This is a genomic window from Microvirga roseola (genome assembly GCF_020866965.1).
Lineage (GTDB): Bacteria > Pseudomonadota > Alphaproteobacteria > Rhizobiales > Beijerinckiaceae > Microvirga > Microvirga roseola.
In genome coordinates this window covers 55,152-106,366 of sequence record NZ_JAJATX010000012.1, presented here as the reverse complement: position 1 = coordinate 106,366, position 51,215 = coordinate 55,152, and the positions used below count along the sequence as shown (strand labels likewise).

Here is a 51,215-nt window from a genome sequence, read left to right as displayed (position 1 = left end):
CCGTTCTTCACGACCAAGGAAGCCGGCAAGGGAACTGGATTGGGCTTGAGCCAGGTGTATGGCTTCGTCCGGCAGTCCAACGGCCATGTCAGGATCTACAGCGAGCTGGGCGAAGGCACCACGATCAAGATCTATCTTCCGCGCCTGATCGGCTCAGACGAGGAGCCTGCCGAGATGCCGGCAAAGAGCCCAGTAATGGTGCGAGGGGCAGGCGAGACTATCCTGGTTGTGGAAGATGAGCCCGATCTGCGAGCCTACACCACTGAGGNGCCTGATCGGCTCAGACGAGGAGCCTGCCGAGATGCCGGCAAAGAGCCCAGTAATGGTGCGAGGGGCAGGCGAGACTATCCTGGTTGTGGAAGATGAGCCCGATCTGCGAGCCTACACCACTGAGGCACTCCGTGATCTTGGGTACCGCGTTCTTGAGGCGGCCGAGGGTCGGGAGGCTCTAAAGATTGTCGAGCGGCATCCGGAGATCGACCTACTCTTTACCGACGTCGTTCTGACCGGGGGGATGAACGGGCGTGCGCTTTCTGACGAGGTTACCCGGCGCAGGCCAGAGCTGCCGGTTCTGTTCACCACGGGCTACACCTCGAACGCCATCGTCCACCATGGTCGCCTTGACCCTGGGATGCACCTGATCGGGAAGCCTTTCACCTATGCCGAACTAGCTACCAAGGTGAGGCAAATGCTGGACAGAACCATATAATGGTTCCCTCTACCTCAAGACCCAGTGCGTCGCGAGCAATGTTTGGTGAGAAATGCTGAGAGGGCATTTCTCCGTAAACACAATCGCGATGTCCCCCATAGGGCCACCTTCCTCAAGTCGTGATGTTGTAAGCAACTGGTCCGCTCGCTTCTGACCAGTTCAGTGTCCAATTGTGTCTTGTCCGCTGAGGAGTTTCTATCAAGGGTCGGTGTGGGTGATACTCCTCTATGCGTATGTCTCGACCATTGACCAAAAACTCATGAACTGCACTCCCTCTTGGTGATGGGTGGCGTATCTTGATCCAGCATCGCCCGGACTATTATTAGTGTTGCAGTGGCTGCGGGACATCTCTACTGGCGCAGCGATTTAGAAAAACCTTTCGGGCCTCGCTCGTATGAAGCCGACCGTCCTCCGGATATTTTCGCGAAAAAACATGAGACGCCTTCTAACCGGATCAGCGACCGAAGTTCCCCCCGTAGGAGGGCCGGTACTGAGAACACCCCGCTATCTCTATCATGGCACGGTGTTCGCACGATTGAAGGCGATCTACCGTGATGGTCTGAAGCCCGGCGAAGTTCCGGTCTGGCGTGACGATGCCGACCTTACTCAGCGTTGCTCAGAAGCTGTGTTCTTTGCAGATCATTGGCGTGGTGCAGCGTTCTTCGCTGACATCGCACACTACCGTTCCCGTGGCCGCAGGGAGGGACCAGGAAGGCGCCCCGTCATCATTCGCATCAGCGCGAGCGAGCTTGTGGCCGAACCCGATAGTCGCGCTACAGTGCGCGGGTGCTGGATGGTCCGTGGATTAGTATCTGTTCAACAGGCTGTTGTGTCCATTGTAGACCATCAAAGATCACCTGCGTGGCGGCCTATTGCTGAAGTCTTGACATGAGAGGGCGTAACCTCAGGGCGTACCCTGGAGTGACGTAACACGGCCATGCTTGGAGACGTAACATCAGGGTTGACATTGGCCTAATGTGACGCAAATCTGCCAAAGTCTAAGACCCTGAGGTTACATCTATGGCCCGCATCGGATACGCCCGTGTCTCCACTTCTGACCAAGACCTCCAGACCCAAATCGACAAACTGAAGGCCGAAGGCTGCGAGGTCGTCCGCTCTGAAAAGGTCTCAGGCGCAAGCCGAGACGGACGGGAGGAATTGGCAACCGTCATTGAGTTCCTACGCCCCGGTGATGAGCTAGTCGTCACCCGCCTAGACCGGCTTGGGCGGAACACCAGAGACGTTCTCAACATCGTTCATGAGGTTGAGCAGAAAGGCGCATTCCTCACTGTGCTTGATCCGCATGTCAGCACACGGGGAGAGATGGGTCACCTCGTCCTTACAGTCCTTGGCATGGTGGCTCAAATGGAGCGCCGGTTCATCAAGGAGCGGCAGAGGGACGGGATCGAAAAGGCGAAAGCAGAAGGCGTCTACAGGGGCGGGAAGCGTCGTCTCGACCATGACAAGGTGAAGGCGATGCACTCGGAAGGGCACGGCCCTGCCGCAATCGCGAAGGCGCTTGGTTGCTCACGGATGCAGGTCTACCGGGTTCTCCAAGCGTGATCCGCTAAGCGACCCAAAGGTGCAGTGAGACTGCACCTTTCCTGATCTAATTAAGCCCCACCTCCAGAGAACAAGGGTGATACTCCCACTCTTAGAGATGGTAAATACCATGCACCTTCAGAGGAAATGGGGAATTGTCCCTCACCTTCAGAGATAAGGCGTTTAGGTTGCACCTCTAGACATAAGCGCCTGATCGCTAATGTCTCTTGCGCGTCCGTCAGCATCTGTTGTCACGGACCTTATTCACTCATCAACACGCCCCCTGTCGCGCAGATCAGGACAACTCATGTTCTTGGTCTGCCCGCTATCATCTCAATTCAAAACCATGAGAAGGAACAATCATTCATCCAATGAAGCCATTGGAGGGAAGCCGCTGGCTGACACCTACGTGGTGTACGCGGACGGCTCATCGCTCCACAATCCAGGCCCCGCAGGTTGGGCCGTTCTCATCATCCAACCAGATGGCCGCCGAGAGACGCTGGTCGGCTCCGAGGCTCTGGCGACAAACAACGCAATGGAGCTACGAGCTGCCATTGAGGCCCTGAACGCTCTCCCTCAGGACGCCTACGGGATCATCCATTGTGACAGCGAGTATGTCGTGAAGGGCGTGACGGAGTGGCGTCGAGGGTGGGAAGCAAGGCGCTGGCGGAACTCCAAAGGCCAGCCGGTTGCCAATGCGGGCCTATGGCAGATCCTGTTCAAGCTCTCGGACGAACACCCTAGTGTCCGCTTTCAGTGGGTACGCGGTCACGCAGGCGACGAGGGCAACGAGCTTGTCGATACCCTTGCCCGCACTGAGGCAGAGAAGGTCCGCTCTGGGTTGCCTCCGATTAGCGGAAGGACAGAACTGGATAGCCCAGGCGAGACGGCACCCATCAAGGCTCTAAAGCCTCTCGGTATGGTGGCTACGCAATGAGCTTCGATGTCTCGTACGAACCGGCTGACCTCCTCGCTGAGTTGAAAGCTAAGACCAGTCAGCTGTCACCTGCTTGTCTCCCTAATAGATTGCCCCTCAAGGGCATCAGGCAAATACCAAAGCTGTTCCAGCCACGCGGAATGGACGAGCGACATGTCAGCGAGCTTGCTCGCGTCATCTTGAATGTCGGTGCGGTTGACCCCGTCACGGTCATTCAGGTTGGACAAGAGGCTGTTCTCATCGACGGCCATCACCGCCTTGCTGCCTATGCCCTTGCGAAGCGCACCACAGACATTCCGGTGAGATACTTCGAGGGAACACTTGATGAGGCAGTCTTAGAGGCTGGCGCGGCGAACTCGAAGGCAAAGCTGCCGATGTCATCGCAGGAGCGACAGGACTTTGCTTGGCGACTGGTTCTCATGGATCGGTACTCCAAAGCCGACATAGCACAGGCTTCGGGCGTATCTACTTCGCAAGTCTCGAACATGCGGACTGTTCGCAGGCAACTCGGGGCTGACGCGTTCGATTGCCGCTCATGGTGGCAGGCGAGGCGCACCGCAAAAGGCGCTGGCCATTTTGCCCGCATGACAGATGAGGAGCGAGAACAATGGCTAGAGGAGCAAGCTAATCGGTATGCCGACCGGCTTGCTAAGGAGTTCGGGAACAAGCTCTCGAATAATCCTGAAGTTGCTGCGATGGCGTTGGCTGCCTATTTTGGCAGGCGCTTACCGGATGTTGTCGATGAGTTACGCCACCACATTCCTGATGTGAATTTGGAGGACTGCGAAGACGACTTTTAACCGACCCTGTACATCCCCTACGGTGTCCAATTTGTACAGCCTGAGGTTACCCGGAAGCTAAACACGTTGACGGTGTAGGCGAAACCTACACTGTCAACATACTTCGGCTCATCGGTTTTTTTCGCCACCTGCGAGCTTCCTTATTTCGGGCTTTGCATCCTCACTTACAGCGTACCTTGGCAGCCTAGCGACGGCGTCGTGGAGGCGCTCCATAACGATACGTCCGACATACCGGTTGTCTTGTCCGTGCAGAGCATGTCCCAGGAGGCGCTTGCGGATTGTGTCGGGCACCTCAAGGTTGACCAGTTCCGTAGCCACACGATGTCGCCAACCATGGTTAGGAGCGACTTCACCAGAAACAACACCAGGCAGGCCCAAACCTCGTACCCAGTCACCCAACCGGTTGATGGTGACAGACCGCCGCGACCGACGGTCCCCGCGCTCGGCTTTCTCCTCGTAAAACAGACGCTCCCGAGACTGTGTGGCCACCCATTCGACGAAGCCAAGCTCAATCAGGTGGGGGTGGAGCGGCACCGCTCGGGCCGATGGTTTGTTCTTGAGGCGACCAGCAGCCGGGTTGATGTCGAGATACCAGAACCCGGTTTCAGGCTCTTGTCTCACATCCTGGCGTCGAAGCTGTGCGACCTCACCAGCTCGCGCTCCTGAATAGGCCATGAGCCACGGTAGCCAGCGGCGTACCGGGTTCTTCTCTCGACTGGCGGCTCTAAGCACCGCCTCAGCCTCTGCCAGCGTGTATCCACGCTCGGCTTGCCCCTCGTCTCGCCGTTCAACCTTGGGAACCTCAAGGGCCGGGTTCGATGACACGTAACGCTTCGCCTTGGCCCATTTGAACAGAGCCTTTACCGCTGCGAGGTGGGCGTCGTTGATTGTCTTGGCAGTTAGGCCCTTGGCGACAAGATCGTCTGTCCAGGCAATGATGGCTTCCGTTGTGATCCTCTCAGGGTCATCGGTGCCAACATGCGCGACGAGGCTTTTGACGCTTCTTGCCCACTCTGCCCGCGTCTTGGGTGAGTAAGCCCGTTCGTTCGCCAGTTTCTCGAATAGGCCGGTGAGGGTGAAACGTCCGGTGGGCTGCTTCGGCGGCTCGGCAGGCTCAGTCCACGTAGGAAAGCGGTCTATTTGAGTATCAGGCCCATAGTCGCCCTGCGCATGTAAGAACAGGCGCTCCCCTGCCTCCCGCATAGCCACTCCCACCTGCTCGACTAAGCGGGCGCGGCTATCCGCATCCACGACCAAGCTACGCTTTGCTAGTACGACATCTACGAACGGCCCAAACCGATCCGCCAAGCTCTTGGCTCGCTTCTCCTGGTCGGAGGCTATCAAGAGGGCAGCACGTCCGTACCGCCCATGTAACGCCCTTACATTAGCGTGGGTGACGGACGCCCACAGCTCGGGAGTGTCAGGGTCCTCCTCACATGCTGCCGTGAACGTGCGATACACCTCCCCCGCGAGGGCTAGGACCTGCTTGTGGGTCAACCGCTGAGGCCCTTCCCGTACCGCCCGCCAGACGCTTTCAAGGTAGGCCACGACCACCGCTTGCCGTGCTCGGGCTTCCTGGGGGTCCCGAGTACGAAGTGACACGCGGATGTCTTGGGCTTTCTCCGACACGGTGACGGGAACAATCGCATCGCCAACCGGGATAGAGAGTTGCATTCCTTGAACCTTCGACTTCACGTCGGCTGGAATGCGCTGAATGAACTGATGGTGAGTGGACCCCGAGCGTTTCATGGGACGCGGCATCGCAAGCGGCATTGTTGAGCGGTCCTGTTGAACAGTCGGACCCGGCTCGAACCCTTGTCATCGCTTAACTTATTGCGGAAGCACATCTTTTGAGAAAGATGGTGCCCAGGAGAGGACCGGGCAATTTCCGGAAGGTCATATTACAATTCAAAGACTTAGCACAGCGCCCCTTCAAGGTTTTGTATCACCCCTTTGTAGCTCTTGTCGAGCATCGTCGTCGCCGTGAGAGGGCGGAGCTACTCACCCCCCACCACATCAGTTTCAAAGAATAGTTTGGAGGTACTGTAGGCAAGTCCTGTAGGCAAATAATGAGGCCTTATGCCTCGTCTTCATCGTCATTCCCATTGAACCTGACTACATCAGCCTCAGTAGCGTCTTCAGCCTTGCAGCCACATCCGATCAACTGTCCTCCACAAGCAGGACACTCCTCAACGTCGCAGCCAGGCACATGAAGCTGTCCCCTTAGAACACCGCAATCGTGACATGGAGGAAGGTTCTTATTTCGCCTGAATGCGGCTTCATCACCAAACCTGACCCGCTCCATGGGTAAAGTCATTATGTAAAATGGGATGTACTGCGCTTGCTCAATCCGAGCCGGATGATCCTTAGAAAGAACTCGCCCATTGTAATTGACGAACTCCCCCTCCAAATCACCGTGGTTTTTGTATATCAAGCTTCCGTTATTACTTTGCCGCCCAAGCTTTTTAAGCACGGCCTTAGCCACGTCTTCGATAGATACTTCCCTAATATCCATATATCCGACAGTGTCATTCAGCCCTGGCAGACTTGTGTCATCAAGTCTAAGAGGAAGAATATACTCGGAGCTTTCGCCAATTGCCCTTGCCTGCGCTTGCTGAAGTTCATGCTTCGTCCAATTCTTCTTAAGATAATGCTCAGAAACAAATATAATACAAAAAGTAGCTGTATCTCTGTATACAGTCTGTAAGTGTTGATATAGGTCCTTGCCCCAAAGGGTTGCTGGGTAGAACTCGTCGTAGAATACCTTTACCTTCGATCGCTTTAGGATATGCGCTAAGGTGCCTGCTTGCTCACGGTCCTCTCCAGCAAACGAGAGAGCGACATCGAACTCCTTATAAGCCATTTGACTTTATCCCAAAACTAACCAGCTAACTGCCTAATCGCTCCGTATATTTTTCGGCGAAAAGTTGAAAGCCCATATCTACGATGGAGCCGCGGCCGCATCCCCCCTTACCCCTCCCATGACTCCTCTAGTACGAAGCGGTCGCCCTTGACGGCCGCAACTGAGATTCCTGCCTGAACCTAACAAACACACCGCAATGCCCCGCGGGTGCAACTAGGCGCAGCCGAGGAGGTGTGCTAGATGCAAGACAAGAAACCTAATGGGTGCAAAGTCACCCTCTCTCAGAGCGGGGCAGCATGGGCAAGAGTCGCCTCTTCATCTCATTCGACTTCGATCACGACGAAGATCTCCGCAATCTGATCGTTGGCCAAGCCAAGCACTCCGATTCACCGTTTGAGCTCGCTGACTGGTCAGTGAAGGAGCATATGACTGGCAATTGGAAGGACAAGGTTCGCGACCGGATCCGACGGGTGGACCAAGTCATGGTGATCTGTGGTGAGCACACCAATACGGCGACCGGGGTCAGTGCCGAGTTGCAGATCGCGCGGGAGGAGAAAAAGCCCCACTTCCTCCTCTACGGCCGCTCAAGCAAGACTTGCGTCAAGCCGACGGCTGCGATGCCCACCGACAAAATGTATAACTGGACCTGGCCGAACCTAAAGGCCCTGATTGGGGGGGCTCGCTGATGCGCAAGGCTTTGGTCATCGGCATCGACGATTATCCGGGTGCCCCGCTGCACGGCTGCGTCAACGACGCAATCACGATCGGATCACTGCTTGAAACCAATGGTGACGGCTCACCTAATTTTGCCGTTCGGACGATCACCAGCAACAATGGCCCAGTGACGAGTGCAGTCCTCCATGAGGCCCTGGTCGAGTTGTTCCGGGGCGATGCCGAAACCGTCCTGTTCTTCTTTGCAGGGCACGGCATCATCAACCAAGACACTAATGCGGGCTTCCTTGTCACTCAGGACGGGAGAAAGCCTTCTTGGGGCGTTGGCCTCAACGAAGTGATCGATCTCGCGGCCAGTGCGTACCCGCGGATCAAGTCGACAGTGATCATCTTAGATAGCTGCCAGTCAGGCTTTGCTGGCGAGGTGACTGGGCTAGGTTCGAGTGGACAATTCTCCTTCTTGGGTAATGGCGTTACCATCCTGACGGCCTGCCACCGTGAGGGGACTGCAGGCGAGATCAATGGACACGGTATATTCACCGACATCCTGGTGGACGGCCTTCGCGGCAGTGCTGCCGATATCTGTGGCCGCATCACGCCAGCAGCAATCTACTCGCACGTTGACCAGACCCTCGGACCCTGGGATCAGCGACCAATCTACAAGGCGAATGTGCAATCTTTCGTGGTCCTGAGGGAAGTGTCGCCAAAGATCCCGCTTGAGGTGCTCCGCCGACTGCTGACCTACTTCGCGGATCCGACATCTATCTATGCTCTTGACCCCTCGTATGAACCGGACCGGGGTGAGGAGGCCGACCGGCTAAAGCACATCCCAGTCGACGATGACAACGTGCGGATCTATCGCGAATTGCAGTTATGCAACCGCCATGGCCTCGTGGTGCCCGTTGACCAGCCGCACATGTGGCATGCTGCGGTCCACAGCACGGGCTGCAAGCTTACTGCACTTGGTGCGCATTACCGGAAGCTGGCTGAGGCCAAGCGGATCTAATCATGAAAGTCTTTATCTCACACCAGAAGGCCGACACCGAGCTTGCGGCCTCAATCAGCCACCGGCTTCGGACCGTTCACCAGATCGACAGCTACTTGGATGTGATTGATCCGGTGGCGCAACAGGCTGGAGATGAACTCGGTGAGCACATACGGGCGGAACTGGGACGCTGCACACAGTTGCTCGCGGTGGTCTCCTCAAGCACCAAGAGTTCTTGGTGGGTGCCATGGGAGATAGGTATCGCCACGGAAAAGGATCAGCCGATCGCGACCTACGCTGGCGAGTCGACCCCTCTGCCCGAATACCTCAAGAAATGGCCCTATCTGCGCTCCAATAAGGATCTTGACGAGTATGCGGCTGTCTCCAAGTCGTCATCAGGTACCTACCGCGTACGCAAGGGCTATCTGAACGAAGAAGTTGCGCGGCGTAGCAGCACAGCCGAGTTCCATAAGACGTTACGCGCTCGTCTTGGCCAATAAGGCTGTCCATAAGGGCATGCTCTAACGGTCAGGCACTGCGGTGCACGACAAGATGTCCGTAAAGGTTGACTTCAATCAACGGACAGGCTTATCTACGGACACGATCCTTACGGACACCTAGGGAAGCCATGACCAAGACCATCCTTTATGCCCGCGTCTCTACTGCAGACCAGACGCTCGCCCACCAGAAGACCCAAGCAGAAGCCTCAGGATTTGCCATCGACGAGGTCGTGGCTGACAATGGTGTCTCAGGGGTCAGCACCGCACTTGCGGAGAGGCCGGAGGGCAAGCGCCTTTTCGACATCCTGCGCCGTGGCGACACTCTCGTGGTCCGCTGGGTGGACCGGCTGGGCCGTGATTACCGGGATGTGAGCGACACCATCCGCGAGTTTATGCGGCGTGGCGTTGTGGTGAAGACGGTCATCAACGGCATGACCTTCGATGGAGCAACCACGGATCCGATGCAGCAGGCCGTGCGGGACGCTCTGATCGCCTTCATGGCGGCCACCGCACAGGCCCAGGCTGAGGCGACGAAGGAGGCCCAGCGGGCCGGGATAGCCCATGCCAGGGCCCAGGAAGGCCGCTACCTCGGGCGGAAGCCTTCCTACAATCGCCAACAGCTTGGGACCGTGCAGGCCCTCCTTAGCCAGGATGCAGGCACCAGCGCCATTGCCAAGGCCACAGGACTGACCCGGCAGACCGTTCTGAGGATCAAGGCGGACCCGAGCGAGGCCGAGGCAAACCTAGCGGCATGGGGTCTGTGATCACTGCCACACTGGACCGGAGCGCAGGGATGAGAAACCACCTTCAGATCCCCTGCGAAACCGGGAGAAGTCCCAACGAGATCAAGGCCCTATTACGCCGAAGGGAGACGCTGTGACGAATTAAAGGTCCACTAAGGAGGAGAGCCGCCCCGAGCTTGTGACGAATAAGAGTGGCACACCACAGCCAGCACAACGGAACGACGGGGGTCACTCCCGCTTTCGGGCCTACCGAGACGACCTTCAAAGCTCGCCTAGACACTTGGTGGGAGCTTCATCGTTCTCACGTCCCCCTTTTGTGACGAGTTAAAGCGGCACCTTGCAGGACCGACCTGCACCGCACCAGCAGCAACTTCCTGCAAATGTCCATTGTTTGTGACGTCTTTAGTGGCTCACTACGCAGAGCTACGAATGCTCGTCCCCTGCATGTGGCAATTTAAAAGCGGCACTACGCAGAACCAAACGCTAGGACCATGAGAGCCTTTAGTGGCTCACTATGGATCCAGACGCGGCATCGCGGCACGAGTTATAGCGGCACATCGCGAACCCCAAGCGACAATGGTTGATCCCATTCAGGCGTCATACCGCACAAGACCAGACGACAACTCGCAGCCCATCAATAGACGCACCGCCGCGAGCACCCACCGAGGCTATCTTACCGCTGTCCAATGGTTGAGTCCGAGAGGACCGCGATGATGGGGGCGCGTCTGTTCATGGTCTGAGGATCACACCCTCAATCATGGTTCTGTTCTGTCAGCACTAGGCCCAGGTCCTTTCCTTCACCGGGAGAGGCCTTGGGTCTTTTGAATTGTAAGAGCAGGACAACCCAACTCACCGACGACAAAGGAAACCCATGATCGTTAATCGCACCAAACCAACACTCTACCGCATTCGGAACCAAGACCTATCAAGCCATAACTTCAAGCTCTCCGCCGTTGACCTCAAGAACCTCACCGCAGTCCGGCAGGCATTTGAGGAGAAGCACGGAGTGTTTGTCTCGACCAGCATTGCCCTTTCCCTCGCTCTCGAAGGCATGGCCGAGGAGATCGCCGCAGGGATACTCAGGATCAATCGTGAGGTCACCGAAGGGTTGTCCCGTGTGAAGGAAGCAGCGCGGTGAGCGCCCTCACGATGAACGCCGCCTCTGAATGGCGCGTATGGTCGGATGGCAGTGCCATCAACAATCCCGGCCCTGCAGGCTTTGGGGTCTACATCGAGCAGGGCAACGGCGAGCGGTGGACCCTCCACGGATCGAGCAGGAACACCACGAACAATCGCGCCGAGCAGTACGCATTCCTCCAAGCCGTCCTAGCGATCCCCGAAGACCAACCCGCGATCATCCGCACCGATAGCCAATACGTTGTGAAGGGATGCACCGAATACCGGGCGGGATGGCAGTCCCGAGGCATGAGGACCGCAGATAAGAAGCCTGTACTCAACACAGACCTATGGAAGCTCATTTGGGAGGCCATCGACCAGCGCCCCCTAGTCTGCATCAAGTGGACCAAGGGACATGCTGACGATCAGGGGAACGCCATCGCTGACCGCATCGCTCGAGAGGCCGCGCACCGAGTGAAGCAGACTGGGAAGCGCGAAGACCTGACCCGAACAGCGATCAACACCTAACGACAGCCGAAAGCGGCCCCGAGTGAATGAGGGATTGCTTCGACAGCCGACCATCAGAACACATGAGCACCAGCAGCACAGAAACCACGACCACCAATGAGGCCATGCCCTCAAAGGTAAGGCAGGCCATCGCGGAGCTAGAGCTACAAGCTAAAGAGCCACAGCCCTCAATCCTTCCGAGCCGGATCGCCCTAACCGAAATCAAGATGATCCCCGAGCTATTCCAGCCACGGACGGGGAAGAGCAACGACCACATCGAGGAACTCTCGAAGGCCCTGAGGGAACACAGAGACCTTGATCCCATCCTCATCATGCAGGTCGGGAGGTGGCCCGTTCTCATCGACGGACATCACCGATGGAGCGCCTACAAAAGGACCAAGGGTTTTCACTCGATCCCCGTCCGGTACTTCAGCGGGACGATCCCCGAAGCGATCGCGGAGAGCGGCAAGGAGAACTCCAAAGCCAAACTCCCGATGCAAACCAGCGACCGCCAGGACTATGCATGGCGATTGACCCGGATGGGGATGCACTCGATTGCCGAAACAACGAAGGCAGCAGGCGTCAGCAAGGCTCAAGTCGCCATCATGCGGAAGACCTTGCAGAAGCTCGGATCCCAGAGAGCCAGCACCTACGAGGTCTGGATGGACGCCAAGAGGGACGCGAAGAGAATGGACGGGGACGCCAGGTCGGTCGACGACGACTGGCTCCACGCTCAGGCTCAGCGATACGCCGACAGACTGTACAAGGAGTTCGGGACGAAACTCTCAGGGAACGTGGAAATGTTCGCCCGAGCCATTGAGATCTACGTGGGAGTCGAGCGGGTCGACGAGATCGCCGCAGCATTGGCCGGAAGAGGACCAAGCGAGGACGCCACCGATAGCCTCTTCTGAGCCCCGCCCTGTCTACTCCCTTGTTGTCTATTTTAGACACCCAAGACCATCACCCGTCCACGCCACGAGGCCCCGCCAGGATCACACCGAGCGGGGTCTTTTCATTTAGCAGCACCATCGAAAGGCAGCACCAACCATGCCAAACATCACACCCATCCGCAGAGGGTTCGGCCAATGCGCCGCCCCTGGATGCAGCAACCAAACCCGCTCCAGCGTGTCTCCTCTCTGCACCAAGCATCACTCCCGAGCCCGAGTGCATGGCGACGCGCAGCAAACCCTTGTCACCCGCCGCGAGCTTCGCGCCTATGAGGACAGGGTCCGGAAGGTCATGGCCACGGGGAAGCAGGAGCTAATCGTGTCGAGTCTCAAGGAGATCACCCGACGCCTCACCGAATACGCCCAAGCGGAGCTCGCTAGGTTCCACCGAGGCCACGCCATGAACCGCCACCTCGTCACAGCTTGTGATCAGATCGAGAAGGTGACCAAGAGCGGGGACAGCATCGAGACCGCGACCACGATTGCCGCCATGTTCCTGCTACGGGATCAGCAGCCGAGGAGGTTCGCGTCGGATCGGGGGTTCATTGGACAGACCGTGAGACAGTTCAGGTTGCCGTCAGGGATTGCCCGAGGTGTCACCTATGATCCGAACACTGATCAGACCAAAGGCTGGTTCAGACCCATGAGCCGGAAGGCCACGGAGCAGCTTGGGAGGATCATCATCGAGGCCTACAAGCCGTGGCTGGTTCACCTTAAGCAAGCCGAGGGACGACTACAGGAAGAGGAGCAGCGCATCAGCCGTGACCTCGCCGCAGCCTTCGATGGCGCACGACGCCAAGCAGCGGAATGACGAGGAGCGGAGGGTTTTAACGCCCCTGCACTCCCTTCTCTGAAAGATCATTCCTGTACCTGTCTGGCTGAGGTGGGAGGCTACACCGCCTCCGTGCCTCACCCCTGTCGGGGGAATAAAGCCAATGCCCTAGCCATTGCTCTGATGGTTACGTCCCCGTAGTCATCGCCAGCGGTCCTAGCTGCGTGGCCCTGGATTACATCGCGGGTGCGAGGATCAATGCCTGCCTCGCGACACAGGGTCTTGAAGCGGTGTCGCCAGCCGTGCGTGGGCTGCACATGAGGGTCCGAAACTATTTCCCGTGCAAATTCCGTAAGGCGGTTTTTCACGCCCTGGAGGGGACCAAGCACATCTCCATCCTCGGCAGGCGTCAGGAAGAGGTGACCCGCTGAAGCGGACATTACGAAATCAGGAAAGCCGAGATCGACCAGATGATCATGCAGAGGGATCTCCCGCGCCTGCCCTCCCTTCACCGTTCCGGCCTCAGGTGTCACCGTGAGAACCCATGTGTCCCCCTCGCGGCGTAAGTCCTGTTTCCGCAGTTGGGCCATCTCCCCGACCCTCGATCCTGTATAAGCCTGGAGCCACGGCACCCAACGCCTTGCGGAAAAGGTCTTCACCGTCTCCCGTCCCCTCTTGCGCTCCCACGCAGCCTTGAGGATCTCCTTAGCTTCCTTATCGGTGAACCCCTTAGAGCGAAGACGCTTGGGGGCTCCGATCTTGATCGTAATGCCTTCGGCAGGGTTCGATGGGAGAAGGCGGTTAGTCACGGCCCACCCAAAGACCGCCTTGAGGCCCGCAAGGTCACTATCCTTCACCGTCTTCGGAGAAGCAGGCTTACCCGTCTTTGGGTTCACCTCCGTGAGCCGGTGATCCTTGAACCGCACCACGTCTTCCGGGGTGACCCTCCGCGCGTCGTCATGGCCCAGGAAGGCGACGAGCTTGGCGATTGTGGCGCTGTAGGACTCATGAGTGCTGATAGACCTCCCGACCGCCTTCGCCTCACGCCACCAGCCCTCCATCAGACCCGTGAGGGTGGCTCTTTTGGCCTCATTCGCAGGCTTCGTCTGCTCCCCTTCAGGGGGCTTTGGAGGTGTCCACTCAGGAAACCGAGCGGCGTCAGGATCAGGCTGATAATTACCATTGGCATTTCGGGCCAGCTGCGCGGCTGCTTGATTGGTCGCCTTCCGCACCTCCTCAATGAGCCGAGAGCGACTTGCTTCGTCCGTCCTCACGCCCTCCCGCACGAGAATGGCATCTACTGTTGGACCGAGCCATTGAGCGAGGCGGTCGGGGTTGATGACGTTATTCTGAAGCAGCATAAGCCCCTGCCACAGCGACGACGACCCCGGATCGTCCGCATGGCCTTCGGTCATCGCCTTGTAGGCGAGGCCCGACAGAGCCACGACCTGCTTATGGCTTAGCGGCTGTGTGGGTCGCCTAAGGGCCTTCCAGTGCCGATCCACCTCTCCCGAGATGGCAGCATGGAGTTCACGAGCACGGGCAGGATCTTTGGTCCCCAGCGAGCGCAACTCTTCACGCTTCCCGAGGATAGGGCGGAGGTCAGCGGGGACAGCACGGCGGAAATAATAAACGCCGGTCTTAGGATGCTTGTGGGGACGACTCATAGGCAGGACCATTTGTATCACCCGTTTGTATCACTCGGGTGCTTCCAAGTCCTTGAATTGTAAGGAAGTCTTTGCGGATCAATCCCTTAGAGAAGGGATGGTGCCCAGGAGAGGACTCGAACCTCCACGGTGTTACCCACTGGTACCTGAAACCAGCGCGTCTACCAATTCCGCCACCTGGGCATGCCTGTTCGGCGAGGTTCGTTTAGAGCCAGCGGGGCGGCGCGTCAATCGCTGAAAACGATCCTTGTGCTTATTCTTGATGTCGCGCCCCTTCACAGGGGGGCGGCGTTTGACTAGAGACGTGTCAAAATCTCCCAAGCTCCACTTCCAGGTCCTTGGCGGACAGGAGGCTTTTTTCATGACCGGCGACATTCGCACGCCCGAGCAGCAAATCGTCACAGTCTTTGGCGGATCGGGCTTTCTCGGCCGCTTCGTGGTGACACAGCTGGCCCGGCGCGGCTACCGCGTGCTCATCGCGACCCGGCAGCCGAACCGGACGAACTTCCTCGCCACGGGGAAGGTGGGGCAGGTCCATGCGATCCAGGCCAACCTGCGCTATCCGGATTCCGTCGCCCATGCAGTGGCCCGCGCCGACCATGTGGTGAACCTGGTCGGCCTGCTGCAGCCCAGCGGCCGCCAGAGCTTCGACTCGATCCATGTGGACGGACCCCGCCTCATCGCCAAGGCCGCGCGGCCGGATGCCCGGATCATCCATATCTCGGCCATCGGGGCCGATCCGAATTCCGAATCGGCCTATGCCCGCTCGAAGGCTGCGGGCGAGGCGGGCCTCCTCGATGCGCGGCCGGATGCGGTCATCCTGCGCCCGTCGCTGATGTTCGGGTCCAACGACAGCTTCTTCAACCGCTTCGCGGCGCTCGCCCGCATGGTGCCCGTCCTGCCGCTCGCCGGCGCGGATACCCGGTTCCAGCCGGTCTATGCGGGCGACGTGGCGGAGGCCATCGTGCGGGCGGTGGACGGCACGGTCCAGGGCGGACGCATCTATGAATGCGGCGGCCCGGAGATCCGCACGCTTCGCGAGCTGGTCGAGTTCGTACTGAAGGAGACGGAGCGCAGGCGCGCGATCATCTCCCTGCCGAAGTCCCTGGGCCGGACTCAGGGCACGGTCATGGGCGCCCTGAATGTCCTGACGCTCGGCCTCCTGCCGAATGAGCTTGTCATGACCCGCGACCAGGCGATCCTGCTGGAGAAGGACAACGTGGTTTCGGAGAACGCAATCCGCGAGGGCCGCACCCTGCAGGGCATCGGCATCACCCCGACCACCTACGAGGCCATCGCGCCGGCCTATCTGGTGCGCTTCCGCAAGAGGGGCCAGTTCAACCTGACCCGTAACGCCGGCAATATCCGTCCCGAGGGACAGGCCCCCAACTCAGAGCCGCTCTCCGGCCTCAACCCGGGGGAACGCCCCTCCCGCTAAGCGCCTGGCCGCCAGGCGCTTGTGCAGGTGGACCATCAGCGCTGCGCCGAAAATCGGCGTGACGAGGTTCAGGACCGGTATGAGGACAAGCCCTGCCAGAACCGCGCCGGCGGCCAGCACCGTGCCGCGGTTCTCGACGCGCATGCGCGACACGTCTTGGGCCGGCCAGAAGCGGCCGGCCGCGAGTTCGAAATATTCCCGTCCGAGGAGATAGGCGTTCGCGGCGAAGAACGCGACGATGTTGACGCCCGGGATGAAGAACAGAAGTAGGGCGACCAGGTTCACCAGAAGAGAGAGCCCGGCGAAGCGAAGGCCGTAGAGGATGGACTTGCCCAAGGGCAGCGCCTGTCCGGGCGGGTCGGCGGGATAATCCTTGCGCTCCACGACCTCGGCGACGTCATCGAGGAAATAGCCCGCCACGATGGCCGAGACGGCGGGCAGGAGATAGATGAGCGCCACGATGAGCCCGGCACCTGCAAGGAAATAGGCGAAGCTGTCGACCACGGGATAGGCGGCGACCAGGTCATGGCCCGTGAGGAGGTAATCGAGCAGGCGCGTGAGGCCGAGCCAGACGAGGACGAGCAGGGCCGCCGTCAGCCCGAGAGACTTCCACAAGATGGGTCGGAGCGCGGGCGAGAAGACCTCGCGGGCCGCAGCGAAAACCGCCTGGATCAGCATCTATCGTGTTCTCTTTCCATGACTGTCCGGGAGACGAGAGCTCTCCTCGCATGAGGCGCGGACTTTACTTATGAACGGACCCGCCGCAAGGCGAGGGGTGGAGGAAACTGTGCAGCCCGAAAGCTCATTCCTGTCGCCGGCCCTTCCTCAGGAGCCGGATGTGGTGATCGTCGGTGCGGGAAGCGCCGGAATTGCCGCCGCAAGGCGACTGATCGCAGCGGGGCTGACGGTGACGGTGCTGGAGGCGAGAAGCCGCATCGGCGGGCGGACCGTGACCCGCGCCATCAAGGGCCATCCCCTCGATCTCGGAGCGCACTGGCTCCACGCGGGACCGATCAATCCACTCGTGAAGCTGGGCCATGCCCGGGGCGAGCCCCTGCGCCGGGCCCCGGTGGACGGCCATGTCTTCGTGCGGGGAAGGCCGGCCGGCCGCGCCCAGAGCGCCGCCCTCGACCGGGCCTTCGCTATGGCCGACCGGGCAATGAACCAGGCCGCCAGGGCGCAGGAGGACCAGCCTGCGGCAAAGGCCCTGCCGCCCATGGGACCCATGGGCTCGAGGGTGAAGGAGATCCACGGGCTCGTTTCGGGCCGGCCCCTCGCTCAGGTGAGCCTGCACGATTTCCCGAGCATGGAATACGAGGATAACCTCTTCATCGCGGGCGGCTTGGGAGCCTATGTCGCCCGCCTCGGTCAGTGCCTGCCGATCCGGCTCGGCGTTGCCGTCCAGGCCGTCGACTGGTCGGGTCCGGGCGTTCGGATCGAGACCTCGGCAGGAGCCCTGAAAGCGCGTGCCGTTATCGTCACCGCTCCCATGGCCGTGCTGCAGCGGGAGGCGATCCGCTTCACGCCCTCGCTGCCCGATGCTGTCGAGCACGCGGTCCACGGCTTCACGCAGGGCGTCTACGAGCATATGGTGCTGCACTGGCCCGATTCGCCCTTCCGGGGCGCCGACCGGCTGGCGAGCCTTCTCGGCACCCGGCGGGAGCCGCCGGGCCTCCTGACCTGCATCGACGGCTCACCCTTCCATTTCTTCGAACTCGACCAGCCGGCCGCCGCCACGCTCGACGGGCGGGATGCGCATGCCCCTGCCCGCTTCGCGCGGGCGGTCCTGGCGGAGCATTTCGGGCATGGGGCGATCCGGAATCTGAGCGTCGTCTTCAGCACCGCCTGGCGGCACGATCCCTGGTCGCGCGCCTCCTGGGCGGTGGTGCCGCCGGGTCTCTACAGGATCCGCGATGTCCTGAAGGCTCCCGTCGCTGAGCGGGTGTGGTTTGCGGGCGAAGCGCTCTCGCGTGCGCAATGGGGCACGGCGGGCGGCGCATGGGAAGAGGGCGAACGGGTGGCAGGCGAGATCATCGCGCAGCTTCTCCCGAATCACCGGATGAGCGAAGAACCGGAGCCTATCGCTGCTCGTACTGGAAGTTGAGATAGGTCGACGTGAAATTGCCCACCTGCTTCAGGCGCTCCCAATCGAGGATCGTCAGGGCGTCGCCCTGCCACCGGATCAGGCCGTCCTTGCGCAGCTCCTGCAGGACGCGATTCACGTGGACGGTGGAGAGCCCGAGCGTATCGCCGAGTTCCGCTTGCGTCAGGGGAAGCCGGATCGTGTCTTCCTCGCTGCGCCCCACCACGCTGAGGCGCAGGAAGAGCTCGCAGATGAGATGCGCCATGTGAGCGGTCGCCGACAGCCGGCCCATGGCGGTGAGCCACTCGCGGTGGATCGCCCCGTCGATGAGGGTCATCAGCCAGAGAAGGCGTGTGAGATGGGGATGTTCGTCGGTGATCTTCTCGAGCGCCGCATGGGAAACGACGGCGATACGGCATGGGGTGAGAGCCACCACGCCGTGATCCATGGTCTTGAGCAGGAACGAGTGCAGGTCGACGAAATCGCCGGAGACGTGAATGGCCGTGATTTGCCGCCGGCCGTTCGACAGAATCTTGTAGCGGGCGGCGAACCCTTCGAGGAGCAGGCAACTCTCCGCCGGACGGTCGCCTTCCCGCACCACGTCCTCATCGGCCGCAACCACGCGGACCCGCGAGACTGCGTTTTCGAGCACCCTCTTCTCTTCGTCCGAGAGTCGGTCGCGCTGTTCAAGCCTGAGGATGAGGGGAGTGAGCATGCCGGATTTTCATTATGTTATGAAAACCTTCTGACTGCTCCCTGCCCGATCCTGCACTCACATATGTTACGCCGGTGAAAGTTCTTCACTTTCAGCCGCTCACCAAAGTTGAGCGATCACCTTAGAGCATGCTCGGGAGCACGCGGTCCGGCGGCTTGTGGCCGTCGACAAAGGCCCTGATGTTGACGATCACCTTCTCTCCCATGGCAATGCGGCCTTCGTGCGTCGCCGAGCCCATATGGGGCAACAGCACCACCTTCCCCTGCTTGGCGAGACGGACGAGGCGCGGATTGACTGCAGGCTCCTCCTCGAAGACGTCGAGGCCCGCCCCGGCGATCGCGCCGGATTCGATGAGCTTGATCAGCGCCGTCTCGTCGATGATCTCGCCGCGGGCCGTGTTCACGATGACCGCATCGGGCCGCATGAGCTTGAGGCGGCGCGCCGAGAGCAGGTGATAGGTCGCCGGCGTGTGGGGGCAGTTGACCGAGACGATGTCCATGCGCGCCAGCATCTGGTCGAGGGATTCCCAATAGGTCGCCTCGAGTTCGGCCTCGATTTTCGGGGGGACGTGACGCCGGTTGTGATAATGGATCGAGAGGCCGAAGGCCTTGGCGCGGCGGGCGAGCGCCTGGCCGATGCGGCCCATGCCGACGATGCCGAGGCGCTTTCCCGTGATCCGCCGCCCCAGCATCCAGGTGGGCGACCAGCCGGCCCAGTCGCCGTCCGGGATGACGCGCGCGCCTTCCGTGATCCTGCGGGCGACCGCGAGGATCAGCGCCATGGTCATGTCCGCCGTATCCTCGGTGAGGACGCCGGGGGTGTTTGTGACGGCAATCCCCTTCGCCACGGCCGCCGCAACGTCGATATTGTCGACGCCGTTGCCGAAATTGGCGATGAGCTTGAGATTCGGTCCCGCCTGCCCGATCACCGTGGAGTCGATCTCGTCCGTGATGGTGGGGACCAGGACATCGGCCGTTTTCACGGACTCGATCAGCTCCGCCGCCGAGAGGGGCTTGTCCTCAAGGTTGAGGCGCGTATCGAACAGCTCCCGCAGGCGCGTCTCGATCACATCGGGCAGACGGCGGGTGACGACGACGACAGGTCTCTTCTTCATCGGCTTGACGGCCCCAGCTCTCGAAAATCTCGGGAGGTTTCGAGAGTTTTCACACTCTCTTAACCCCGTTCCGGCGACTAAAGGGTGGCGAGCCGCCGCGTGGCAGGTCTCGCCAAGCTTCTCTACCAGAGGCTCCAGCCGAGAGACAAACCCAACTTGAGAGGAACCATGCGCAGGATCACCCTTGCCCTTGCCCTGTTGAGCGCGAGCACGGTGTCGGCCCTGGCGCAGCAGCCTCAGGGCTACCGCCTCGGCACCGGGCTTCCCGTGCCCCGCTATGTGAGCCTCAAGTCCGACCGGGTGAACCTGAGGGAAGGCCCCTCCAAGGATCACAGGACCGCCTGGGTGTTCCAGCGGGCCGGGCTCCCGGTCGAGATCATCGCCGAATACGAGACCTGGCGGCGTATCCGCGACGCGGAGGGAACGGAGGGGTGGGTTCTCCACTCCCTGCTCTCGGGACGGCGCACGGCCCTCGTGATGCCCTGGGCGAAGGGAGAGGCGGATCCGGTCGATCTCCTCGACAGGGCCGATTCCAAGGGCGGCGTGGTCGCCAAGCTCCAGCCCGGCGTGATCGCCAACATCAAGGGCTGCGACGGCAAGTGGTGCCGGGTTCTGATCGTGATGGACGGAGCGCGGGATCTCGACGGCTATCTGCAGCAGGAGAAGCTGTGGGGCGTCTACCCCAACGAGACGGTCGAGTAGGGCCAGGAACGATTTGCCTTTTGGCAACCACTTCCGATGCAGAACAGGGTTACAGACCATTTTTCCTGAAAGTCCGCTTCCATGACCCTTTCCCTCAGCATCAAGAACCTGCTGCCGATCCTTGCTCTGGTTCTCGGCGTCGCCTCCATCGTGGCTCCGCGCTTCCTCAACATCTTCGTGGCGATCTTCCTGATCGCCTTCGCGCTGGTCGGCTTCGGGCTGCTGCGCTGATTCCCGCCCCGCCTAGACAGCTCGGCGGCCGCGGATGAAGCGCTGGCCGAAGACGTTGAGCGCGAGCCCGATCACGATCACCGCCCCGCCGACGGCCTCGATGGGCTGCATCGCCTCGCCGAGGATGAGGGCCGAGCCGATAATCCCGGCCACCGGCACCAGAAGGGCGAAGGGCGTCACCGTCGCCGCCGGGTGGCGGGAGAGCAGATAGGCCCAGACTCCGAAGGCGAAGACCGTGGTCGGATAGGCGAGATAGGCCACTGCCGCCGCGGTGCCCCAGGTCATGTGGGAGAGGGCCGCCAGGACCTCCTCCGACCCGTTGAGCCAGAGCGAGAGCCCGAGCAAGGGCAGCGGCGCGACGAGGCTCGACCAGACGATGAAGCCCAGCATGTCCACGCGCCCCGCCCGCTTGGAGATAATGTTGGCCACGCCCCAGGAGGCCGCGGCCAGCACCGTCATCAGGAACGGGCCCGCGCCGCTGCCGCTCAGGCGGGGCAGGGCAATGAGGGCGAGGCCCAGGGCTCCCAGCACGCCGCCGGCGATCTGGTGCGGGCCGGGCCGCTCTCCCATGAGAAGCGCCGCGAACAGGATAGTGAAGAAGACCTGCGCCTGCATGACGAGGGAGGCAAGGCTTGCCGGCATTCCCAGCGCCAGGGCGGCGAAGAGGAGCCCGAACTGGGCGACCCCGAGAAAGAAGCCGTAGCCGACGACGTTGCGCCAGTCGGTCTGCGGACGCGGGACGAAATAGACGGCGGGCAGGGCGGCGAAGAAGAAGCGCAGGGCCGCCAGCAGCAGGGGCGGCGTGTCCCCGACGCCGATCTTGATCACGACGAAGCTGAGGCCCCAGATGATCGTGACGAGAACGGCGACGAGGCTGTGGCTGAGCGGCATGATCGGGTTTTCAGTGGCCGCTCGCGCGATGAGGCGGTGTCGTCGGGCGCTTCCTTAGGCCGACTTGCGGCGTAAGCGCACGATGACCTCGACGCCCGCCACTTCCATGCCCGGAGGAGGCTCGGGCAGCTCGGCGACGCTCACGCTGGCCGAAGGCATGTCCACGAGCTCGCCCTCGTCTTCCAGGAAGAAATGATGGTGCTCGGTGGGATTGGTGTCGAAATAGGCCTTGGAGCCGTCGACGGCGAGCTGGCGCAGGAGGCCGGCTTCCGTGAACTGGTGCAGTGTGTTGTAGACGGTGGCGAGCGAAACCGGGACGCGGGCCCTCGTCGCCTCGTCGAAGAGCATTTCAGCCGTGATGTGCCGGTCGCCCTTCCCGAACAGGAGCCAGCCCAGGGAGACTCGCTGGCGGGTCGGGCGCAGGCCGACGCGACGCAGCTTGTCCCGCAATTCGGACACGGGACATCCCTTCCGGTGGGCCGGAGGATTCGTGGCTTCGATATAGGCAGACAAGGGATCGGTCATCATCGGAACTGAATGCGAGAATAAGCGCTTCTATCATTACAATCATAGGAAAGCGAGGCCTCGACTGCAAGGCTGGCCCGGGATGGCGCTTAAGGGATGATCCTTAGATCAGGAAAAGAATTCCGACTCCTCGATCGGGTCCCTTTGATGGACGGCCAAGCCTGTGCTACCAGAGCCCCCACACCCATGGACCCCGGCTTCTCCGAGGCCATTTTGACGTCATGATGAAAGGATCGGCACCCGGCATGGCCCGCCAGTCCAGCTTTACTTACGAAGAGCTCCTCGCCTGCGGGCGTGGAGAATTGTTCGGCCCCGGCAATGCGCAGCTTCCGCTTCCGCCCATGCTGATGTTCGACCGCATCACCTCCATCGGCGAGGATGGCGGCGAGAACGGCAAGGGCCACGTGCGCGCCGAGCTCGATGTGAGGCCCGACCTCTGGTTCTTCCCCTGCCATTTCAAGGGCGACCCGGTCATGCCGGGCTGCCTGGGGCTCGACGCCCTGTGGCAGATGGTGGGCTTCTTCCTGGGCTGGTCCGGCTCGCCGGGCCGCGGCCGGGCCCTGGGCGTGGGCGAGGTGAAATTCGCCGACCAGGTGCTGCCTTCCGTCAAGAGGGTGGTTTACGGCGTCGACCTCAAGCGCATCTTCCGCTCCAAGCTGGTGCTCGGCATCGCCGACGGCTGGCTCGAAGCCGACGGCAAGCGCATCTACGAGGCCAAGGACCTGCGGGTTGGCCTGTTCCAGACCGAGGCGGCGGCGGGCGGCTGACGCCCCGAACCGCGCCGGCGGCGCAATCCGCCCCCTTTTGCCCCGCGGTGGAGCCCTGCTCCGTCGCGGGTTGACGGTTGAGAATGAGCGAGGTCGGCCTTAGGTGAATCAGGCTGGCTTTCGGTTTCCTAGGAAGAGGTAGGCTATGAGGCGCGTCGTCGTCACCGGAATGGGCATCGTGTCGTCCATCGGCAACAACACGCAGGAGGTGCTGGCCTCCCTGCGCGAGGCGAAATCCGGTATCAGCAAGGCCGATGACTACGAGAAGTACGGCTTCCGCTGCCAGGTGCACGGGGCGCCTTCCCTGAACCCGGAAGAGATTGTCGACCGGCGCGCCATGCGCTTCCACGCCAAGGGCACCGCCTGGAACCATGTGGCCATGGACCAGGCGATCCGGGACGCGGGACTGGAGGAGAGCGACATCTCCAACGAGCGCACCGGCATCATCATGGGCTCGGGCGGCCCCTCGACCCGAATCATCGTGGAGGCCGCGGACATCACCCGCGACAAGGGCCCCAAGCGGATCGGCCCCTTCGCCGTTCCCAAGGCCATGTCCTCCACCGCCTCGGCGACGCTGGCGACCTGGTTCAAGATCAAGGGCGTGAACTATTCGATCTCGTCCGCCTGCGCGACCTCGAATCACTGCGTCGGCAACGCCTATGAGATGATCCAGTACGGGAAGCAGGACATCATGTTCGCCGGCGGCTGCGAGGACCTGGACTGGACCATGTCCTCCCTCTTCGACGCCATGGGCGCCATGTCCACCAAGTACAACGACCGGCCGGCCACCGCCTCGCGCGCCTATGACGCGAACCGGGACGGCTTCGTCATCGCCGGCGGCGCGGGCGTGCTGGTGCTAGAGGAGCTGGAGCACGCCAAGGCGCGCGGCGCCAGGATCTACGGCGAGATCGTCGGCTACGGCATGACCTCGGACGGCCACGACATGGTCGCGCCTTCGGGCGAAGGCGCGGTGCGCTGCATGCGCATGGCCCTCCAGAACGTCCATGACCCGATCGACTACATCAACCCGCACGCCACCTCGACGCCTGTCGGCGACGAGAAGGAGATCGAGGCGATCCGCGAAGTCTTCGGCTCCGGCGACAAGTGCCCGCCGATCTCTGCGACGAAATCGCTCACCGGCCACTCCCTGGGCGCCACCGGCGTGCAGGAGGCGATCTATTCGCTCCTCATGATGAACAACCGTTTCATCTGCGAAAGCGCCCATATCGAGGAGATCGATCCGGCTTTCGCCGACATGAACATCGTCCGCAAGCGGATCGACGAGGCGAAGATCGATACGGTTCTCTCGAACTCGTTCGGCTTCGGCGGCACGAATGCCACACTCGTCTTCAGCCGCTACACCGGATAAGGAATCGTCACAGGACTGAGACAGCGCCATGCGATGTCCCCGAATCACAAGAAGGGGACTCACATGGACATGCTCACCGATACCGTCATAACGGCTCGCGATGATCGCCCGGACATTCAGGGGCGGCATCGACAAGAGCCGATGCACAGGGGGACCCGAGTGAACGGTCTGATGCACGGAAAGCGCGGCCTCATCATGGGCGTCGCGAACGACCACTCAATAGCCTGGGGCATTGCCAAGACCTTGTCGCAGCACGGGGCGGAGCTCGCCTTCACCTATCAGGGCGATGCGCTGGGCAAGCGCGTCACTCCCCTGGCGCAGTCGCTCGGCTCCAACCTCGTCCTGCCCTGCGACGTGGAGGACATCGCCTCCGTCGACGGCGTGTTCGAGACCCTCGACCGGCACTGGGACAGCCTCGATTTCGTGGTCCACGCCATCGGCTTTTCCGACAAGTCGCAGCTCAAGGGCCCCTACGTGGACGTCACCACCCGCGAGAACTTCTCCCGCACGATGGTGATCTCCTGCTTCTCCTTCACGGAGATCGCCCAGCGCGCCGCCAAGCGCATGAGGAACGGCGGATCGCTCCTCACCCTCACCTATGGCGGCTCCACCCGGGTGATGCCGAACTATAACGTGATGGGCGTGGCGAAGGCAGCGCTGGAAGCCTCCATGCGCTACATCGCCTCCGATCTGGGCCCGCACGGCATCCGCTGCAACGCCATCTCGGCCGGTCCCGTCCGCACGCTGGCAGGCGCCGGCATTTCGGACGCGCGCCTCATGTTCACCTACCAGAAGGCGCATGCTCCGCTTCGCCGGACGGTGACCATCGAGGATATCGGCGGCTCGGCGCTCTATCTGCTCTCGGACCTCTCGAACGGGGTGACCGGCGAGATCCACTACGTGGATTCGGGCTACAACATCATCTCGATGCCCCGTCCCGACGTGCTCAAGGCCCAGGACGCCGCGGGCGTGACGGGCGAAGAGGCCTAAGGCCCGAGCGGCTCCCGCCTCTTACGGACAGGATCAGGCCTGCCTCCATGCCAGAGGCAGGCCTTTTTCGTGCCTCGGGCTCGACCGGTCAGTTCGGCTGATGGTCGTTGGTTCCGACCACCTCGCCCTTGGCCAGCACATGTCCCTGCATGGCCTTGAGAAGGTCCTCCCGGGTGGCCCCGGGCTTCAGGTCAAGGGTCTTGTCGAGGGCGAAGACCTGGAAATGGTAGCTGTGTGCGCCGTCGGGGGCCGGGGGTTTCATGCCGAAATTCCCTGTCGAGCCGCGGCTGTTGACGCCCTGCTTCGCGCCCTCGGGCAGCGGGATCGCCGGATCGGTAGGCACCCCTCGCGCAGAGAGGTCGTGTCGGCCGGGATGTTGTAGGCGACCCAATGGGTGAACGGCTTGTCGCCCGGCGCGTCGGGATCGTCCACCACGACGGCGAAGGAGCGCGTTCCCTCCGGGGCGCCGGACCAGGACAGGGGCGGCGAGGCATTCTCGCCATAGGCCGAATGGGTCATCGGAATCGACTCCTGCGGCTGGGGCCGAGGAACTGACCTGGAGCGATTCGGACTGTTTCGCATCGACGACGTTGAGCGCGATGTCCTGAAACATGGCCGTCTGATCCCGCATGGGCGCAGCCGAACTGGCGCCGGCCTGCACGGACGAGGTCGCCTCCGGCTGCTCGGGTCCCTGATAGGCCACGCGGTAGATGACGCCGTTGGAATCGTCCGCCACGAGGAGGGCGCCGTCGGCCGCGACGGCGATGCCGGCCAGACGGCCGAGATAGCCGTAGCTCCCGCCTTCCTCGGAGAGGAAGCCCGTCAGGAAGGGCTCGGCGCTCTGGGGCTCACCGTTCCCGAAACGGACCCGCACGACCTCGTGGCCGCTCGGCGGCTTACGGTTCCAGGAGCCGCGCATGGCGATGAAAGCGTCGCCGCGGTAGTCCGGCGGGAAGGCATCGCCATCGTAGAACGCCATCTGCATCGGCGCGGCATGGGGCGTGTAGCCCAGGAGCGGCTGGGTGCTCGCGGCAGCCCATTGCGCAAGGGTGATGTCGCCGGGCGGGTCGTCCTGCGGGTTGAACTCGCCCATGCCGTAGATATAGGGCCAGCCGTAGCGCCTACCCTCCTCGATCCGGTTCAGCTCCTCGATCTGGGTGTTGTCGCCGAGCCAGTCGATCCCGTGGTCCATGCCATAGAGGACCCGGGTCTCGGGGTGCCAGTCGAAGCCGATGGTGTTGCGCAGCCCCGAGGCGAAGATCCTGCGGGATGAGCCGTCGGGCTCCGCCTGGACGAGAGTGGCGTTCTCCGGATCGGTCTCGCCGCAGGCGTTGCAGGTGGATCCGACCGAGATGTAGAGCTTGCCGTCCGGGCCCATGGCGATGGTGCGGTTCGGATGCTGCCCGGCGGCGGGCAGGTCGTCGATGATGCGCTGCAATTCGCCGAACGAGCCGTCGTCCCGGATCGGCGCGGTATAGACGTCGTTGACCGTGACCAGATAGGCCGTGCGCCCGTCGATGGCGATTCCGTGCATGCCGGAGCGGCTTGCGATGGAGCGCGTCTCGTCGGCCGTGCCGTCGCCGTTGGTGTCTTTCATCATGACCACGTCGCCGACGGAGCGGCGGGTCGCATAGACCGTTCCGTCCTCCCCCACCGCGAGCATGCGCGGGTTCACGAGGTCGCGTGCGAAGACGGAGACCGAGAATTTCTGCGGAGCCTTGATGCGCCGGGCGATCTCCTCGGCCGTCGGCTCGAGCTTGCGCGGCTCGAGGACATGGCCGGTCACGACGGCATTGGAATATTCCCGACCTTGCCTCCCAGGGCGAGAACCGGGAGGGCGAGAAGGCTCACGCCGGCGAGAAGCGGGGCGGTCAGGAGCGAGCGGGGCATGGACGGCTCCGGGCTGGTGGAGGTTGCCCGGTCAACGGCCAGCCGGATGCACCGTTCCGCGTTCGGGAGTGAGCGGCTTCCAAAACCTGGATCGGTGAAAGACGAGAACGGGAAGCTCCTACCGCCCATGGGCCAGAAGGCTGGCCTAAGGCCATGCGCGTTTCCGCAAGCCTCGCCTGTCGAAATTTCAGGGAAGGTGCCGCAGAGGCAGCCCACAAGAAACGTATCTGCGGATAGTCTTCGCGTGGCTTGTCTGAGATTGCCCCATCGAACTTTCATCCTGATGGACAGCAACGGCAATGTGGTTCAAGGAAGTATCCTGTTTCCTGCAGTACGCTAGTTTCAATCATGCAACGGCTCGACTCCACAGCCTCGGCCCAGGCCCATGACACATCCTGCGAAGGAATGTCGGAACTGCATCACAACACTTCGCCTACCGCCGAGAGCCTGTATCGTTACGCCGTTGAATTGAGCCGCCAGATCCCTTGGGCCTCCGATGCCGGGGGAAAGATCCTTGAGATCGGCCCTGGCGCATTCGAGCGGCTGGGCGTGGCTTCGGACCAGCTTGTCGGGACCGGGTGGACGGCGCTCGTTCACCCGGACGATCTGCCTCTCCTCGTCGAGTCCAGGCGAAAGAGCCTGGCGTCCGGGGACTCCTATCTGTGCGAATACAGGATCAAATTCGTCGACGGCACCTACCGCTGGTGTCGTTCCAGTGCGGGAGCGCACAGGGACGAAACCGGAGCGATCGCATTCTGGTACGGCACGACGGAAGATATTCACGACCGGAAAGAGGCGGAGTTCGCACTTCAAAACCATGCCCGTGTTCTGGAAATGGTGGCCGCAGGTCAGCCTGTCGGCGATATTCTCGGAGCCCTCTGCCTCCTGGCGGAGGCGCAGCTTCCCGATGCGCGCTGCTCGATCCTGCTTCGCGATGCGGAGAACGGCGTACTTCGCCACGGGGCGGCTCCCCGCCTGCCTGCCGCCTACAGTGCGGCCATCGACGGTCTGGGCATCGGGCCGGAGGTGGGCTCATGCGGGACGGCCGCCCATGCGCAATGCAGTGTCATCGTCTCCGACATCGCATCCGATCCCTTATGGGCGCGGTGGCGCGATCTTGCCCTCGAGCACGGCCTGCGCGCCTGCTGGTCGAAGCCGATTTTCTCGCGATCCGGGGAGGTGCTCGGCACTTTCGGCTTCTACTACGACGAGCCGCGCACGCCGACATTCCACGAGATGGAGCGCATGGAGGCCGTGCTGCATCTGGCGGCTCTCGCCATCGAGCGGCAGCGAAACGATGCCGCTCTGCGTGAGAGCGAGGAGCATCACCGTCACTCCGTGGAGCTCAACCCGCAGATCCCTTGGACCGCCGACGCGCAGGGCAACATTCTCGATGTCTCGTCCCGGTGGCAGGACAGAACGGGCCTGGCCCTGGAGGAGGCGCTGGGCGCCGGCTGGCTCAAGGTGCTTCATCCCGATGACGTGGCTAGAACCAGGGACCGGTGGATTCACTCCCTGGAAGCGGGTTCGGCCTACGATTCCGATCATCGGCTCCGGACAGCTGGCGGCGCCTACCGCTGGCATCGGGCGCGTGCCGCGGCGAGGCGCAATGCAGATGGCGTCATCGTCCGCTGGTACGGCACGCTCGAAGATATCCACGACCAGAAGCTCACGGAAGAGACGCTGCGCTGGGCGGCCCACCACGACGATCTGACGGGGCTCGCCAACCGCAGGCTTTTCCGCGAGCACCTGCAGCGGGCGCTCGAGGGAATCTCGGGACCTCATTGCGCGACCGGCCTTCTGGTCATGGATCTCGATCACCTCAAGCAGATCAACGACAAATTCGGTCACGATGCCGGCGACGACCTGCTGAAGGAGTTCGCCCAAAGGCTCCGCACCGTCGTGAGGACCACGGACATGGTCGCCCGTCTGGGCGGCGACGAATTCGCCGTCCTCCTGCCCCAGGTCGCAGGCGAGACCGGTATCGCCGCGGTCGCCATGGCCATCCTGGAGCGCATGCAGGAGCCCCTGAAACGCGATGGGAAGCTGATGGACTGCCGCACCAGCATCGGCGGCGCTATCGCGCTTGGGCGCGGCGTGAGCCCCGAGGAGCTTCAGAAACAGGCCGACCTCGCGCTCTACCGCAGCAAGGCCTCAGGGCGCGGCGTGTTCAAGATGTTCGTCCCCGCCATGAGTGAGGCGGCGCAAAAGGCAGCCTCCGCCCTGGAAGTGGCGAACCTTGCACTGGCATCGCAATGGATCGTTCCGTTCTACCAGCCCAAGGTGTTGCTGGCCTCAGGGGCCCTCGGGGGATTTGAGGCCCTCCTGCGGTGGCGGCATCCCCGCGACGGCATTCAATCGCCCGATTCCATAGCTGCAGCCTTCAACGACAAGGAACTCGGAGCCGCCATTGGCGAGCGCATGCGTTCCTGCGTGTTCAGGGATATGCGCAGCTGGCTCGAAGCCGGTCTGGAATTCGGGCGCGTCGCCATCAATGTGTCGGCGGCCGAATTCCGGCGTGACGATTATGCGGAGCGTGTTCTGGAGGAGCTGAGACGGGAAGGCGTGCCGGCGCGCTGCCTCGAAGTGGAGGTGACCGAGAGCGTATTTCTTGGCTCAGGCGCGGAATTCGTGGAGCGGGCCCTGCGGACCCTCAGTGCGGAAGGCGTGACGATTGCGCTGGACGATTTCGGGACCGGCTATGCCTCGCTCTCCCACCTCAAGCGCTTTCCGGTCCACGCGATCAAGATCGACCGCTCCTTCGTGGGCGGCCTGGAGACGGATGCGGGGGATGCGGCCATCGTCAGAGCGCTCTTGAGCCTCGGCCGCAATCTCGACATCGAGGTCGTTGCCGAAGGCGTCGAAACCGCCTTCCAGGCGACCCTTCTGCAGCGCATGAGCTGCGATCTGGTGCAGGGATACCATTTCGGACGGCCTGCGCCTGCAGAGGACATTCCTTGCCTGATCGTTTCATGGGCGGGAGCCTGACAGCCTTTAGTCACTCGTCGTCGGGCACCTCGTCATAGCACAGCGCCCATCCCGCCCCGGCGAAGCAGCACCGGCCGGGCGGCGGATTGGCCCGCCAGATCAGGCTGCGCGCAAACTCCATCCCACCGCGCTCGAAGGCGGCCTGCAGGGCCTGCCTGTCCTCTCCGGGTTGCGACAGGCGGCCTTCCGCGCAGACGAAAGCGGCAGGCCCGAGCCAGCGGACGGCAAAACCGCCCGCTTTCCGGGTCACGCACAGCCCCGCACCATAAAGCGAGTGAACGCCGCCCCAGGGACTCGGCTTGGGGCGCGGCACTCCGAGCGGGAAGACGAGCCGGCCGCCCGGCCGCAGATTCTCGACCCAGGTCTCGGCAGGCCGTTCGACCGCGAAATTCACATAGACGGCATCCACGGACTCCCGCGGCCATTCGGCTCCATCGCCCTGGATGACCGTGACGTTCGGCCGCCCGGCGAGATTGGTCCGGGCGCGCTCGGCAAGGTCCGGGTCGAACTCGACGGCCAGCACATGGCCGCTCTCGCCGACGAGATGGGCCAGGAGAGCCGTGTAGTAGCCCGTTCCCGCACCGATATGAGCAACGCGCTCGCCCTGTTTCAGGTCCAGGGCATGGAGCCAGCGCGTATGCAGGGAGGGGCTGCCGTTGTTGATGCCCCGGCGCGATGCGAGCGCGAAAAGCGCATCCTGATACAGCACCACGGGATCGGCCGACGGGACAGGCGCATAGCCCATCGGTGGGCGGGACATATGCCAGGGCGGATCACCCAGAAAGCGCTCCCGTGGCACAGCGGCCAGAGCCTCCTCGAGCCGGGGATCGTCTTCGATGCCGACGAGAGCCAGCATCTGCCTGGCATAGGCCCGCCGGACCACGGCGAGTTCGTCTTCGCTGAATGCCCAGTCGTTCATGACCTGCTCCTCCGGCTGCAAGCTTTGGACGAGCAGGGCGAAATGGCAATGACAAGCTTTGCCTTTCACGAAGGTGCGAGAAGCTTGGCCTTGCCATCGCCACGATCGGGCGACACGAGGGGGCCTCCTGTACGAATCGACCCAATGATCCTGTCCCGCCGAACCCTTCTCGCCGGTCTTGCCGCCTCCGGCGTCAGCGCCCCCGCCTTCTCGCAGTCGGCCCCGGAGCCGCAGCTTGTTCCCATCGAGCTGGTCGAGGATATGCTCGCCCTGCCGTCGATCGTGAAGCTCGGTCACAAGCACGGCGACGTGATCATGATCGAGTACTTCGACTACAATTGCCCCTGGTGCAAACGCTCGGCGCAGGATCTACCGGCGCTTCTGAAGGCGGAGCCGGATCTCTCCTACGTGCTGGTGAATTTCGCCGTGCTCGGCATCCCCTCGGTGACGGCGCACAAGGTGGCGCTCGCCTATCTCCGGCTCTACGGGCCCGACCGATACTTGCCCCTGCATCTCGCCCTGTTCGGCCTGCGCGGAGCGGTCGACGGAGAGCGGGCGCTCAAGGAGGCGGAGCGTCTCGGCGGCGACCGCAGGCGCCTGGAGGAGGCCGCCAACGCGGAGCGCACGGCCCAGTGGATGAAGGATACCTTCCAGATCGGCAATTCGCTCGGCTTCATCGCCACCCCGTCCTTCCTGGTCGCCACGCAGTCCTATGTGGGCGGGATGACGCTGGACCAGAAGCGCGAGGCCATCGCACAGGCCAGAGGGTAGTCTCCCCATCGCTTCTTAGACATTCGCCGTAAGACCAGATAAGGGCCGGAAGGCATGTCGCTTCTCCGCTCTTCCCTGCTGGTCGGCCTCGGCTCCATCGCATCGCGCATCCTGGGCTTTGCGCGCGATATCCTTTTTGCGCAGGCGCTCGGCGCAGGCCCGGTGGCGGATGCATTCCTCGCCGCCTTCCGCTTTCCCAACCTGGTGCGCCGCATCGTCGGCGAAGGCGGGCTCAACCCGGCCCTTGTGCCTGCCCTGAGCCGCCTGGAGCAGGACGATTCGGCTCGAATGGCGGGCGATGTGGTGAGCGCCTTTGCCCTCGCGCTCCTAGGCCTCACGGCCCTTGTGGAAATCGGGGCGGGCCTCTTGGCCCTTTTTCTCGCGCCGGGCCTCCACGACGATGGGATGCTGGCTCTCGTCGCGCTCTATACCCGCCTCGCCTTTCCCATGGTGTTCGGCGTCACGCTCGCCTCGATCCTCGCCGCATTCCTGAATATGCGCGGGCGCTTTACCGCCACAGCCTTTGCACCGCTCGCCGTCAATGGCGGACTGATCCTGGCGCTTGTCGTCCTGGAGATCGGGTTCACGCTTCCCATGAACGAGAAGGCCGCCTGGCTGGCCGTGGCGTCGAGCCTTGCAGGGCTGCTCCAGCTTGCGCTCGTCGCCGCGGCTTTGCGCAGGAGCGAGACGCGGATCGTCCGCTTCCGACGCCCCCAATGGTCCCCTGCCCTGAAGAACCTTCTGCTCTCGGGTTTTCCGGTGCTCGTCGCCAGCGGCGCGGTGCAGCTCTTCTTTCTGGTCGGCGCTCAAGTCGCCTCGTTCTGGCCGTCGGGCGTCTCCTGGCTCTACTACGCGGACCGGGTGGTGCAGCTGCCCCTCGGGCTCATGGCGGCCGTAGGAGCGAGCGTTCTGCTGCCGGAACTGGCACTACGTCTCCAGGCAGGCGAGACCTGGGCGGTCGTCCGGGCGCAGAACAAGGCACTCGAGGTGGCGCTGCTGCTCGCGTTGCCCGCAAGCGCTGCTCTCTTTATCCTGGCCGAGTCCATGACCGCGATCCTGTTCGAGCGGGGAGCCTTTCTCGTCTCCGACGCCCGAGGCACGGCCCGTGTCCTGATGGGCTTGAGCCTGGGACTGCCCTTCGCCACCGCCGCAAAGGTGCTGAGCCAGACCCTTTTCGCCCGCGGGTCCTTGCGGGCGACCATCGTTGCGGCGGGGATCGGGATGCTCGCGACCCTTGGCGCGGCCCCTCTCCTCGGCTGGCCCTACGGTCCGCCGGGCATCGCCCTTGGGATCAGTCTGGCCTGTATGGCCCATGCGGCCGCAATCCTCTGGTGGCTCGCCCGCTTCGGCCTCTGGTCGCCGGATCGGCCCTTCTTCGACCGTCTCGGGCGAATCGCCTTCTCGACCCTTGCCATGAGCGCGGGGCTCCTGGCGGCGAGGAGCCTTGCCCCTCCGGCGGGAGCGGCAGGGCTGGCGGCCTTCTGTTTCGGCGGGCTCTTGCTCTACGCCCTTGCTGCCTGGCTGACCGGCGCCATCACCCGCGACGATTGGGCCTCTATTGCGAAAAAAGCGTGAGACCGCTTGCATCGTGGCGCGGCCCTGTCATAACCCCCGCCGCAATCGGAGCATTTCTCAATAGGGGCCTATCGCGTTCCAGACCGAGGAAATGCCGGCAGGAAAGATGTTGGAAAAGGCGATGGCGCAGTTCAAGGAACTCGTTTTCTCGGGGGTTCAGCCGACCGGCAATCTCCACCTCGGGAACTACCTCGGCGCAATCAAGCGCTTCGTCACCATGCAGGAGACGCACGACTGCATCTATTGCGTGGTGGACATGCACGCCATCACCGTCTGGCAGGACCCCAAGGAGCTGGCGCGGCAGATCCGTGAGGTGACCGCCGCCTTCCTCGCTGCCGGCATCGACCCGAAGAAGCACATCGTCTTCAACCAGAGCCAGGTGGCCGAGCATGCGGAGCTCGCCTGGGTGTTCAACTGTATCGCCCGCATGGGCTGGGCGAATCGCATGACCCAATTCAAGGAGAAGGCCGGCAAGGACCGGGAGAACGCCTCCGTGGGCCTCTTCGCCTATCCGATGCTGATGGCGGCCGACATCCTGGTCTACCGCGCCACCCATGTGCCGGTGGGCGAAGACCAGAAACAGCACCTGGAGCTGACCCGCGACATCGCCCAGAAGTTCAACAACGACTTCTCGGAATCGATTGCCGAGCACGGCTTCGGCGACGCCTTCTTCCCCCTGACCGAGCCCATGATCCAGGGCCCGGCCACGCGCATCATGTCCCTGCGCGACGGCTCGAAGAAGATGTCGAAATCGGACCCGTCCGATTACTCGCGCATCAATCTCACGGACGATGCGGACACCATCGCCCAGAAGATCCGCAAGGCGAAGACCGATCCCGAGCCCCTGCCCTCCGAGGTGGAAGGCCTGAAGGCGCGTCCCGAGGCCGACAACCTGGTCTCGATCTATGCCGCGCTCATGGACACGACGGCGGAGGAGGTGCTGCGCCAGCATGGCGGCTCGCAGTTCTCCGGCTTCAAGGCGGCCCTCGTGGACGTGGCGGTGACGAAGCTCGCCCCCATCGCCGACGAGATGCGCCGCCTCATGGCCGATCCCAGCCATATCGATGCGGTGCTCACCAAGGGCTCCGACCGGGCCCGCACGATTGCCTCCGAGACCATGAAGGCGGTGAAGGACATCGTCGGCTTCGTGCGCCCCCGGTAAGGCCCGGCTTGCTCCCGGCCGCAAGGCAGGGCAGCATCGGGCCGATGCGGGAGAACGTGCTGTGAGCGGCAAACGGCAATCCTACGAGGCCGGCCACCGGCCGAAATTCATGGTGGTGATCGACAAGACACCGGAATGCGCCCGGGCGGTTCACTTCGCCTCCCGGCGTGCAGCCCGCACGGGCGCGAGCATCATCATGCTCTCGGTCGTCGATCCGCCCGATAATTTCGAGTGGATCGGCGTCGGCGAAGCGATGATCGAGGAGGCCCGCGAGGAGGCCGAGAAGCGGCTCGAGAATGCGGCCCGCGAGGCGCGCAACGCCGCCGGCGTGGAGCCGGAGCAGGTGATCCGCGTGGGCAGTCGGGCCGAGGAGATCATCGCGCTCATCAACGAGGACGAGGATATCTCATTCCTCGTGCTGGCTGCCGGCGCAAGCAAGGAGGGCCCTGGTCCCCTGGTTTCGACGCTTGCCGGCAAGGCCGCCTCCACCTTTCCGATCCCGATCGTCATCGTGCCCGGCGGCCTGACGGACGAGGAGATCGACGCGCTGGCGGGGTAACGGCCTCCTCATTCTCCCCTTGGAATCCGCCTCGTCCCGATCCACATTGGAAATGGAACCTGTTAGAATAATTCTAAGACCCCAACTCGGCCGGCCTTGAACCGGCGCAGAGGACCACAAGCGATGTTCATCCAGACTGAAGCCACTCCAAATCCAGCCACCCTGAAGTTCCTGCCCGGCCGCGTTGTCATGCCGGAGGGCACCTTCGAGGCGAAGACCCCCGAACAGGGCGAGGTTTCGCCCCTGGCCCAGCGCCTCTTCGCCGTGCCGGGCGTCACCGGCGTCTTCTTCGGCTACGACTTCATCACCGTTACTAAGGCCGACGGCGAGTGGCAGCACCTGAAGCCGGCCATTCTCGGTGGGATCATGGAGCATTTCATGACCGGCGCACCGCTCTTCGCGAACGGTTACGGCGCAACGGATGACGACGGCGAGGAGTTCTTCGACCCGGAAGACGCCTCCACGGTGGAGACGATCAAGGAGCTGCTGGAGACCCGCATCCGCCCGGCGGTGGCGGGCGACGGCGGCGACATCACCTTCCGCGGCTTCAAGGACGGCACCGTCTATCTCGTCATGAAGGGCGCCTGCTCGGGCTGCCCCTCCTCGACCGCGACCTTGAGGCACGGGATCCAGAATCTGCTGCGCCACTTCCTCCCGGACGTGCGCGAGGTGCAGGCGGTTTGATCCTGCCCCGAGGGCTCTAGAATTACGGGCGCGGCCTCAAGGGACCGCGCCTTTTTCTTTGGGAGGTTTTCTTTGCCAAGCCTATCCGACGCCGCCCTCGACCAGCTCTTCCGCGAGGCCCGCACCCACCGCTGGTGGGAGGACAGGCCGATCCCCGAGGAGACCCTTCGGGCCGTCATTGACCTCGCCAAGCTAGGACCGACGAGCGCCAATTCCTGTCCGGGACGCTTCGTCCTCGTCGTGTCGCGGGAAGCAAAGGAGAAGCTGAAGCCCCATCTCGACGAGGGCAATGTGCGCCAGACCATGAGCGCACCGGCGACCGTGATCGTGGCCCACGACATGGAGTTCTACGAGAAGCTCGATTTCCTTGCTCCGCACAGCAAGGACGCGCGGAGCTGGTTTGCGGGCAAGCCGGACGTCATCGAGAAGGCAGCCTTCCAGGGCTCCTTGCTTCAGGGGGCCTACGTCATCATGGCGGCCCGGGCGCTGGGGCTCGATTGCGGCCCCATGGGCGGGTTCGACCGCAAAGGCGTGGACGAGACCTTTTTCCCGGACGGCAAGATCAAGTCGAACTTCCTCATCAATCTCGGCTACGGGCTGAAGGAGAAGCTCCATCCGCGCCAGCCGCGTTTCGCCTTCGAGGAGTTCTGCACGATCCTTTGATCGCGACACGAAACAGGTTTCCTCCGCTCCGGATCATGCTCTAAAGCATCGGACCCGAAGGTGGATTTGCACTTCTGGGATCCCATCGATGCTTTCTCTTTGAATGAGAGCATCGTGCGGAAAATCGGATCCACTTTTCCGCACGATGCTCTAAAGATGCGTCCGAGATCACGGAGATGAACCTTGCGCGTCCTTGCCATCGACACGGCGCTCGGCGCCTGCTCGGCCTGCATCTGGCAGGCAGGAGACGAGGAGCCCATGGCCGTCGAATCCATCGCCATGGAGCGCGGCCATGCGGAGGCCCTGCTGCCGCTCATCGACCGGGTGGCGAGCCAGGTGGAGAGGGGGTTCAAGAGCCTCGACCGGGTCGCCGTGACGGTCGGGCCCGGCAGCTATACGGGCCTCAGGGTCGGCATCAGCGCCGCCCGGGGCATTGGGCTGGCTGCCGGCATCCCGGTGGTGGGCGTCGCGACGCTCTCGGCCTTCATCGCCCCGCTCATGGCCGGCCAGGAGAGGCGCGGACTCTTCACCGCCGCCATCGACGCCAAGCACGGGCATATCTACATCCAGGCCATCGCGCCCGGCGGCCGCGCGATCATCCCGCCGAGCCTCCTGAGCTTCAGGGACGCTCTCCGTCTTCTCGGCTCGGGCCCCATTCTCGTCACCGGTTCGGCGGCGGCGATGCTGGCCGCCGAGGCGCGGATCCATGGCATCGAGGCCAGAATCGCCGATGTCTCGCCTTTCCCCAACATCACCTGGGTGGCGCGGCTCGGGGCGCTCGCCGATCCGAATCAGGCCCTGCCGAAGCCGCTCTACCTGCGTGAGGCCGACGCCAAGCCGCAGTCAGGCGCGCGAATCGCCCGGCAATGAGCTTTCTCGACCGGTTCACGAAGCCGCCTGCCCCGCGAATCGAGCCGATCGGGAGCGAAGCCGCCGCGCGGCTTGCTGCGATCCATGCCGCCTCGTTCTCGCGGTCCTGGAGCACGCTGGATTTCGAACGTCTGCTGGGCGAACGCGGGGTCATCGGCGACGGGCTTTTCCTCGGGCGCAGCGAGAAGCCTGCGGGTTTCGTCCTGTCGCGGATCGTGGTGGACGAGGCGGAAATCCTCACGGTGGCCCTGGCCCCCGAGGCGCGCGGGCGCGGTCATGCCATCCCCCTCCTCTCCTGCCATCTGGAGGAGCTTTCCCGTCGCGGAGTCCGCAAGGTCCATCTTGAGGTCGAGGAAGGAAACCAGCCGGCCATCGCCCTCTACCGCCGCCTCGGTTTCCGGGAGATCGGACGCCGGACGGGCTATTATCTCAAGCCCGACGGGGCTCGGCTTGCCGCCCTGACCATGGCTTTGGACCTGTAGCCCTGCCGGGCGGCGTCCGCTATGAAGGCTGCGAGGGGAGTCAGCAAGCCTTGGCCGTGAAGTCCGTGAAATCCGCGAAAGCGCGCCGTTCGGACGCCATCGAGCGCGCCTGCCGCGAGAAGGGCCTGCGCATGACCGGCCAGCGCAAGGTCATCGCGCAGATCCTCGATTCCGCCGAGGACCACCCCGACGTGGTGGAGCTGCACCGCCGCGCGGCCGAAGTGGACGACCGCATCTCGCTCTCCACCGTCTACCGGACCGTGAAGCTCTTCGAGACGGAGGGCATCCTCGAACGGCTCGATTTCCGCGACGGCCGATCCCGCTACGAGCAGGCGGCCCGTGAGCACCACGACCACCTCATCAATCTCGAAACCGGCGCCGTGATCGAGTTCCGCTCCGAGGAGATCGAGGCGCTGCAGACTGAAATCGCGCGGCGGCTCGGCTACAAGGTCGTCTATCACCGGCTCGAGCTTTACGCAGTGCCCCTCCCGAAGGGACCGAAGGACGACACGTGATCCGGATCGCAAGCTATGCCAGGCTGCTGCTGCTCGGCCTGTGCTGCCTCGTGCTCATCCCCCTGCAGATGCTCGCCCTCCGCTTCGGCTGGTCGATGCTGCATGACGTGCCCACGTGGTTTCACCGCATTCTGCTGCGCCTCTTCAATGTCCGCGTGATCGAACGCGGAAAGCCCCCGGGGAGGACCGCGACCCTGGTGGTGGCGAATCATGTCTCCTGGCTCGACATTCCCGTCATCGGATCGCTCCATCCGCTCTCCTTCATCGCGAAGTCCGAGATCGAGAACTGGCCGGTGGTCGGCCTTCTCGCGAAGCTCCAGCGTTCGGTCTTCATCGACCGGCAGCGCCGGAAGGCGACAGCCGAGGTGAACGATGCGCTGGCCCACCGGCTGGTGAAGGGCGAGGTGATCGTGCTGTTTGCGGAAGGCACGACGGGCGATGGCAACCGACTCCTCCCCTTCCGCTCCTCCCTTGTGGGTGCCGCTCAGACGGTTCTCGTGCAGGACAGCATGGAGCGGGTGAATCTGCAGCCGCTGGCCATCGCCTATACCGGCCGCCATGGTCTGCCTATCACCCGGCGCGACCGTCCCTTCATCGCCTGGTACGGCGACATGGATCTTGGCCCTCATCTCAAGCTGTTCATCGAGGGCCACCCCATCGACGTGGTCGTGACCTGGGGCGAGCCGATCCCCTTCAACGGCAACCGCAAACAGGCAACCCAGGCCGCCGAGGCCGAGGTGCGCCGGGCGCTGAAGGCTGCGTGATCGCCCGTTACGGCTGCCACGCAGCCTCGGCGGCCGCCTGGACCCTGGCTTCGTCGAGGAGCCAAGCGCGGAAAGCCGCCAGGGCTGGCCTGTCTGCGACGGCTTCCGGGCAGACGACGTAATACTGATAGGCCCCTTTCACCTGGTGCGGAAAGGGCTGCACGAGGCGGCCGGCCTGGAGATAGTCGCCGATCAGGACATTGGTCGCCAGCGCCACCCCCTGCCCCGAAGCGGCGGCCTGAAGGCAGAGATAGGTGTGGGGGAAGCTCGGGCCGCGGGAGGTGTCGACGCCCTCGACCCCGACGGCCGCGAGCCAACGGTCCCAGGTCGTGTAGTCCGGGATGCTCTCGACGGATTCGTGCAGCAGCGTGTGATGGCGCAGGTCCGCCGGCCCGTTCAGGGGCCGCTTCGGATCGCTCAGCAGCGCGGCGCTGCAGACGGCGAAGAAATGTTCCTCCATCAGGAGGTCCGTTCTCAGGCCCGGATAGTTCCCGCGACCGAAGCGGATCGCCACGTCCACGTCTTCGCGCGCGAAATCCGTCAGCCGCGTGTCGACGGAGACCCGGACCTCCAGTTCGGGATGGCGCTCCCTTAAGGAGCCAAGCCGCGGGATGAGCCAGCCCGCCGCGAAACTGGGCATGGAGCTGACCGTGATCACGCTCGACCTGTCGGACCGCAGGGCCTTGGCGGTCGCCTCGTCGAGGCGATCAAGCACCTCCGAGAGCGAGGCGGCGTAGCTCTCGCCGAGCGGCGTCAGGGCGACGCCGCGGGAGGGCTGTCGGACGAAGAGCGGACGCCCGAGCCAGGCCTCCAGCGCCTTGACCTGCTGTCCCACGGCGCTCGCCGTCACCGCGATCTCGTCGCCGGCCTTCTCGAAATTGAGGTGGCGGGCCGCGGCCTCGAAGGCGCGCAGGGCATTGAGGGGCGGCAGGCGGCGGCGGGACATGGAAGGCTCCCGGAGGCGGTTTTACCCAAGTTCACCTTGGGCAAGACTGAAGAACTTCTCGTTTGCTTGCAACGGCCTCGAGGCGCAATCTCCCTGTTATGAACACAGTTGAAGGAGGCCGCCATGGCCATCGGATACGCCACAGTAAATCTTGGGTCGCACGCCGTAAAGCGGGAGCGTAGCCTTTCGCCGCTGCAGATCGTCCTGAAGTTAGAAGCCTGGCTGGAGCGGCGGCGGACGGCCCGGATCCTCTACGGGCTCGACGACCGGGCGCTGGCCGATATCGGCCTGTCCCGGGCCGATGTGGAGGAGTTGAATACGAGCTCCTGGCAGGATCATCTGCCCCTGCCCTTCAGCCGGTGATCCTTTGAGAGCCCGTTATGAAGCTTTATTCCGGTCCTCTGAGCCTCTTCTCCCGCAAGGTCGAGATCGCCCTTCGGGAGAAGGGATTGGCTTTCGTGCAGATCCTCGTCCCATTCAGCCAGACCAGGGGCTACAGCCCGAAGGATCCGGCCGTGCTCGCGGTGAACCCCAAGGGACAGGTTCCCGTCCTCATCGACGGGGACCTGTCCCTCTACGATTCGACGGTGATCTTCGAGTATCTGGAGGACGCTTATCCCGAACCGGCGCTCTATCCCCGCAACCCGCCGGAGCGCGCCCAGTGCCGTCTCTATGACCTCTTCGCCGACGAGGTCATGCTCGCGCCCTTGCGCTTTCTGATGCACCGGACCGAGCCCAAGGGAGAGGACCTGGAACGCTGGAACGCCAAGGAGATGAAGGCCAGGGAGGCCGAACCCGCTCTTGCCGGCCATTTCACCGAGCTCGACCGAAGGCTCCAAGGGAAGGAGTTTCTCTGCGGCGCCTTCTCCGCCGCCGACATCTCGGTCTTCATGGCCGTGTTCTGGACCCGCCGCCTTGGCGGGCCGTCATTGAAAGGACATGCAGCCCTGGCCGCCTGGTATGCCCGGCTTCGAGAGCGGCCCGCCTTCTCCAAGGTCCTGGCCGAGATCCGCGCGGCCGACGGGGAAATGTCCGCGCCGGTCGAGGGTGCTTTCCGGGAGTGAGGCGCCCGGTACAGCGGGGTGGATCCCCTTCCCGGCTCTTCGAGCCGCCGGAGATGACAAGAAGCGCGATTGCAGGCTGAGCAAATCGAGCCAAACAGCCGCTATTCTCTTGCGGGCCCAAAAGGCTTAAAAGGGCCGCTCGATCCTGCCCTTCGAATCCAAAGCACCAGGCGACCCGAGCGTGAAAAAAGTCTTCGTCAAATCCTATGGCTGCCAGATGAACGTCTATGACGCCGAGCGCATGGCGGACATGCTGGCGACCGAAGGGTACAGCGAAACCCAGGCCATGGAGGAGGCGGATCTCGTCATCCTCAACACCTGCCATATCCGCGAGAAGGCCGCCGAGAAGGTCTATTCGGAACTCGGCCGCGTGCGGGAGCTGAAGAAGGAGCGCGAGGCTTCCGGCCTGGAGACGAAGGTGGTGGTGGCCGGCTGCGTCGCACAGGCGGAGGGCAAGGAGATCCTGCGCCGCGCACCCGCGGTCGACGTGGTGGTCGGCCCGCAGAACTACCATAATCTGCCCTCTCTCCTGAAGAAGGCGCGCGCGGAGCGCGTGGTCGACACGGATTTTCCCATCGAGGACAAGTTCGACCACCTGCCGGCTCCCTCGAAGGCCAAGGTGCAGAGCCGGGGCGTGTCCGCCTTCCTCACGATCCAGGAGGGCTGCGACAAGTTCTGCACCTTCTGCGTGGTGCCCTATACCCGCGGCGCGGAAGTCTCGCGCCCCGTTTCGAAGATCCTCGACGAGGCGATGCGGCTGGCGGATGCGGGCGTGCGCGAGTTGACCCTCATCGGGCAGAACGTGAACGCCTATCACGGCGAGGGGCCGGACGGCGCCGTCTGGTCCTTGGGACGCCTGCTGCACCGCCTGGCGAACGTGCCCGGCATCGCGCGTCTTCGCTACACCACGAGCCATCCGCGCGACATGGACGACGAGCTGATCGCCGCGCACCGGGATCTGCCGGCGCTCATGCCCTATCTGCATCTGCCGGTGCAATCGGGCTCCGACCGCATTCTCGACGCCATGAACCGCAAGCACACCGGCGATGAGTACCGCCGCCTGATCGAGCGCATCCGCAAGGCCCAGCCGGACCTGGCGCTGTCCTCAGACTTCATCGTCGGCTTTCCCGGCGAGACGGACGAGGATTTCGAGGAGACCATGCGGCTCGTGGCGGATGTCGGTTTCGCCAGCTCCTTCTCGTTCAAGTACAGCCCCCGCCCCGGCACGCCGGCGGCGGAAATCGCGGATCAGGTGTCCGAGGCCGTGAAGGCTGAGCGTCTGGCGCGGCTGCAAAACCTGTTGGAAATGCAAAGACAGGCTTTCAATCGCGGAACCGTTGGCCAGACTCTCGACGTTCTCTTGGAGAAGCCGGGTCGTCACCCGGGTCAGATGGCCGGCAAGTCGCCCTATCTGCAGGCCGTGCAGTTCGAGAGCGACCGCCACGCCATCGGTGAGATCGTGACGGTGCGGATCACGCAGGCAGGCTCGAACAGCCTGTTCGGGGAAGTATCGAAGCCGGGCGACATGGCTGCGGCTTAAAGCAAGTTCAAGAGTTCAGTACCGTTCGCCCCAGGGCGGCAACGGAAACAGAGGAGAGGCATTTGAGGCCAGCGGATAACGGGACCGCACGCGCGCAAAAGGGACGGACCCACACGAATCTGCATCCTGGCGTCGTGGAAGAGGCCGAGATCGCTCTCACCTTCGACGACAACCGCCTCGCCAGCCTTGTTTTCGGCCAGTACGACCAAAACCTGGCCCATCTGGAGCGGCGCCTGAACGTGGCCGCCGTTGCCAACGGCAACCGGGTCACGGTCAAAGGCTCCCCCGAGGCCTCCGAGCTGGCGCGGCGGGTGCTGGAAGGGCTCTACGAGCGCGCCCGCAGCGGCGCGACCTTGAGCCCGGGCGACGTGGACGGTGCGATTGAGGAGAGCACCCTTCAAGGCAGCCTTTTCCCGGCGGCCGACGAGGCTGTTCCCGGCCTGACCGCCTTCGACCAGATCGCCACCCGCCGGCGTGGGCCGGTGCGCGCCCGCAATGCGGCGCAGAACACCTACATCAAGGCGCTTAAAACGAACGAGCTGGTCTTCGCCGAAGGCCCTGCCGGTACCGGTAAGACCTGGCTTGCGGTCGGCTATGCCGTCTCGCTTCTGGAAGCGGGCCAGGTGGACCGCCTCATCATCTCGCGTCCTGCCGTGGAGGCGGGCGAGCGCTTGGGCTTCCTCCCCGGCGACATGCGCGAGAAGGTCGATCCCTATCTTCGCCCGATCTACGATGCGCTCTACGATTTCATGGAGGCGCGCCACGTAGACCGTGGCCTCCAGACCGGCATGATCGAGATCGCGCCGCTCGCCTTCATGCGCGGGCGCACGCTCACCAACGCCCTGGTGCTGCTCGACGAGGCACAGAACACCACCTCCATGCAGATGAAGATGTTCCTCACCCGTCTCGGCGAGGGCTCGCGCATGATCATCACGGGCGACCCGACCCAGATCGACCTGCCCCCGGGGCAGAAATCCGGTCTGGTCGAGGCGGTCCGCATCCTGCAGGGGGTGGAGGGCATTGCCCGCGTCACCTTCAAGGAGCAGGACGTGGTGCGCCATGACCTCGTGCGCCGCATCGTGGCGGCCTACGACAAAGCCGCCAAACAGGAGCCGCCGCAACAGGAGCAAGCCTACCGCGAACGGGACCGCAGGCCGTGATCGAGCTCGACATCATGGTCGAAGAGGGCGATTGGGAGGCTCTTCCCGACGTGGAAGCCCTCGCGCAGAAGGCCGCCTCGGCGGCCCTGGCCGTGACCTACGAGGCCGATGAGGATTTCGAGGCGGACGTCATGCTCACCGACGACGCCCATGTACAGGAACTGAACCGCACCTGGCGGGGAAAGGACAAGCCGACCAATGTCCTGTCCTTCCCGGCGCCCGAGCAGCCGGGTGCGACAGGCCCTCGCCATTTGGGCGATATTGCATTAGCCTATGAAACGCTGGTGCGTGAAGCCGAGGAGGAATCCAAGGAGCTTGCGCACCATTTTGCCCATCTGGTCGTCCATGGGGTCCTGCATCTTCTCGGCTACGATCACGAGACCGAGGCTGAGGCGGACATCATGGAGGCTCTTGAGGTAAAAGCGCTTGCCACCCTTGGCATCGCCGATCCCTATCGCGATATGGCAGCTTGAACAGTGATGTTGAGGCTGAAGCCCGAAAGCAATGAACGAAGATCGAAGTCGTAACGACCGCCCTCCCCGAGCTCTGCCGGACGACGGCGAAACCCGCGACCAGCATTGGTACGACCGGTTCCTGAACCGCCTGGGTCTCAAACCCCGCGATTCCATCCGCGACAACCTTGAGGACGCCCTCGCCGAGGCCGTCGAAGGCACGGACTTCACGCCCCAGGAAAGGGCGATGCTGAAGAACGTGCTGGGCTTCCACCGCATCCGCGTGGAGGACGTGATGGTGCCCCGCGCCGACATCGTGGCGGTGGCGGCCGATACCAATCTCGGCGAGTTGCTCAACATCTTCAGAACCGCGGGTCATTCCCGCCTGCCGGTCTACGGCGAAACCCTCGACGACCCGAAGGGCATGGTCCACATCCGGGACTTCCTGGATCTCATCGCCATGCGCGCCGACAGCGGCGCGACTATTCCGGGCGGCGACGGCGACGATATTCCCGACGTGCCGAGCCTGGGGCGGATCGACCTCTCCATGACGCTCGCCGCCTCGAACATCCTGCGCCCGGTCCTCTTCGTGCCCCGCTCGATGCCCGCCATCGACCTGCTGGTCAGGATGCAGGCGACCCGCACCCACATGGCTCTGGTCATCGACGAATACGGCGGCACGGACGGCCTCGTCTCCATCGAGGACCTCGTGGAGATGGTGGTGGGCGACATCGAGGACGAGCACGACGTCGACGCCACGCTCGCCATCGTGCAGGCCTCCGACGGCACCTTCATCGCCGATGCCCGCGCCAGCCTCGACGAGGTCAAGGAGGCGCTCGGCGTCGACCTGACGGAGGAGGAAGGGGCCGAGGACATCGACACCATCGGCGGCTTCATCGTGACCCTGGCCGGCCGCGTCCCGGCCCGCAACGAGGTCATCGTGGGTCCGGCAGGCCTGGAATTCGAGGTTCTGGACGCGGATCCCCGCCGGGTGAAGCGGCTGCGGATCTATCCCAAGAAGCTTCCGGTCGAAACGGAAACGCAGGAAAATCCCGCTCTTGCCTCGCGCCCTGAAAGCGCCGCGGCGGAATGATGCCCATTGCCGACCGCGTCGCCCTCGCCCGGGGATGGCGACGCTGGCTCGCGGGCTTTGCGGCCGGGGCCGTCGGGGCTCTCGCCATGCCGCCCTTCGGCTTCATCCCCGCCCTTGCCCTGTCGCTCTCTCCCGCGATCTGGCTCCTGGACGGGACCGGCAAGGGCGAAGCCCGGCGCTGGGGCTCTCTCAAGGCAGCGGCCATCATCGGCTGGTTCTGGGGCTTCGGCTATTTCGTCGCCGGCCTCTGGTGGCTGGGCGCGGCCTTTCTGGTTGAGGCGGACCAGTTCGCCTGGGCCCTGCCCTTCGGCGTGCTGGGCCTTCCCGCCCTCCTCGCATTCTTTCCTGCCTTCGGCTTCGCCCTGGCGCGTCTCCTCTGGACGCCGGATTCCTGGCGCATCCTCGCCTTCGCGCTCGGCCTGACGGTGAGCGAGATCCTCAGGGGCCATCTCTTCACCGGCTTTCCCTGGAACACCTTGGGCATGGCGCTCGGCCAGAACCTCTGGCTGATGCAGACCGCCTCGGTCGTCGGCCTCTACGGCCTGACCTTTCTGGCCGTGGGCATGGCGGCCGCGCCGGCCCTCCTCGTCACGGGTCGCACTCGGCTGGAGCGCTGGGCGGTTCCGGGCTCTGCGCTGGCGCTTCTCGCGGGCCTCGCCGCCTTCGGCGCCTGGCGCCTTCCCGCTCAGCCCCTGCCCAGCGTGGAGAATGTGCGCCTGCGCATCATGCAGCCGAACCTGCCCCAGGACGCCAAGTTCAACCCAAGAAACCGTGACGCCATCATGCGGCGCTACCTGACTGTCAGCGCCTCTCCGGGGCGCAACGGCAGCGGGCATGAGGAGGCGACCCATATCGTCTGGCCGGAATCGGCCTTTCCCTTCCTCCTCCACCGCGATCCCGGGTCGCTGGCCCAGATCGCGACCCTTCTCCGGCCGGGCTCCGTCCTGATCACGGGAGCGGCGCGCATGGACCCGCCCCTGCCTGGGGAAGCCGTCGGCAAGTTCTTCAACGCCATCCAGGTCATTGACCATCAGGGCACGATCACAGCGACCTACGATAAAGTGCATCTGGTCCCCTTCGGCGAATACGTGCCGAAGTTTCTCGACGCCCTAATCCGGGCCGTGGGCCTGCGCCAGTTCGTGCATATCCCAGGCGGGTTTGAGCCGAGCGCGATGAGAACCGCGCTCGCTGTCCCTGGTCTGCCGCCTGTTGCGGCGACGATCTGCTACGAGGCGATCTTTCCGGGAGAGATCCTGGGCGACGGACCCCGCCCGGATGTCATCCTCAACGTGACCAATGATGGCTGGTTCGGAATCACTCCGGGCCCGTATCAGCATTTCGCTCAGGCGCGGCTGCGGGCGGTGGAGGAGGGACTGCCTCTGGTGCGGGCGGCCAATACCGGAATATCGGCCGTAATCGACCCTTACGGGCGCATCCAGGATTCTGTTCCATTGGGGGTTGAAGGAATTCTGGACTCTGCATTGCCGATTTCGATTGCTGCGACGACTTACCGCGAATTCGGTAGGTTTTCTTTGACGGCCACGCTTATGATCTGCTTAATGGCCCTGATTGCACACCGAAGACTGCAATCCTCTAAACTGAGTTAATACCATGCCTTGACGTTACGTCCGAAGGGCAAGGAAGCATGCGCTGATGAAGAAATCGACCAGCTCCATCGACAAGGAAATTGGAAGCCGGGTGCGCATGCGCCGTATTTCCATCGGCATGAGTCAGGAAAAGCTGGGCGATATGCTTGGTCTGACCTTCCAGCAGGTCCAGAAATACGAGAAGGGCACGAACCGGATCAGCGTGGCGAGGCTGGTCGACATCGCCAAGATCCTCGGCGTCGACATTCACTTCTTCTTCAACGGCATCAAGAGCATAAAGCCTGAATCCGGCTTCGCCGAGCAGGAGACGCCTCCCTATATCACGGGGGTCATGTCGACCCCTGAAGGGCTTCAGCTCATCCGGACCTTCACCAGCATCAAGAACCAGAAGGTCCGCAAGAGCATCGTCCAGCTGGTCTCGACCATCGCCGCTGAAAGCGACTAGGAGCGTTCTTAATAAAGAACGCGTTCGCTTGACCTTTCCTTAAGCCTGCGGCATGAGCATGGCTCAAGGCCTACGGCTGTAGGCAAATGACTCTTTTTGCCTCGAAGGAATTCTGTCGTGCGGCGATCAAGCTATCTTTTCACGAGCGAATCGGTTTCCGAAGGTCATCCGGACAAGGTCTGCGACCGGATTTCGGATGAGGTGGTCGATGCTTACCTGGCGGCCCAGCCGGAAGCCCGCGTCGCCTGCGAGACGCTCGCCACCACCAACCGCGTGGTCATCGCCGGCGAGGTGCGCGGCCCCGACTCCATCACCAAGGACAGGGTGATCGAGCTCGCCCGCAACGCCGTCAAGGATATCGGCTACGAGCAGGAAGGCTTCCACTGGAAGAACGCCGAGGTCGAGGTTTACCTGCACGCCCAGTCGGCCCACATCGCCCAGGGCGTCGACGCCTCCGGCAACAAGGACGAGGGCGCCGGCGACCAGGGCATCATGTTCGGTTACGCCTGCAACGAGACGCCGGAGCTGATGCCGGCCCCGATCTATTACGCCCACAAGATCCTCGAGAACCTCACCGCCGCCCGCAAGGCGAAGCAGGGCGACGCCGCCAAGCTCGGTCCCGACGCCAAGAGCCAGGTCACGGTGCGCTACGAGAACGGCAAGCCCGTCGCCGCGACGCAGATCGTGCTCTCGACCCAGCACCTCGACGAGAGCCTGTCCTCCGAGGACGTGCGCGCCATCGTCGAACCTCATATCCGCAAGACCCTCCCCGAAGGCTGGATCTCGGCACAGACCATCTGGCACGTAAACCCCACGGGGAAGTTCGTCATCGGCGGTCCGGACGGCGATTGCGGCCTTACCGGACGCAAGATCATCGTCGATACCTATGGCGGCGCAGCCCCCCATGGCGGCGGCGCCTTCTCCGGCAAGGACCCGACCAAGGTGGACCGTTCGGCGGCCTACGCCGCCCGCTATCTCGCCAAGAACGTGGTGGCCGCAGGCCTTGCCGAGCGCTGCACCCTGCAGCTTTCCTACGCCATCGGCGTGGCGAAGCCCCTGTCGATCTACGTGGACCTGCATGAGACCGGCAAGGTGAGCGAGGACAAGCTCGAGGCCGTGCTCATGGACGCCATGGATCTCTCGCCCCGCGGCATTCGCACGCATCTCGGCCTCAACCGCCCGATCTACGCCCGCACGGCCGCCTATGGCCATTTCGGCCGCCGGCCGGATGCGGATGGCGGCTTCTCCTGGGAGCGCACGGATCTCGCCGACAGCCTCAAGGCGGCGTTCCGCTAATCATCCATGAGCGAAGCCAATGAACGCGCCGGCGCTTTCTTCGGGCGCCGGAAAGGCAAGAAGCTTCGCTCCGGGCAGGACGAGCTGATCCAGAACCTTCTGCCCGCGATCCGTGTGATCCCGGGCAGTGCGCCTGCGAGCCAGTTTGCGAACCCGAATGCCCGGGAAACATGGCTCGAAATCGGCTTCGGCGGCGGCGAGCACCTCGCCGCCCAGGCCCGCGCTCACCGGGACGTGAACTTCATCGGCTGCGAGCCCTTCGTGAACGGCATGGCGAAGCTTCTTGCCGCCATCGATCACGAGAAGCTCGGCAACATCCGGGTCTGGGACGACGACGTCACCAAGCTCCTGCCGACCCTGCCCGACGCCTCCTTCGACCGGGTCTATATCCTTTACCCCGATCCCTGGCCGAAGCGCCGCCAGCGCAAGCGCCGTCTCGTCTCGGACGAGATGCTGGACGAGCTCGCGCGACTCATGCGCCTGGGCGCGGAGCTGCGCTTCGCCAGCGACATCGACGATTATATCGGCTGGGTTCTGGCCCGCGTCCTGCGCTCCGACCATTTCCGCTGGACGGCGCAGCGCGCCGACGACTGGCGCAGGCCCTATGAGGGCTGGCCAGGCACCCGCTACGAGGCCAAGGCCATCCGCGAAGGCCGCGTCCCGAGCTACCTCACCTTCATGCGGGTCTGAAACACACAGGACTTAGGACCCTTGCATTTTTGGACTTGAAACGGTATATTTCTGACGTCAGCTCTGGTTGCAGCGTCAAGCTGCTGGTCGAGAGTGGGCCCCGCCGGGTCCGCTCTTTTTTATTGCTTGAAGCCGGAGCGTCGGAGAGCCATGACGAACGAACGCGACAAGCGGCTGATTACGGAGAACGGCGTGGCCGCCCGGGTGGCGGCGATTGTCGAGCCTGTGATCGAGGATCTGGGCTTTAATCTCGTGCGGGTGAAGGTCACCGGCACGAACGGCTGCACCGTGCAGATCATGGCCGAGAGGCCGGACGGCACCATGTCGGTCAGCGATTGCGAGACCGTAAGCCGCGCGATTTCGCCGGTCCTCGACCTCGAAGATCCGATCGACCGGGCCTATTATCTCGAGATCTCCTCGCCGGGGATCGACCGCCCGCTCGTGCGCGCCAGCGATTTCGAGCGCTGGAGCGGCCATGAGGCAAAGATCGAAATGGCCGTGCCGCTGGACGGCCGCAAGCGCTTCCGGGGGTTCCTCCGGGGCGTGGAGGACGGAATGCTCGTGGTCGAGCTTCCGGACGTGAAGGAAGGTCTTGAGCCGATCGCGCGCCTGCCGCTCACCGACCTGGGCGAGGCGCATCTCGTTATGACGGATGACCTGATCCGTGAATCGCTGCGCCGGGGAACCGCGCCGACCACGGATGAACTCGATGAAGATACGGATGTGGTGGAGGCGCCGGAGCCGCGCAGCCCGTCCAAGAAGAAACCCAATTCCAATTAAGGAGTGACCTCGATGGCTGTGAGCGCCAACAGGCTTGAACTCTTGCAGATCGCCGATGCGGTCGCGCGTGAGAAGGTGATCGACAAGCAGATCGTGCTGGACGCCATGGCCGACGCCATCGCGAAGGCGGCGCGGTCCCGCTATGGCGCGGAAACCGACATCCACGCGGACATCAACCCGAAGACCGGTGAGCTGCGCCTGTCGCGCCACCTCCTCGTGGTCGAGGACGGCGCCATGGAGAACGATTCCCGCGAGATCACCCTCTCCGAAGCCCGCAGCCGGCACAATCCGGCGGCCCAGGTGGGCGACTCCATCGCCGAAACGCTGCCTCCCTTCGATTTCGGCCGTATCGCGGCCCAGTCGGCCAAGCAGGTCATCGTGCAGAAGGTGCGCGACGCCGAGCGCGACCGCCAGTACCAGGAATACAAGGACCGCATCGGCGAGGTCGTGAACGGCGCCGTGAAGCGCGTCGAGTATGGCAACGTGATCGTGGATCTCGGCCGCGGCGAGGCGATCATCCGCCGCGACGAGCTGATCCCCCGCGAGACCTTCCGCCCGGGCGATCGCATCCGCGCCTATCTCTTCGACGTCCGCCGCGAGGCGCGGGGCCCGCAGATCTTCCTTTCGCGCACCCATCCGCAGTTCATGGCCAAGCTCTTCGCCCAGGAAGTGCCGGAGATCTATGACGGCATTGTCTCGGTGCAGGCGGTTGCCC

Annotated in this window: 54 protein-coding genes, 1 tRNA gene and 3 pseudogenes (1 of these 58 only partly in view); 43 read left to right on the top strand and 15 right to left on the bottom strand. The window is 63.3% G+C overall.

Going from position 1 to position 51,215, the window contains the following annotated elements; all coding sequences use genetic code 11:
• The 5 genes and pseudogenes from LG661_RS25665 to LG661_RS10255 form a co-directional block, all read left to right on the top strand.
• A pseudogene (locus LG661_RS25665) lies at positions 1 to 156 on the top strand (ATP-binding protein); the annotation flags it as partial.
• Between the two features lie 145 nt (positions 157 to 301).
• A complete protein-coding gene (locus LG661_RS10270; RefSeq protein ID WP_230531781.1) occupies positions 302 to 709 on the top strand; it encodes a response regulator in 408 nt (135 codons plus the stop codon).
• Positions 710 to 1,729: 1,020 nt separating this feature from the next.
• Complete coding sequence (locus LG661_RS10265; protein WP_230531780.1) at positions 1,730 to 2,272, top strand: recombinase family protein; 543 nt, start codon at positions 1,730 to 1,732, stop codon at positions 2,270 to 2,272.
• 286 nt (positions 2,273 to 2,558) lie between these two features.
• Positions 2,559 to 3,188 carry a ribonuclease H family protein gene (locus LG661_RS10260; protein ID WP_230531779.1) on the top strand — a complete coding sequence of 210 codons (630 nt, stop codon included), beginning with the start codon at positions 2,559 to 2,561 and terminating at the stop codon, positions 3,186 to 3,188.
• The gene (locus LG661_RS10255; protein ID WP_230531778.1) at positions 3,185 to 3,988 is read left to right on the top strand and encodes a ParB/RepB/Spo0J family partition protein; all 804 of its coding nucleotides are present in this window, start codon (positions 3,185 to 3,187) and stop codon (positions 3,986 to 3,988) included. Before LG661_RS10260 ends, LG661_RS10255 begins: the two co-directional genes overlap by 4 nt.
• Positions 3,989 to 4,096: 108 nt before the next feature.
• Here the strand turns inward: LG661_RS10255 and LG661_RS10250 are convergent, their stop codons facing one another.
• The 3 genes and pseudogenes from LG661_RS10250 to LG661_RS10245 all read right to left on the bottom strand — a co-directional run bounded on the left by LG661_RS10250 (position 4,097) and on the right by LG661_RS10245 (position 6,851).
• Positions 4,097 to 5,485, bottom strand: a complete 1,389-nt coding sequence (locus LG661_RS10250) for a site-specific integrase (RefSeq protein WP_230531777.1) — start codon at positions 5,483 to 5,485, stop codon at positions 4,097 to 4,099.
• Between the two features lie 27 nt (positions 5,486 to 5,512).
• A pseudogene (locus tag LG661_RS25365) lies at positions 5,513 to 5,737 on the bottom strand (DUF6538 domain-containing protein); the annotation flags it as partial.
• Between the two features lie 328 nt (positions 5,738 to 6,065).
• A complete protein-coding gene (locus LG661_RS10245) occupies positions 6,066 to 6,851 on the bottom strand; it encodes a TIR domain-containing protein (RefSeq protein ID WP_230531776.1) in 786 nt (261 codons plus the stop codon).
• Positions 6,852 to 7,147: 296 nt separating this feature from the next.
• On the opposite strand from LG661_RS10245, the gene LG661_RS10240 reads away from it, so the two are divergent.
• From LG661_RS10240 to LG661_RS10205, 8 genes are all read left to right on the top strand, one after another.
• Positions 7,148 to 7,537 (top strand): TIR domain-containing protein, encoded by a 390-nt coding sequence (locus tag LG661_RS10240; protein ID WP_230531775.1) that lies wholly within the window; start codon positions 7,148 to 7,150, stop codon positions 7,535 to 7,537.
• A complete protein-coding gene (locus LG661_RS10235) occupies positions 7,537 to 8,529 on the top strand; it encodes a caspase family protein (protein ID WP_230531774.1) in 993 nt (330 codons plus the stop codon). Before LG661_RS10240 ends, LG661_RS10235 begins: the two co-directional genes overlap by 1 nt.
• A 2-nt stretch (positions 8,530 to 8,531) precedes the next feature.
• The gene (locus LG661_RS10230) at positions 8,532 to 9,008 is read left to right on the top strand and encodes a toll/interleukin-1 receptor domain-containing protein (protein ID WP_230531773.1); all 477 of its coding nucleotides are present in this window, start codon (positions 8,532 to 8,534) and stop codon (positions 9,006 to 9,008) included.
• Between the two features lie 128 nt (positions 9,009 to 9,136).
• Positions 9,137 to 9,772, top strand: coding sequence for a recombinase family protein (locus tag LG661_RS10225; protein ID WP_230531772.1), 636 nt, complete (start codon positions 9,137 to 9,139; stop codon positions 9,770 to 9,772).
• An 850-nt stretch (positions 9,773 to 10,622) separates the two neighbouring features.
• Positions 10,623 to 10,889 (top strand): hypothetical protein, encoded by a 267-nt coding sequence (locus LG661_RS10220; protein WP_230531771.1) that lies wholly within the window; start codon positions 10,623 to 10,625, stop codon positions 10,887 to 10,889.
• Complete coding sequence (locus LG661_RS10215) at positions 10,886 to 11,395, top strand: ribonuclease H family protein (protein ID WP_230531770.1); 510 nt, start codon at positions 10,886 to 10,888, stop codon at positions 11,393 to 11,395. Before LG661_RS10220 ends, LG661_RS10215 begins: the two co-directional genes overlap by 4 nt.
• Before the next feature lie 62 nt (positions 11,396 to 11,457).
• Entirely contained in the window at positions 11,458 to 12,285 is an 828-nt protein-coding gene (locus tag LG661_RS10210; RefSeq protein ID WP_230531769.1) for a ParB/RepB/Spo0J family partition protein, read from the top strand.
• Positions 12,286 to 12,640: 355 nt separating this feature from the next.
• Positions 12,641 to 13,132 (top strand): hypothetical protein, encoded by a 492-nt coding sequence (locus LG661_RS10205; protein ID WP_230531768.1) that lies wholly within the window; start codon positions 12,641 to 12,643, stop codon positions 13,130 to 13,132.
• 98 nt (positions 13,133 to 13,230) lie between these two features.
• Here LG661_RS10205 and LG661_RS10200 read toward each other — a convergent pair whose 3' ends face one another.
• Together LG661_RS10200 and LG661_RS10195 are read right to left on the bottom strand one after the other, a co-directional pair.
• Positions 13,231 to 14,760: a site-specific integrase gene (locus LG661_RS10200; protein WP_230531767.1), complete on the bottom strand. Its 1,530-nt coding sequence runs from the start codon at positions 14,758 to 14,760 to the stop codon at positions 13,231 to 13,233.
• A 98-nt stretch (positions 14,761 to 14,858) separates the two neighbouring features.
• Positions 14,859 to 14,943 (bottom strand) — tRNA-Leu (locus LG661_RS10195).
• 178 nt (positions 14,944 to 15,121) lie between these two features.
• Between LG661_RS10195 and LG661_RS10190 the strand changes: the two genes are divergently transcribed.
• On the top strand, positions 15,122 to 16,198 hold the full coding sequence (locus LG661_RS10190) for a complex I NDUFA9 subunit family protein (RefSeq protein WP_230531766.1): 1,077 nt from the start codon (positions 15,122 to 15,124) through the stop codon (positions 16,196 to 16,198).
• Here the strand turns inward: LG661_RS10190 and LG661_RS10185 are convergent.
• Complete coding sequence (locus LG661_RS10185) at positions 16,151 to 16,876, bottom strand: sulfate transporter family protein (RefSeq protein WP_230531765.1); 726 nt, start codon at positions 16,874 to 16,876, stop codon at positions 16,151 to 16,153. The genes LG661_RS10190 and LG661_RS10185 overlap by 48 nt on opposite strands.
• Before the next feature lie 70 nt (positions 16,877 to 16,946).
• On the opposite strand from LG661_RS10185, the gene LG661_RS10180 reads away from it, so the two are divergent.
• Positions 16,947 to 18,302, top strand: a complete 1,356-nt coding sequence (locus LG661_RS10180) for a flavin monoamine oxidase family protein (RefSeq protein WP_230531764.1) — start codon at positions 16,947 to 16,949, stop codon at positions 18,300 to 18,302.
• Here the strand turns inward: LG661_RS10180 and LG661_RS10175 are convergent.
• The gene (locus tag LG661_RS10175) at positions 18,277 to 18,996 is read right to left on the bottom strand and encodes a Crp/Fnr family transcriptional regulator (RefSeq protein WP_230531763.1); all 720 of its coding nucleotides are present in this window, start codon (positions 18,994 to 18,996) and stop codon (positions 18,277 to 18,279) included. The genes LG661_RS10180 and LG661_RS10175 overlap by 26 nt on opposite strands.
• A gap of 121 nt (positions 18,997 to 19,117) precedes the next feature.
• On the bottom strand, positions 19,118 to 20,110 hold the full coding sequence (locus LG661_RS10170; protein ID WP_230531762.1) for a 2-hydroxyacid dehydrogenase: 993 nt from the start codon (positions 20,108 to 20,110) through the stop codon (positions 19,118 to 19,120).
• Positions 20,111 to 20,278: 168 nt separating this feature from the next.
• Here LG661_RS10170 and LG661_RS10165 point away from each other — a divergent pair, with 168 nt between their 5' ends.
• A complete protein-coding gene (locus LG661_RS10165) occupies positions 20,279 to 20,812 on the top strand; it encodes an SH3 domain-containing protein (RefSeq protein WP_230531761.1) in 534 nt (177 codons plus the stop codon).
• Between the two features lie 81 nt (positions 20,813 to 20,893).
• Positions 20,894 to 21,043 carry a DUF3096 domain-containing protein gene (locus LG661_RS10160; protein ID WP_230531760.1) on the top strand — a complete coding sequence of 50 codons (150 nt, stop codon included), beginning with the start codon at positions 20,894 to 20,896 and terminating at the stop codon, positions 21,041 to 21,043.
• A 12-nt stretch (positions 21,044 to 21,055) separates the two neighbouring features.
• On the opposite strand, the gene LG661_RS10155 is transcribed toward LG661_RS10160, so the two are convergent.
• Positions 21,056 to 21,934, bottom strand: a complete 879-nt coding sequence (locus LG661_RS10155) for an EamA family transporter (RefSeq protein ID WP_230531759.1) — start codon at positions 21,932 to 21,934, stop codon at positions 21,056 to 21,058.
• Positions 21,935 to 21,988: 54 nt separating this feature from the next.
• The gene (irr, locus tag LG661_RS10150; RefSeq protein WP_230531758.1) at positions 21,989 to 22,459 is read right to left on the bottom strand and encodes a Fur family transcriptional regulator Irr; all 471 of its coding nucleotides are present in this window, start codon (positions 22,457 to 22,459) and stop codon (positions 21,989 to 21,991) included.
• 245 nt (positions 22,460 to 22,704) lie between these two features.
• Between irr and fabA the strand changes: the two genes are divergently transcribed.
• From fabA to fabI, 3 genes are all read left to right on the top strand, one after another.
• On the top strand, positions 22,705 to 23,226 hold the full coding sequence (gene fabA / locus LG661_RS10145) for a 3-hydroxyacyl-[acyl-carrier-protein] dehydratase FabA (RefSeq protein WP_230531757.1): 522 nt from the start codon (positions 22,705 to 22,707) through the stop codon (positions 23,224 to 23,226).
• 145 nt (positions 23,227 to 23,371) lie between these two features.
• Entirely contained in the window at positions 23,372 to 24,595 is a 1,224-nt protein-coding gene (gene fabB / locus LG661_RS10140; protein WP_230531756.1) for a beta-ketoacyl-ACP synthase I, read from the top strand.
• Positions 24,596 to 24,754: 159 nt separating this feature from the next.
• Positions 24,755 to 25,585: an enoyl-ACP reductase FabI gene (gene fabI / locus LG661_RS10135; RefSeq protein ID WP_322098853.1), complete on the top strand. Its 831-nt coding sequence runs from the start codon at positions 24,755 to 24,757 to the stop codon at positions 25,583 to 25,585.
• A gap of 88 nt (positions 25,586 to 25,673) precedes the next feature.
• Here the strand turns inward: fabI and LG661_RS25070 are convergent, their stop codons facing one another.
• From LG661_RS25070 to LG661_RS10125, 3 genes and pseudogenes are all read right to left on the bottom strand, one after another.
• Entirely contained in the window at positions 25,674 to 25,928 is a 255-nt protein-coding gene (locus LG661_RS25070; protein WP_268995447.1) for a YbhB/YbcL family Raf kinase inhibitor-like protein, read from the bottom strand.
• Positions 25,844 to 26,104 (bottom strand): YbhB/YbcL family Raf kinase inhibitor-like protein, encoded by a 261-nt coding sequence (locus tag LG661_RS25220; RefSeq protein WP_322098855.1) that lies wholly within the window; start codon positions 26,102 to 26,104, stop codon positions 25,844 to 25,846. Before LG661_RS25220 ends, LG661_RS25070 begins: the two co-directional genes overlap by 85 nt.
• Before the next feature lie 199 nt (positions 26,105 to 26,303).
• Positions 26,304 to 27,119, bottom strand: a pseudogene (locus tag LG661_RS10125) (PQQ-dependent sugar dehydrogenase); the annotation flags it as partial.
• 704 nt (positions 27,120 to 27,823) lie between these two features.
• Between LG661_RS10125 and LG661_RS10120 the strand changes: the two are divergent.
• Positions 27,824 to 30,463, top strand: coding sequence for a bifunctional diguanylate cyclase/phosphodiesterase (locus LG661_RS10120; RefSeq protein ID WP_230531755.1), 2,640 nt, complete (start codon positions 27,824 to 27,826; stop codon positions 30,461 to 30,463).
• Between the two features lie 10 nt (positions 30,464 to 30,473).
• Here LG661_RS10120 and LG661_RS10115 read toward each other — a convergent pair whose 3' ends face one another.
• Complete coding sequence (locus LG661_RS10115; protein ID WP_230531754.1) at positions 30,474 to 31,382, bottom strand: protein-L-isoaspartate O-methyltransferase family protein; 909 nt, start codon at positions 31,380 to 31,382, stop codon at positions 30,474 to 30,476.
• 144 nt (positions 31,383 to 31,526) lie between these two features.
• On the opposite strand from LG661_RS10115, the gene LG661_RS10110 reads away from it, so the two are divergent.
• The 10 genes from LG661_RS10110 (at position 31,527) to LG661_RS10065 (ending at position 39,427) form a co-directional block, all read left to right on the top strand.
• Complete coding sequence (locus LG661_RS10110) at positions 31,527 to 32,153, top strand: DsbA family protein (RefSeq protein ID WP_230531753.1); 627 nt, start codon at positions 31,527 to 31,529, stop codon at positions 32,151 to 32,153.
• Positions 32,154 to 32,207: 54 nt separating this feature from the next.
• Positions 32,208 to 33,728, top strand: a complete 1,521-nt coding sequence (gene murJ, locus LG661_RS10105; RefSeq protein WP_230531752.1) for a murein biosynthesis integral membrane protein MurJ — start codon at positions 32,208 to 32,210, stop codon at positions 33,726 to 33,728.
• A gap of 121 nt (positions 33,729 to 33,849) precedes the next feature.
• On the top strand, positions 33,850 to 34,890 hold the full coding sequence (gene trpS / locus LG661_RS10100; protein WP_230531751.1) for a tryptophan--tRNA ligase: 1,041 nt from the start codon (positions 33,850 to 33,852) through the stop codon (positions 34,888 to 34,890).
• Between the two features lie 61 nt (positions 34,891 to 34,951).
• Complete coding sequence (locus LG661_RS10095) at positions 34,952 to 35,449, top strand: universal stress protein (RefSeq protein WP_230531750.1); 498 nt, start codon at positions 34,952 to 34,954, stop codon at positions 35,447 to 35,449.
• A 123-nt stretch (positions 35,450 to 35,572) separates the two neighbouring features.
• Positions 35,573 to 36,133 carry a NifU family protein gene (locus LG661_RS10090; protein ID WP_230531749.1) on the top strand — a complete coding sequence of 187 codons (561 nt, stop codon included), beginning with the start codon at positions 35,573 to 35,575 and terminating at the stop codon, positions 36,131 to 36,133.
• 72 nt (positions 36,134 to 36,205) lie between these two features.
• Positions 36,206 to 36,796: a malonic semialdehyde reductase gene (locus LG661_RS10085; RefSeq protein ID WP_230531748.1), complete on the top strand. Its 591-nt coding sequence runs from the start codon at positions 36,206 to 36,208 to the stop codon at positions 36,794 to 36,796.
• Positions 36,797 to 36,979: 183 nt separating this feature from the next.
• Entirely contained in the window at positions 36,980 to 37,666 is a 687-nt protein-coding gene (tsaB, locus tag LG661_RS10080) for a tRNA (adenosine(37)-N6)-threonylcarbamoyltransferase complex dimerization subunit type 1 TsaB (RefSeq protein ID WP_230531747.1), read from the top strand.
• A complete protein-coding gene (locus LG661_RS10075; protein WP_230531746.1) occupies positions 37,663 to 38,148 on the top strand; it encodes a GNAT family N-acetyltransferase in 486 nt (161 codons plus the stop codon). The genes tsaB and LG661_RS10075 overlap by 4 nt, the downstream gene beginning before the upstream one ends.
• Before the next feature lie 56 nt (positions 38,149 to 38,204).
• On the top strand, positions 38,205 to 38,663 hold the full coding sequence (locus LG661_RS10070) for a Fur family transcriptional regulator (RefSeq protein WP_268995446.1): 459 nt from the start codon (positions 38,205 to 38,207) through the stop codon (positions 38,661 to 38,663).
• The gene (locus LG661_RS10065) at positions 38,660 to 39,427 is read left to right on the top strand and encodes a lysophospholipid acyltransferase family protein (RefSeq protein WP_230531745.1); all 768 of its coding nucleotides are present in this window, start codon (positions 38,660 to 38,662) and stop codon (positions 39,425 to 39,427) included. The genes LG661_RS10070 and LG661_RS10065 overlap by 4 nt, the downstream gene beginning before the upstream one ends.
• Before the next feature lie 7 nt (positions 39,428 to 39,434).
• Here LG661_RS10065 and LG661_RS10060 read toward each other — a convergent pair whose 3' ends face one another.
• A complete protein-coding gene (locus tag LG661_RS10060) occupies positions 39,435 to 40,373 on the bottom strand; it encodes a transcriptional regulator GcvA (protein WP_230531744.1) in 939 nt (312 codons plus the stop codon).
• Between the two features lie 123 nt (positions 40,374 to 40,496).
• Between LG661_RS10060 and LG661_RS10055 the strand changes: the two genes are divergently transcribed.
• The 12 genes from LG661_RS10055 to nusA form a co-directional block, all read left to right on the top strand.
• The gene (locus LG661_RS10055; protein WP_230531743.1) at positions 40,497 to 40,736 is read left to right on the top strand and encodes a DUF1127 domain-containing protein; all 240 of its coding nucleotides are present in this window, start codon (positions 40,497 to 40,499) and stop codon (positions 40,734 to 40,736) included.
• A gap of 17 nt (positions 40,737 to 40,753) precedes the next feature.
• A complete protein-coding gene (locus LG661_RS10050) occupies positions 40,754 to 41,437 on the top strand; it encodes a glutathione S-transferase family protein (RefSeq protein ID WP_230531742.1) in 684 nt (227 codons plus the stop codon).
• Positions 41,438 to 41,618: 181 nt separating this feature from the next.
• On the top strand, positions 41,619 to 42,977 hold the full coding sequence (gene miaB / locus LG661_RS10045) for a tRNA (N6-isopentenyl adenosine(37)-C2)-methylthiotransferase MiaB (RefSeq protein WP_230531741.1): 1,359 nt from the start codon (positions 41,619 to 41,621) through the stop codon (positions 42,975 to 42,977).
• A 62-nt stretch (positions 42,978 to 43,039) separates the two neighbouring features.
• Complete coding sequence (locus LG661_RS10040; protein WP_407666693.1) at positions 43,040 to 44,137, top strand: PhoH family protein; 1,098 nt, start codon at positions 43,040 to 43,042, stop codon at positions 44,135 to 44,137.
• A 14-nt stretch (positions 44,138 to 44,151) separates the two neighbouring features.
• Complete coding sequence (gene ybeY, locus LG661_RS10035; RefSeq protein WP_230531788.1) at positions 44,152 to 44,610, top strand: rRNA maturation RNase YbeY; 459 nt, start codon at positions 44,152 to 44,154, stop codon at positions 44,608 to 44,610.
• Positions 44,611 to 44,641: 31 nt separating this feature from the next.
• Positions 44,642 to 45,682, top strand: coding sequence for a hemolysin family protein (locus tag LG661_RS10030; RefSeq protein WP_230531740.1), 1,041 nt, complete (start codon positions 44,642 to 44,644; stop codon positions 45,680 to 45,682).
• On the top strand, positions 45,679 to 47,289 hold the full coding sequence (gene lnt / locus LG661_RS10025) for an apolipoprotein N-acyltransferase (protein WP_230531739.1): 1,611 nt from the start codon (positions 45,679 to 45,681) through the stop codon (positions 47,287 to 47,289). The genes LG661_RS10030 and lnt overlap by 4 nt, the downstream gene beginning before the upstream one ends.
• Positions 47,290 to 47,335: 46 nt before the next feature.
• Positions 47,336 to 47,734 (top strand): helix-turn-helix domain-containing protein, encoded by a 399-nt coding sequence (locus LG661_RS10020; protein WP_230531738.1) that lies wholly within the window; start codon positions 47,336 to 47,338, stop codon positions 47,732 to 47,734.
• Positions 47,735 to 47,851: 117 nt separating this feature from the next.
• The gene (gene metK / locus LG661_RS10015) at positions 47,852 to 49,030 is read left to right on the top strand and encodes a methionine adenosyltransferase (protein ID WP_230531737.1); all 1,179 of its coding nucleotides are present in this window, start codon (positions 47,852 to 47,854) and stop codon (positions 49,028 to 49,030) included.
• Between the two features lie 6 nt (positions 49,031 to 49,036).
• Positions 49,037 to 49,720 carry a tRNA (guanine(46)-N(7))-methyltransferase TrmB gene (gene trmB, locus LG661_RS10010; protein ID WP_230531736.1) on the top strand — a complete coding sequence of 228 codons (684 nt, stop codon included), beginning with the start codon at positions 49,037 to 49,039 and terminating at the stop codon, positions 49,718 to 49,720.
• A gap of 150 nt (positions 49,721 to 49,870) precedes the next feature.
• The gene (gene rimP, locus LG661_RS10005; protein ID WP_230531735.1) at positions 49,871 to 50,500 is read left to right on the top strand and encodes a ribosome maturation factor RimP; all 630 of its coding nucleotides are present in this window, start codon (positions 49,871 to 49,873) and stop codon (positions 50,498 to 50,500) included.
• Between the two features lie 12 nt (positions 50,501 to 50,512).
• Positions 50,513 to 51,215 carry the start of a transcription termination factor NusA gene (gene nusA / locus LG661_RS10000; protein ID WP_230531734.1) on the top strand. The gene runs 917 nt beyond the window's last position, so the window shows 703 of its 1,620 coding nt (coding positions 1–703); its start codon is at positions 50,513 to 50,515; the stop codon falls past the right edge of the window.

Excerpts from the sequence above, each read along its gene's own strand:
- LG661_RS10270 (WP_230531781.1), top strand. The coding sequence starts at position 302 with ATGCCGGCAAAGAGCCCAGTAATGGTGCGAGGGGCAGGCGAGACTATC.
- LG661_RS10265 (WP_230531780.1), top strand. The coding sequence starts at position 1,730 with ATGGCCCGCATCGGATACGCCCGTGTCTCCACTTCTGACCAAGACCTC.
- LG661_RS10260 (WP_230531779.1), top strand. The coding sequence starts at position 2,559 with ATGTTCTTGGTCTGCCCGCTATCATCTCAATTCAAAACCATGAGAAGG.
- LG661_RS10255 (WP_230531778.1), top strand. The coding sequence starts at position 3,185 with ATGAGCTTCGATGTCTCGTACGAACCGGCTGACCTCCTCGCTGAGTTG.
- LG661_RS10245 (WP_230531776.1), bottom strand. The coding sequence starts at position 6,851 with ATGGCTTATAAGGAGTTCGATGTCGCTCTCTCGTTTGCTGGAGAGGAC.
- LG661_RS10240 (WP_230531775.1), top strand. The coding sequence starts at position 7,148 with ATGGGCAAGAGTCGCCTCTTCATCTCATTCGACTTCGATCACGACGAA.
- LG661_RS10235 (WP_230531774.1), top strand. The coding sequence starts at position 7,537 with ATGCGCAAGGCTTTGGTCATCGGCATCGACGATTATCCGGGTGCCCCG.
- LG661_RS10230 (WP_230531773.1), top strand. The coding sequence starts at position 8,532 with ATGAAAGTCTTTATCTCACACCAGAAGGCCGACACCGAGCTTGCGGCC.
- LG661_RS10225 (WP_230531772.1), top strand. The coding sequence starts at position 9,137 with ATGACCAAGACCATCCTTTATGCCCGCGTCTCTACTGCAGACCAGACG.
- LG661_RS10220 (WP_230531771.1), top strand. The coding sequence starts at position 10,623 with ATGATCGTTAATCGCACCAAACCAACACTCTACCGCATTCGGAACCAA.
- LG661_RS10210 (WP_230531769.1), top strand. The coding sequence starts at position 11,458 with ATGAGCACCAGCAGCACAGAAACCACGACCACCAATGAGGCCATGCCC.
- LG661_RS10200 (WP_230531767.1), bottom strand. The coding sequence starts at position 14,760 with ATGAGTCGTCCCCACAAGCATCCTAAGACCGGCGTTTATTATTTCCGC.
- LG661_RS10190 (WP_230531766.1), top strand. The coding sequence starts at position 15,122 with ATGACCGGCGACATTCGCACGCCCGAGCAGCAAATCGTCACAGTCTTT.
- LG661_RS10185 (WP_230531765.1), bottom strand. The coding sequence starts at position 16,876 with ATGCTGATCCAGGCGGTTTTCGCTGCGGCCCGCGAGGTCTTCTCGCCC.
- LG661_RS10180 (WP_230531764.1), top strand. The coding sequence starts at position 16,947 with ATGAACGGACCCGCCGCAAGGCGAGGGGTGGAGGAAACTGTGCAGCCC.
- LG661_RS10175 (WP_230531763.1), bottom strand. The coding sequence starts at position 18,996 with ATGCTCACTCCCCTCATCCTCAGGCTTGAACAGCGCGACCGACTCTCG.
- LG661_RS10170 (WP_230531762.1), bottom strand. The coding sequence starts at position 20,110 with ATGAAGAAGAGACCTGTCGTCGTCGTCACCCGCCGTCTGCCCGATGTG.
- LG661_RS10165 (WP_230531761.1), top strand. The coding sequence starts at position 20,279 with ATGCGCAGGATCACCCTTGCCCTTGCCCTGTTGAGCGCGAGCACGGTG.
- LG661_RS10160 (WP_230531760.1), top strand. The coding sequence starts at position 20,894 with ATGACCCTTTCCCTCAGCATCAAGAACCTGCTGCCGATCCTTGCTCTG.
- LG661_RS10155 (WP_230531759.1), bottom strand. The coding sequence starts at position 21,934 with ATGCCGCTCAGCCACAGCCTCGTCGCCGTTCTCGTCACGATCATCTGG.
- irr (WP_230531758.1), bottom strand. The coding sequence starts at position 22,459 with ATGACCGATCCCTTGTCTGCCTATATCGAAGCCACGAATCCTCCGGCC.
- fabA (WP_230531757.1), top strand. The coding sequence starts at position 22,705 with ATGGCCCGCCAGTCCAGCTTTACTTACGAAGAGCTCCTCGCCTGCGGG.
- fabB (WP_230531756.1), top strand. The coding sequence starts at position 23,372 with ATGAGGCGCGTCGTCGTCACCGGAATGGGCATCGTGTCGTCCATCGGC.
- LG661_RS25220 (WP_322098855.1), bottom strand. The coding sequence starts at position 26,104 with ATGACCCATTCGGCCTATGGCGAGAATGCCTCGCCGCCCCTGTCCTGG.
- LG661_RS10120 (WP_230531755.1), top strand. The coding sequence starts at position 27,824 with ATGCAACGGCTCGACTCCACAGCCTCGGCCCAGGCCCATGACACATCC.
- LG661_RS10115 (WP_230531754.1), bottom strand. The coding sequence starts at position 31,382 with ATGAACGACTGGGCATTCAGCGAAGACGAACTCGCCGTGGTCCGGCGG.
- LG661_RS10110 (WP_230531753.1), top strand. The coding sequence starts at position 31,527 with ATGATCCTGTCCCGCCGAACCCTTCTCGCCGGTCTTGCCGCCTCCGGC.
- murJ (WP_230531752.1), top strand. The coding sequence starts at position 32,208 with ATGTCGCTTCTCCGCTCTTCCCTGCTGGTCGGCCTCGGCTCCATCGCA.
- trpS (WP_230531751.1), top strand. The coding sequence starts at position 33,850 with ATGGCGCAGTTCAAGGAACTCGTTTTCTCGGGGGTTCAGCCGACCGGC.
- LG661_RS10090 (WP_230531749.1), top strand. The coding sequence starts at position 35,573 with ATGTTCATCCAGACTGAAGCCACTCCAAATCCAGCCACCCTGAAGTTC.
- LG661_RS10075 (WP_230531746.1), top strand. The coding sequence starts at position 37,663 with ATGAGCTTTCTCGACCGGTTCACGAAGCCGCCTGCCCCGCGAATCGAG.
- LG661_RS10060 (WP_230531744.1), bottom strand. The coding sequence starts at position 40,373 with ATGTCCCGCCGCCGCCTGCCGCCCCTCAATGCCCTGCGCGCCTTCGAG.
- LG661_RS10055 (WP_230531743.1), top strand. The coding sequence starts at position 40,497 with ATGGCCATCGGATACGCCACAGTAAATCTTGGGTCGCACGCCGTAAAG.
- LG661_RS10050 (WP_230531742.1), top strand. The coding sequence starts at position 40,754 with ATGAAGCTTTATTCCGGTCCTCTGAGCCTCTTCTCCCGCAAGGTCGAG.
- ybeY (WP_230531788.1), top strand. The coding sequence starts at position 44,152 with ATGGTCGAAGAGGGCGATTGGGAGGCTCTTCCCGACGTGGAAGCCCTC.
- LG661_RS10030 (WP_230531740.1), top strand. The coding sequence starts at position 44,642 with ATGAACGAAGATCGAAGTCGTAACGACCGCCCTCCCCGAGCTCTGCCG.
- lnt (WP_230531739.1), top strand. The coding sequence starts at position 45,679 with ATGATGCCCATTGCCGACCGCGTCGCCCTCGCCCGGGGATGGCGACGC.
- LG661_RS10020 (WP_230531738.1), top strand. The coding sequence starts at position 47,336 with ATGAAGAAATCGACCAGCTCCATCGACAAGGAAATTGGAAGCCGGGTG.
- trmB (WP_230531736.1), top strand. The coding sequence starts at position 49,037 with ATGAGCGAAGCCAATGAACGCGCCGGCGCTTTCTTCGGGCGCCGGAAA.
- rimP (WP_230531735.1), top strand. The coding sequence starts at position 49,871 with ATGACGAACGAACGCGACAAGCGGCTGATTACGGAGAACGGCGTGGCC.